This window comes from Siphonobacter sp., from assembly GCF_048595215.1.
GTDB lineage: Bacteria > Bacteroidota > Bacteroidia > Cytophagales > Spirosomataceae > Siphonobacter.
The window spans coordinates 1-44,778 of the sequence record NZ_JBMDWJ010000087.1 but is presented as its reverse complement, the minus strand read 5'-3'; the positions used below and the strand labels follow the sequence as shown (position 1 = coordinate 44,778).

The 44,778-nt window shown below is 49.7% G+C and carries 27 protein-coding genes; 23 read left to right on the top strand and 4 right to left on the bottom strand.

Annotated elements, in window-relative coordinates; all coding sequences use genetic code 11:
- Positions 1-173 precede the first annotated feature (173 nt).
- From rplK to rpoC, 7 genes are all read left to right on the top strand, one after another.
- Positions 174-617, top strand: coding sequence for a 50S ribosomal protein L11 (gene rplK, locus ACOJTG_RS04970; RefSeq protein WP_094815103.1), 444 nt, complete (start codon positions 174-176; stop codon positions 615-617).
- Positions 618-686: 69 nt separating this feature from the next.
- Positions 687-1,385, top strand: coding sequence for a 50S ribosomal protein L1 (rplA, locus tag ACOJTG_RS04965; RefSeq protein ID WP_420152801.1), 699 nt, complete (start codon positions 687-689; stop codon positions 1,383-1,385).
- Between the two features lie 3 nt (positions 1,386-1,388).
- Positions 1,389-1,925, top strand: a complete 537-nt coding sequence (gene rplJ, locus ACOJTG_RS04960; protein WP_094815099.1) for a 50S ribosomal protein L10 — start codon at positions 1,389-1,391, stop codon at positions 1,923-1,925.
- Between the two features lie 121 nt (positions 1,926-2,046).
- Positions 2,047-2,430, top strand: a complete 384-nt coding sequence (gene rplL, locus ACOJTG_RS04955; RefSeq protein WP_094815097.1) for a 50S ribosomal protein L7/L12 — start codon at positions 2,047-2,049, stop codon at positions 2,428-2,430.
- A gap of 400 nt (positions 2,431-2,830) precedes the next feature.
- Entirely contained in the window at positions 2,831-6,694 is a 3,864-nt protein-coding gene (gene rpoB, locus ACOJTG_RS04950) for a DNA-directed RNA polymerase subunit beta (RefSeq protein WP_420152800.1), read from the top strand.
- 71 nt (positions 6,695-6,765) lie between these two features.
- The gene (locus tag ACOJTG_RS04945; RefSeq protein WP_420152799.1) at positions 6,766-7,863 is read left to right on the top strand and encodes an acyltransferase family protein; all 1,098 of its coding nucleotides are present in this window, start codon (positions 6,766-6,768) and stop codon (positions 7,861-7,863) included.
- Between the two features lie 179 nt (positions 7,864-8,042).
- Entirely contained in the window at positions 8,043-12,362 is a 4,320-nt protein-coding gene (gene rpoC, locus ACOJTG_RS04940) for a DNA-directed RNA polymerase subunit beta' (RefSeq protein WP_420152798.1), read from the top strand.
- Between the two features lie 100 nt (positions 12,363-12,462).
- Here the strand turns inward: rpoC and ACOJTG_RS04935 are convergent, their stop codons facing one another.
- The 3 genes from ACOJTG_RS04935 to priA form a co-directional block, all read right to left on the bottom strand.
- Positions 12,463-12,714: a hypothetical protein gene (locus tag ACOJTG_RS04935; RefSeq protein ID WP_094815089.1), complete on the bottom strand. Its 252-nt coding sequence runs from the start codon at positions 12,712-12,714 to the stop codon at positions 12,463-12,465.
- 86 nt (positions 12,715-12,800) lie between these two features.
- Positions 12,801-13,976 (bottom strand): DUF1624 domain-containing protein, encoded by a 1,176-nt coding sequence (locus tag ACOJTG_RS04930; RefSeq protein WP_420152797.1) that lies wholly within the window; start codon positions 13,974-13,976, stop codon positions 12,801-12,803.
- Between the two features lie 55 nt (positions 13,977-14,031).
- The gene (gene priA, locus ACOJTG_RS04925; RefSeq protein ID WP_420152796.1) at positions 14,032-16,527 is read right to left on the bottom strand and encodes a replication restart helicase PriA; all 2,496 of its coding nucleotides are present in this window, start codon (positions 16,525-16,527) and stop codon (positions 14,032-14,034) included.
- Positions 16,528-16,675: 148 nt separating this feature from the next.
- Here priA and ACOJTG_RS04920 point away from each other — a divergent pair, with 148 nt between their 5' ends.
- The 7 genes from ACOJTG_RS04920 (at position 16,676) to ACOJTG_RS04890 (ending at position 26,438) form a co-directional block, all read left to right on the top strand.
- Complete coding sequence (locus ACOJTG_RS04920) at positions 16,676-17,392, top strand: RluA family pseudouridine synthase (RefSeq protein WP_094815083.1); 717 nt, start codon at positions 16,676-16,678, stop codon at positions 17,390-17,392.
- 26 nt (positions 17,393-17,418) lie between these two features.
- Entirely contained in the window at positions 17,419-18,219 is an 801-nt protein-coding gene (gene trpC / locus ACOJTG_RS04915; RefSeq protein ID WP_420152795.1) for an indole-3-glycerol phosphate synthase TrpC, read from the top strand.
- A 49-nt stretch (positions 18,220-18,268) separates the two neighbouring features.
- On the top strand, positions 18,269-18,916 hold the full coding sequence (locus ACOJTG_RS04910; protein WP_420152794.1) for a phosphoribosylanthranilate isomerase: 648 nt from the start codon (positions 18,269-18,271) through the stop codon (positions 18,914-18,916).
- A 167-nt stretch (positions 18,917-19,083) separates the two neighbouring features.
- Entirely contained in the window at positions 19,084-19,698 is a 615-nt protein-coding gene (locus ACOJTG_RS04905) for an RNA polymerase sigma factor (RefSeq protein ID WP_420152793.1), read from the top strand.
- Positions 19,699-19,866: 168 nt separating this feature from the next.
- Entirely contained in the window at positions 19,867-20,937 is a 1,071-nt protein-coding gene (locus tag ACOJTG_RS04900; RefSeq protein WP_420152792.1) for a FecR family protein, read from the top strand.
- Positions 20,938-21,155: 218 nt separating this feature from the next.
- Positions 21,156-24,599: a TonB-dependent receptor gene (locus tag ACOJTG_RS04895; RefSeq protein ID WP_420152791.1), complete on the top strand. Its 3,444-nt coding sequence runs from the start codon at positions 21,156-21,158 to the stop codon at positions 24,597-24,599.
- A gap of 21 nt (positions 24,600-24,620) precedes the next feature.
- Entirely contained in the window at positions 24,621-26,438 is a 1,818-nt protein-coding gene (locus ACOJTG_RS04890) for a RagB/SusD family nutrient uptake outer membrane protein (RefSeq protein WP_420152790.1), read from the top strand.
- 75 nt (positions 26,439-26,513) lie between these two features.
- Here ACOJTG_RS04890 and ACOJTG_RS04885 read toward each other — a convergent pair whose 3' ends face one another.
- Positions 26,514-27,668, bottom strand: a complete 1,155-nt coding sequence (locus ACOJTG_RS04885) for a LacI family DNA-binding transcriptional regulator (protein ID WP_420152789.1) — start codon at positions 27,666-27,668, stop codon at positions 26,514-26,516.
- 297 nt (positions 27,669-27,965) lie between these two features.
- On the opposite strand from ACOJTG_RS04885, the gene ACOJTG_RS04880 reads away from it, so the two are divergent.
- From ACOJTG_RS04880 to trpA, 9 genes are all read left to right on the top strand, one after another.
- Entirely contained in the window at positions 27,966-30,983 is a 3,018-nt protein-coding gene (locus ACOJTG_RS04880; RefSeq protein ID WP_420152788.1) for a SusC/RagA family TonB-linked outer membrane protein, read from the top strand.
- A gap of 13 nt (positions 30,984-30,996) precedes the next feature.
- Positions 30,997-32,469 (top strand): RagB/SusD family nutrient uptake outer membrane protein, encoded by a 1,473-nt coding sequence (locus ACOJTG_RS04875; RefSeq protein WP_420152787.1) that lies wholly within the window; start codon positions 30,997-30,999, stop codon positions 32,467-32,469.
- A gap of 68 nt (positions 32,470-32,537) precedes the next feature.
- Positions 32,538-35,102, top strand: a complete 2,565-nt coding sequence (locus tag ACOJTG_RS04870; protein ID WP_420152786.1) for a glycerophosphoryl diester phosphodiesterase — start codon at positions 32,538-32,540, stop codon at positions 35,100-35,102.
- Complete coding sequence (locus ACOJTG_RS04865) at positions 35,099-35,911, top strand: sialate O-acetylesterase (protein ID WP_420152785.1); 813 nt, start codon at positions 35,099-35,101, stop codon at positions 35,909-35,911. Before ACOJTG_RS04870 ends, ACOJTG_RS04865 begins: the two co-directional genes overlap by 4 nt.
- A 35-nt stretch (positions 35,912-35,946) precedes the next feature.
- Positions 35,947-37,659, top strand: coding sequence for a sodium:solute symporter family protein (locus ACOJTG_RS04860; protein WP_420152784.1), 1,713 nt, complete (start codon positions 35,947-35,949; stop codon positions 37,657-37,659).
- 30 nt (positions 37,660-37,689) lie between these two features.
- Positions 37,690-39,714 carry a glycoside hydrolase family 2 protein gene (locus ACOJTG_RS04855; RefSeq protein ID WP_420152783.1) on the top strand — a complete coding sequence of 675 codons (2,025 nt, stop codon included), beginning with the start codon at positions 37,690-37,692 and terminating at the stop codon, positions 39,712-39,714.
- A gap of 68 nt (positions 39,715-39,782) precedes the next feature.
- Complete coding sequence (locus tag ACOJTG_RS04850) at positions 39,783-42,059, top strand: FAD-dependent oxidoreductase (RefSeq protein WP_420152782.1); 2,277 nt, start codon at positions 39,783-39,785, stop codon at positions 42,057-42,059.
- A gap of 238 nt (positions 42,060-42,297) precedes the next feature.
- Positions 42,298-43,497, top strand: a complete 1,200-nt coding sequence (trpB, locus tag ACOJTG_RS04845) for a tryptophan synthase subunit beta (protein ID WP_420152781.1) — start codon at positions 42,298-42,300, stop codon at positions 43,495-43,497.
- Positions 43,498-43,524: 27 nt separating this feature from the next.
- Positions 43,525-44,313, top strand: a complete 789-nt coding sequence (trpA, locus tag ACOJTG_RS04840; protein WP_420152780.1) for a tryptophan synthase subunit alpha — start codon at positions 43,525-43,527, stop codon at positions 44,311-44,313.
- Positions 44,314-44,778: the final 465 nt, after the last annotated feature.

Here is a 44,778-nt window from a genome sequence, read left to right as displayed (position 1 = left end):
TTACGCTCAAGTAGAAAAAGAAAGCTAAGACGAACACATAGCTTATCCCAGGGTGTTGTGAGCCACCGGGGTAGATGGCAGTTCAAGCTTCCAAAGAGTTGCCCAAGTTTCGTTTCTGCTTCTTTCGATAGATGCAACGTGGGCTGGTTTCAGCCCAAAATTTTATCCAAACAATGGCTAAGCAAATCACCGGATACGTCAAATTGCAAGTGAAAGGTGGACAGGCTAACCCATCGCCCCCAATCGGGCCGGCACTGGGTTCCAAAGGTCTGAACATCATGGAATTCTGCAAGCAGTTTAATGCTCGTACCCAAGATAAAATGGGTCAGGTATTACCTGTACTGATTACCTACTATTCAGATAAGTCGTTTGATTTCGTAATCAAAACGCCTCCTGCTGCTAACCTGCTGCTCGAAGCTTCTAAAGTGAAACTGGGTTCCGCTCAGCCTAACTTGAAGAAAGTAGGATCAGTAAGCTGGGATCAGGTAAAAACGATTGCTGAAACGAAAATGCCCGATTTGAACTGCTTTACGATCGAAGCTGCTATGAAAATGGTTGCTGGAACGGCTCGCAGTATGGGTATCACGGTTTCAGGTACGGCTCCCTGGCAAGAATAATTTTCCCAACGGGGGAGAGCAGACCTATTCGTAGGAAAGCTCGTCATCACCCCAAAATAGTCCATAAACATGGCAAAGTTAACTAAAAAGCAAAAAGAAGCTCGTTCAAAATTCGACCAGGCTCAGGCATATGAACTGGAGAAAGCTGCGGCAATTTTGAAAGAGATTTCTTACACCAAATTCGACGCTTCAATTGACATTGACGTTCGTTTAGGTGTGGATCCCCGTAAAGCGGATCAAATGGTACGTGGCGTAGTTGCCCTTCCTCACGGAACGGGTAAAGACGTTCGGGTACTGGTTCTTTGTACTCCCGACAAAGTGGAAGAAGCGAAGGCTGCCGGTGCTGACTACGTAGGTCTAGACGAGTATATCGAAAAGATCATGGGTGGTTGGACAGACATCGATGTAATCATCACGATGCCTACGGTAATGGCTAAAATCGGTCGTTTAGGTAAAATCCTCGGTCCCCGTGGTTTGATGCCTAACCCTAAATCTGGTACGGTTACACTGGAAGTAGGTAACGCCGTTCGCGAGGTGAAAGCCGGTAAAATCGACTTCAAAGTTGATAAAACGGGTATCATCCATACTTCGATTGGTAAAGTATCTTTTGATGCGGATAAGTTGGCTGAGAATGCCCAGGAAGTAATCAATACCCTGGTTAAACTGAAGCCTTCTTCGGCCAAAGGTACCTATGTGAAGAGCATCTTCCTGTCTAGTACCATGAGCCCGAGTGTAGAAATTGATAAAAACACTGTAAACGGTCTGTAAGTCATGACGAGAGAAGAAAAAGGTGCGATCATTGAGGAGCTGGCTGAAAAGTTCAAGTCTACTCCTTACTTCTATATCACCGACGCGGCTGGCATGTCTGTAGCTCAGACAAACGACCTTCGTCGGAAATGTTTCCAGGCTGGCGTTGAATACCGGGTAGTAAAAAATACGCTGATTGCAAAAGCTCTTGAGCAATTAGATACGGACTATTCGGCCTTTAACGAAGGCGTACTGAAAGGTTTCAGTGGAATCATGTTCCACACGGAATCAGGTAAAGTGCCTGCGAAACTGATCAAGGATTTCATTAAGGAATCTGGTAAAGCTAACAAACTTAAGTTTAAAGGTGCTTCGGTTGATTACAGCGTATTCGCTGGTGAAGACCAACTCGAAACCCTGATTTCTCTGAAATCGAAACAAGAACTCGTTGGCGAAATCATCGGTCTGTTACAATCACCTGCCAAGAACGTTATCAGCGGTCTGCAAAGTGGTGGCAACAAACTAGCTGGTATCCTCAAAACGCTTTCTGAGCGTCCTGAGTAATTCAGTAAGTCAGCTGAAGAACACCTTTCCGAAGCTGGCCCTGAACATTGATTTGGCTTCCAAGCCTGAATATATATCACTCTGTTTTTAATCATTTCGAAAAAATTTAAAGCATAATAAAATGGCAGATTTAAAAGCATTCGCTGAGCAGCTTGTAAACCTGACGGTTAAAGAAGTTAACGAACTGGCACAAATCCTGAAGGATGAGTATGGTATCGAACCTGCTGCTGCTGCTCCCGTAATGGTAGCTGGTGGTGCTGCTGGTGGAGATGCTGCTCCTGCAGCTGAAGAAAAAACTTCTTTCGACGTAATCCTGAAGTCAGCTGGTGCTGGTAAACTTCAAGTGGTGAAAGTGGTGAAAGACCTGACCGGTCTGGGCCTGAAAGAAGCGAAAGAACTCGTTGACGGTGCTCCTAAAGCCGTTAAAGAAGGCGTAAGCAAAGACGAAGCTGAAGCTCTGAAAAAATCTTTGGAAGAAGCTGGTGCTGAAGTAGAAGTGAAGTAATTCACGCTACGATAGAAGATTCATTCTATCACAGGATAGACCCGGTCATTTGGCTGGGTCTTTCCTGCGTTAAAAGGTTAAAGTTTTCAGTACTACTTTATTCTGTAGCTAATTATCTGATAGCCAGAGGTAAGCTCATCAAGACAAAAGCCCTTGGCTGGAAACTAACTGCGTACGTATTGCGTTCTATCCTATACAGGCAATATGCCTGATACGATCTAAGGGTTTATCCCAAGCGTTCTTACCCCCGAGAATTACTGCTGAAACACGATTCCATTCGTAGGGGAATCGCAAAGGGAAGTAATTCTGTCAACTACGAGGTACTTATTTGAGAATAAAGCAGCGATCGCTCTTTATTCAGTAACAAATAGTCAGATTCGGACTTTAAAACCGTAGTGCCTTGGCAACAAACAAAACTTCCAGACACAACTTTGCCCGCATCCAGGCTGTCATCGATTATCCTGACTTTCTGGACCTACAGGTTAAGTCTTTCAAGGAGTTCTTCCAATTGGAAACTCCGGCGGATCGCCGCAAAAATGAAGGACTTTTCAAAGTTTTTGCTGAAAACTTCCCGATTAGTGACTCTCGGGAAAATTACATTCTCGAATTCGTTGACTTTTCGATTGATCCTCCCAAATACTCCGTTGATGAAAGTATCGACCGGGGTTTAACGTATGCCTTGCCTTTGAAGGCGAAGTTGCGTTTACGGAGCGAAGATCCGGACAACGAAGATTTCGAAACGATTGAACAGGAAGTTTTCTTAGGAAATATTCCTTACATGACCGAGCGTGGTTCCTTTGTTATCAATGGAGCTGAGCGGGTTATCGTATCGCAATTACACCGTTCACCAGGTGTGTTCTTCTCCATGAGTAAGCACACGAACGGTTCTAAATTGTATTCAGCCCGGATTATTCCTTTCAAAGGATCTTGGATTGAATTCTCCACCGACATTAACAACGTCATGTATGCGTACATCGACCGGAAGAAGAAATTCCCGGTTACGACGCTGTTACGGGCGATTGGTTTCGGTTCCGATAAAGAAATTCTTGATCTCTTCGGCTTATCCGAAGAACTTCCCGCTACGCCTGCAGCTCTGAAAAGGGCGTTAGGTCGGAAGCTGGCTGCTCGGGTGTTACGTACTTGGCAGGAAGACTTCGTAGATGAAGATACGGGAGAAGTAATGTCAATCGACCGGAACGAAATCCTGATGGAACGGGATTCCGTGGTATCGGCCGAAGACGTAGACATGATTTTGGAAAGCGGCGTAAAGTCGATCATCCTGCACAAGGAAGATATGAACATCGCCGATTACAACATCATTTATAACACGCTGCAGAAAGATTCTGCCAACTCCGAGAAAGAAGCCGTTGAGCAGATTTATCGGCAGTTGCGGAACACGGAAGCTCCGGATGAGCAAACGGCCCGGGATATTATCCAAAGCCTGTTCTTCTCCGATAAACGTTACGATTTAGGTGACGTAGGTCGGTACCGGATCAACAAGAAACTGCAATTGGATATCTCTATGGATACGAAGGTCCTGACGACCGAAGATATCGTATCCATCGTGAAGTATTTGATCGGACTGATCAACTCCAAAGCGGTAGTCGATGATATTGACCACTTGTCAAACCGTCGGGTACGTACCGTAGGAGAGCAGTTATACGCTCAGTTTGGTGTGGGTCTCTCCCGGATGGCTCGTACCATCAAGGAGCGGATGAACGTACGTGATAACGAAGATTTCAAGCCCGTTGATTTGATCAACGCTCGTACTCTGTCTTCGGTGATCAACTCGTTCTTCGGTACCAACCAGCTGTCTCAGTTCATGGACCAGACCAACCCGCTGGCTGAAATCACGCACAAGCGTCGGATGTCAGCTCTGGGGCCTGGTGGTCTGTCTCGCGAGCGTGCCGGTTTCGAGGTTCGTGACGTTCACTATACGCACTACGGTCGTCTGTGTACAATCGAGACCCCGGAAGGTCCGAACATTGGTCTGATTTCTTCGTTGTGCGTGCACGCGAAAATCAACTCGATGGGCTTCATTGAAACGCCGTATCGGGTGATCAAGGACGGAAAAGTAACGGATGAGTTACGTTTTCTGACGGCTGAAGAAGAAGATGGCCAGTACATCGCTCAGGCGAATGCCGCGATTGACGACAAGGGTAACTTCAAAGTTGACAAGATTAAAACGCGTTTCGAAGGTGACTTCCCCATGGCAGCACCCGCCGAAACGCAGTTGATGGATATTGCTTCGAACCAGATTGTATCGGTAGCCGCCTCGTTGATTCCGTTCCTGGAGCACGATGATGCCAACCGGGCCTTGATGGGATCGAACATGCAACGTCAGGCGGTACCGCTGTTGCGTCCGGAAGCTCCTATCGTAGGTACGGGTCTGGAAGCTCGCGTAGCTGAAGATTCACGGGCCATGGTGGCAGCCGAAGGCGACGGGGTAATCGAGTTCGTGGATGCTACGAAAGTAGTGGTTCGCTACGATTTGACGGACGAAGAAAAACTGGTGAGCTTCGACAGCGAAGTACGTACCTATAATCTGGTGAAATTCCGCCGGACCAACCAGGATACCTGTATCAACCTCAAGCCGATTGTATTCAAAGGCGAGCGGGTAGTGAAAGGCCAAATCCTGACGGAAGGTTACGCTACGCAACAAGGTGAGCTGGCTCTGGGTCGTAACCTGTTGGTGGCTTTCATGCCCTGGCAAGGATACAACTTTGAGGATGCTATTGTAATCTCGGAGAAAATCGTTCGTGATGACGTATTTACGTCGATCCACATCGAAGAGTTTGACCTGGAAGTTCGTGATACCAAACGGGGTGAAGAAGAATTGACTTCTGAAATTCCGAACGTATCCGAAGACATGGTGAAAAACCTCGATGAAACGGGTATCATCCGCATCGGTTCTGAAGTAAAAGAAGGTGACATCCTGATCGGTAAGATTACGCCGAAAGGAGAGACCGATCCGACGCCGGAAGAAAAACTGCTCCGGGCCATCTTTGGTGACAAAGCCGGTGACGTGAAGGATGCTTCCAAAAAAGCACCTCCATCACTCAAAGGGGTAGTTATTGATACGAAGCTCTTCAAACGTCCCAGCAAAGAGAAGGAAGTACGCGAGAAAGCGAAAGCGGATCTCAAAGTACTGATGAAGCAATACAGCCGTGACCTGAATAAAATCAAGGACACGATGATTGACAAGCTGGCAACGCTGCTGGAAGGTAAAGCTTCACAAGGGGTGAAACACAAATTCGGTGAGGAAGTAATGCCGAAAACGACTCGTTTCACGCGTGCTAACATCGAAACGTACTTGTTCCCTGAGAAGAACCCGTACCGGGATGAAAGTAACTACGCGGTCCCTGAGGAAGTAAACATGCTGACGGATCTGGATCTGAACGGCTGGACGGATGACGCTCACCTCAACGAATTGCTGGTAACCCTGGTGAAAAACTACATCAAGAATCGTAGTGAAGTAGCGGGTCACTTCAAGCGGGAGCGTTTTGCTCTGGAAGTAGGCGACGAATTACCTGCCGGTATCGTACAGTTAGCGAAAGTGTACATCGCTAAGAAGCGTAAGCTGAAAGTAGGGGATAAAATGGCGGGTCGTCACGGTAACAAAGGGGTAGTAGCCCGGATTGTACGTGAAGAAGATATGCCGTTCCTCGAAGATGGTACACCCGTTAACATCGTCCTGAACCCACTAGGGGTACCTTCACGGATGAACATTGGTCAGATCTACGAAACCGTATTAGCCTGGGCTGGTTTGAAGCTGGGTAAGAAATACGCAACGCCGATCTTCGATGGTGCCACCGAGGAAGAAGTAGTAACGGAATTGAACGCGGCAGGTCTGCCTCCGTTCGGTCGTACGTACCTCTACGATGGTTTATCGGGCGATCGTTTCGATCAACCCGTAACGGTAGGGCTGATGTACATGCTGAAACTGGGTCACTTAGTGGATGACAAGATGCACGCCCGTTCGATTGGACCTTACTCGCTCATTACGCAACAGCCGCTGGGTGGTAAAGCTCAGTTCGGGGGTCAGCGTTTTGGAGAGATGGAGGTATGGGCACTCGAAGCCTTCGGAGCCTCGCACATTCTGCAGGAAATCCTGACGGTGAAGTCGGATGACGTGCAGGGCCGTGCGAAAGCGTACGAAGCTATCGTAAAAGGTGAAAACCTGCCCAAGCCGAACATTCCGGAATCATTCAACGTATTGATTCACGAATTACGTGGTCTGGCTTTAGAGATCACACTCGATTAATAAAATGCGGAGTTAGTCAGGGAGGAAGTGTCTTCCCTGGCTAATTCTTCTCGTGATAATTACCCCAATAAATGGAATTAAAAACCGGGTATTTCAAACAAATAGATTCCCTACGAGCCTACGCAGTATTATCAGTAATTGTTTTTCACTGGTTTTCGAAAGATAGTTGGATTAATGCATTACCGAATGGCACCATTGGAGTTACTCTATTTTTTGTGATTAGCGGTTTTTTGGTTTCTCGTATTTTAATGATGGCGAGAAACCGGATAGAGCGGAATGAACGAAGTTTCAAAACGGAGTACAAGAACTTCTTTGTGCGGAGAGCGTTACGAATTTTTCCCCTGTATTACGGGATCTTATTCGGCGTTTTTGCCTTACGCAAATTTGCTCATGTAACGATTGAAACGGACCTTTTTAAACAGCCGCTGTATTACTTTTTCTATTTATACAATCATTACCTGGACGCCACTGGAAACTGGTCGGACTTACTTTCGCCCTTTTGGAGTTTATCCGTGGAAGAACAGTTTTACATTTTCTGGCCGCTGATGTTGTTGCTATCTCCGGCCAAACGACAGCCCTATTTCATACTGGCAGCCATCGGTATTGGGCTGGGATCAAGAGTGCTGTTGGCTTTATCCGGAAGTGGTCAGGACGGACTGGCAACTGTATACTGCTTAGATGCTTTCGGAATTGGAGCCTTGTTTGCCTACTTGTTCACCAATAGTACCGACACGAGAGAAGCAATTCAAAAAAAGAATAACTGGACGTTAGCCATTGGTCTGGTACTGTTTGCGGCCTGTCTGGCCCTGGATTCAGGTTCCTGGTTCGTGCTGGTATTCAAACGTTTTTCAATTGCGGCTATTTCGATGTATTTGGTTAGCGGGGCTTGTCTGGAATTTAAAGGAATATTCGGCCGGATCTTAAACAGTGAAGTGCTGATTTACATTGGTAAAATAAGTTACGGACTCTACGTGTTTCACATGCTTATTCCCAGTGTATTTGTTCCTAAGTTTTTGACCTACACGCCAACTAGAATCACGCAACTCATTACCAGTAGTCAGAGCGTTTACGTTACGTTTTGCTTTATTTTCTTACTAGTACTAGCCAGTTTATCCTGGTACCTGTTCGAAAAACGATTTACCGATTTAAAGAAGTACTTTAAAATGTAATCGTTTGAAATCTAAAGCAGTCGATTCACGTTACCAGTAAAATAGCATTGGAATAAGGGATCTCCCTGGCGATTTGAAAGTTGGCAAAACTGCCTTTCTGATCCCGATGGTTAAAGGCTGATTGATTCCTTTGAAAAGCCTAATACAGCATCATTTTCATTCCAAAACCATATTTGAAAATGTCATTAAAGAAAAACAAAAAACTAAATAGCGACTTTTCGAAGATCACTATTAGTTTGGCGTCTCCCGAATCGATTCTCGAGAATTCGTTCGGTGAAGTGACCCAGCCCGAAACGATCAACTACCGGACTTACAAACCCGAAATGGGTGGTTTGTTCTGCGAGCGGATCTTCGGTCCCGTAAAAGACTGGGAGTGTCACTGTGGCAAATACAAGCGGATTCGTTACAAAGGCATTATCTGCGACCGTTGTGGAGTGGAAGTGACCGAAAAGAAAGTACGTCGCGAGCGGATGGGTCACATCGAACTGGTGGTTCCTGTCGCTCACATCTGGTACTTCCGCAGCTTGCCTAACAAAATTGGCTACCTGCTCGGTATCTCTTCCAAGAAGCTCGACCAAATTATTTACTACGAACGGTACGTGGTCGTTCAACCGGGTGCTAAAGGTGAAGATGGCGTTCAGACGCTCGATTTCTTAACGGAAGACGAATACCTGGACATCATTGACAAGCTGCCCCGCGAAAACCAGTTGCTGCCCGATACCGACGCGAACAAGTTTATCGCGAAAATGGGTGCTGAAGCACTGGAAATGTTGCTGTCACGTATTCAGTTGGATGAGCTTTCGTACGAACTGCGTCACTCCGCTGCTAACGATACCTCACAACAACGGAAACAGGAAGCTCTGAAACGTCTGAAGGTAGTAGAAGCCCTTCGTGACGCGAAGACCCGTATTGAAAACCGTCCCGAGTGGATGGTGATCCGTATGGTACCGGTGATTCCTCCCGAACTGCGTCCGCTCGTCCCTCTGGACGGAGGTCGTTTTGCTACGTCCGATTTGAACGACTTATACCGTCGGGTAATCATTCGTAACAACCGTCTGAAGCGTCTGATCGAAATCAAGGCTCCCGAAGTAATCCTCCGGAATGAAAAACGGATGTTACAGGAAGCCGTGGATTCGCTCTTCGACAACTCACGGAAAGTAAACGCCGTTCGTTCCGAAGGTAACCGTGCCCTGAAATCACTTTCAGACATGCTGAAAGGTAAGCAGGGTCGTTTCCGTCAGAACTTATTAGGTAAGCGGGTGGATTACTCCGGTCGTTCGGTAATCGTGGTAGGTCCTGAGCTGAAACTGCACGAATGCGGTCTTCCCAAAGATATGGCGGCGGAGTTATTCAAGCCGTTTATCATCCGGAAACTAATCGAGCGTGGTATCGTAAAAACGGTAAAATCAGCGAAGAAAATCGTAGACCGGAAAGATCCCGTCGTTTGGGACATCCTGGAAAACGTACTGAAGGGTCACCCTGTACTATTGAACCGGGCTCCAACGCTGCACCGTTTAGGTATCCAAGCCTTCCAGCCCAAGCTGATCGAAGGTAAAGCGATTCAGCTGCACCCACTGGTTTGTACGGCATTCAACGCTGACTTTGACGGTGACCAGATGGCCGTTCACGTTCCCCTGGGACATGAAGCCGTTCTGGAAGCCTCTCTGTTAATGTTGGCTTCGCACAACATTCTCAACCCAGCCAACGGTGCTCCGATTACGGTACCTTCACAAGACATGGTTCTTGGTCTGTACTACGTAACTAAAGGCCGTACCAACACGCCAGAGTATCCAATCGCTGGTGAAGGCATGACGTTCTACGGTGCGGAAGAAGTAATCATTGCCGTAAACGAAGGCCGGATTTCGAAACACGCCAATATCAAGTGTAAAGTACGGGTTCGTAATGAAGATGGTACGTTCGAAACCAAAATCATTGAAACCGTAGCCGGTCGCGTACTCTTTAACCAGGCGGTTCCTGAAGAAGTAGGTTATCTGAATGAATTGTTGACGAAGAAGAAACTGCAACAAATCATTTCACACGTCTTCAAGATCGCTGGTGTTGCTCGTACGGCTCAGTTCCTGGATGACATTAAGGAATTAGGTTTCCGGATGGCATTCAAAGGTGGTCTGTCGATCGGTCTGAACGATATTAAAATCCCGGAAGTAAAAGACGAATTACTCGTTGGTGCGGAAGGTGAAGTTCAGGGCGTGTGGGATAACTACTACATGGGTCTGATTACGGATAACGAGCGTTACAACCAGATCATTGATATCTGGACGCGGGTGAACTCGAAAATCACCGATACGCTGATGAAACAACTCGAGACCGATCAGGGTGGCTTTAACTCCATCTACATGATGATGCACTCCGGTGCCCGTGGTTCTCGCGAGCAGATTCGTCAGTTGGGTGGTATGCGGGGTCTGATGGCGAAACCTCAGAAGAACTTACAAGGTTCGGTGGGGGAAATCATCGAAAACCCGATCCGTTCAAACTTTAAAGAAGGTCTGGACGTATTGGAGTACTTCATCTCTACGCACGGTGCCCGGAAAGGTCTGGCGGATACGGCTTTGAAAACGGCCGATGCTGGTTACCTGACCCGTCGTCTCCATGACGTAGCTCAGGATGTGGTTATCAACGAAGAGGATTGCCAGACGCTGCGGGGTATCACGATTTCAGCATTGAAAGAAAATGATGACGTCGTTGAACCGCTGTCCGAACGTATTCTCGGTCGGGTAACTACGTATGATGTCGTTGATCCTTTAACGGGTAATACGATTGTTCACGCGGGTGAGATCATCGATGAAGATAAAGCCAAGCATATCGACGAAACGAGCATTGAAAGTGTGGAAATTCGTTCGGTATTGACTTGCGAAACGCGTAACGGTGTTTGTGCCAAATGTTACGGACGCAACCTGGCAACGGGCCGTCTGGTTAATATCGGTGAAGCCGTTGGGGTTATTGCTTCGCAATCCATCGGGGAACCCGGTACGCAGCTGACGCTTCGTACGTTCCACGTAGGGGGTACTGCTCAAAACATTGCTCTGGATGCCAGCATCCGGGCCAAGTTTGACGGTATCGTACGGTTCGAAGAATTACGGACGCTGGAAACGCAACGTCCGACGGGCGAAGATACCTTGGTAGTAATGGGCCGTTCAGGCGAACTTCAGATCGTTGGAGCTCCCGGAACGACGTATGCGGGTCAGGTATTGATCGCCAATAACGTACCTTACGGTGCGTACCTGAGCGTGAAGGATGGTGAAACGGTAACGAAAGGTCAGGAGCTTTGTGCCTGGGATCCCTATAACGCCGTCATCTTAAGCGAAATCAGTGGTAAGGTTGACTACGAAGCCATTGAAGATGGTCTGACGTTCAAAGAAGAATTCGATGAAACGACGGGCTTTAAAGAGAAGGTAATCGTAGAAAGCCGTGACCGTACGAAAAACCCGACGGTTTGGGTGAAAAATGATTCCGAAGATGGCTCACGTGGATATAACATGCCCGTAGGTGCTCGTCTAGCGGCAGAGGTGGGAGCGGAAATCAAACCGGGTCACATCCTGGCTAAGATTCCTCGTTCCGTAGGTAAAACCCGTGACATTACGGGTGGTCTGCCCCGGGTAACGGAATTGTTCGAAGCTCGTAACCCGTCGAATCCGGCGGTTGTTTCTGAAATCGACGGCGTAGTAACGCTGGGAGCCGTGAAACGCGGTAACCGCGAGATCTTCGTTCGTGGTAAGGATGAAACCGAGAAAAAATATCTCGTATCTACCTCGAAGCACATTCTCGTTCAGAACAATGACTTCATCAAGGCGGGTCTGCCGCTTTCCGATGGAGCCATCACTCCGGCCGACATTCTGTCTATCAAAGGACCGACCGCCGTTCAGGAGTATCTGGTCAATGAAATTCAGGAAGTATACCGTCTGCAAGGGGTAAAAATCAACGATAAGCACATCGAATGTATCGTTCGTCAGATGATGCAGAAAGTGGAGATTATCGACTCAGGCGACACGAACTTCCTGGAAAACCAGGGCGTAGATAAGTGGACGTTCCGTAGCGAAAACGATGCGATCCTGGATCGTAAAGTGGTTATCGACGCGGGTGATTCAGCCAACGTAAAAGTAGGTCAGATCATTACCGCTCGTCAGCTACGCGATGAAAACTCCTCACTGAAACGTCAGGATAAAGCGCTGGTACTCGTTCGCGATGCCATGCCAGCCGTATCCCGTCCGACGTTGATGGGTATCACGCAGGCGTCTTTGGGTACCGAATCCTTCATCTCTGCGGCTTCGTTCCAGGAAACGACGAAAGTACTTTCCGAAGCAGCCGTACGGGCGAAGGCCGACCGACTCGAAGGTCTGAAAGAGAACGTGATCGTAGGTCACCTTATTCCGGCCGGTACGGGTGTACGTCGCTACCAGGATCTGTTAGTAACGAATCCCGAAGAAGGAGAAAAATTCACCGAAACCAAGACGTCTTCCCGCAAGCGGAAAGAACTGGCGTAAGCTGAATAATGGATAAAGAAAAACCCCGATTGGTCTGACCAGTCGGGGTTTTTTAGTTTTGATTGGTAGGGGCGAGCTTAAAAATTACTTGCCCCAATACCTATTTTTTCTTGGTATGTTTTTCCCGTTCGCGGGCTTCCTCTTCATCCAAAATCTCATCTACTTTTTGCTTTTCCAGAGTAGATGCTTTGGTCTCGTGGGTGGCATCACCTTCTCCATCGGCAACGGTATCTACAATCGGCATTTCACCCGTACGTTCTACTTCCGTTAATTCGGGTGTTCCTTCGGGCAGTTCAGCCGTTGGAACGGATTCTACATTCGGGTCTTTCGTATTCGCTGAATGACGGCTCATGATTTTTCGTGGTTGGTTGAGCCCTCATCCGTAAAAAGGTCGTTCCAAAGTACGCTTTTCCCCACTAGAGAATAAACGATGGGGGCTTATATATAACTCCAGATCCAGTGGGTTTGCTGCCGTTTAAATGCGGCGTAACGCTTGCAGAGGGGGTAGAAAAAAGCAACTACTCCCAGCCAAACCAGATATACGCCCGTTAGCGAAAGTCCAATGTTTGGTTCAATGCCTGCGGTACCATTCTGAAAATTAATCTTCGTCCAGGATACTCCCTGGTACAAATGCACCAGAATGGACAGGGAGTGAAGAATGTAAAAGTGGATGAGGTAATAGAACAGCGGCACTTTACCGTACATGCTCATCCAGCTCCAGCGTGGGTTTCGCTCCAGAAAAGCCAGTAACAGCAAAGCGGGCCCTGTCGTCATCAGTGCGTACAGCAGCGAAGGCGGGTACTTGGTCGTATTGAGAAACGAAAGCAAGGTGACACCCAGCGAGGTCTGCGGCTGCCAAGGAGCGGGGTCGCCATACGTATTCACCAAACGTAGTAGAATGAAGCTCAAAACCAATCCGGAACCCAAGTATAATAGCTTCTTTTGCCGCTCTGTCGCGGAAACGTCCTTTCGATACCAGCTTCCCAACGCATACCCGCAAAGCATAAGGCCGACCCAGGCCAGAAATGGATACAGATTCAGGAGGAGTCGTTGCGGCGATAGGGGAATGGGACCCGGTTGGTGCAACAGAAAAAGAACGGCTTCCGCCGTAGAACCTTTGGGGAAAGTTAAGCCGTCGAGTAAGTTATGCCCCGCTACAATGCCTATCCCCAAGCCCGCTATTGCCCAAAGCGGCAAGCCCAGAATGGCACTCAGGAAGATAAATCCGACGCCCGTAGCCCAGATCACCTGTAACGTGAGAAATGAAAACTTCACATCAAACCAAAGTCCGAAGGTAATAACGGTCAGTTCCAGAAAAATTAACCAGAGTCCGCGACTCAATAAAAACCAGCGATGCTGAGATCGCGTTTTCTTCAGCCCGGAAAGATAGGCCGATAGTCCAGCCAGTAGCACGAAATTAGGAGCACAGAAATGCGTAACCCAGCGGGTAAAAAAGAGCGGGTAAGACGGTTGATTTAAATCCAGCGGATTAGAAAAAAATGCATTGACGTGCAAATATTCCCGCGTATGATCCAGGGCCATGAGTATCATAATCAGGCCCCGAACCACATCAATACTTTCAATACGAACGCGGGATAAAGGTAAGGATGACATAGGTAGTACGGTCAATGGTATATTCAGTATACTCCTGATTGTCAAGGTACATCCGTTACACGGGGTCTACATCAATGACAATACTAATCCCTTTAAACTCCTTCGTCGTTACTACCTCCTCAATCGTTTCTTTCACAAATTCCTTAATGGCTTTCAAATTCAGATTTCGCTCAAACTTTAGCAATACGTCGAATAGAAACTGATTGCGAATACGCTCAACCAGCGGTGATTCCGGACCTTTCACCCGGTCGGTACCTACTTTTTGCAGTAACAAGGCTGCCAGTTTCTGAGCTGCTGCCTGAGCGGTTTGCTGTTCGAGATGGCGAGTAGTCAGCCGAATAATGCGGGTAAAGGGCGGATAGCCGTACGCCTGCCGTTCGTCAATTTCTTCGGCGTAAAAACCTTCGTAATCGTTGTGTATGATTTTCGCCAGAATGGGATGCTGGGTATTGTTGGTTTGGATCAGTACTCGCCCGGTTCGTTCTTTCCGTCGTCCAGCTCGTCCGGATACCTGAGTAAGTAACTGAAAGGAACGTTCGGTAGATCTGAAATCAGGGAAATTGATCATGCGGTCCGCATCGAAAATGGCGACCAGACTAACCTTATCGAAATCCAGACCCTTGGAAACCATCTGCGTACCTACCAACATATCCGTTTCACCCTGTTCAAAATCGGTGATCATTTGCTGAAAAGCCGTTTTCGAACGCGTCGTATCCAAATCCATGCGTTGAATACGGGCGGCGGGAAAATGCAACTGTAAATCTTCTTCCAGCTTTTCGGTACCAAAGCCCTGCGTACGAATTTTTGTACTGCCGCAAGCCGGACAGGTACGGGGCAAGTGTTCTTTGTGACCGCAGTAGTGGCAGCGAAGCTCGCTGTCGCGTTGGTGGTAGGTCAGGCTTACATCGCAGTTATCGCATTTGGAAATCCAGCTACAATCGTCGCAGGTCAGGTAAGGCGAATAGCCGCGTCGGTTCTGAAACAGAATGGTTTGCTCCTTCTTTTCCAGGTTATGCTCCAGTTGACGTAATAATTCACCCGAAAAATCACCTTTCATTTCCCGGTTTTTGCGGGCCTGTCTGATGTCAATGAGTTCAATGGCGGGTAAAGCCGCATTGCCAAACCGTTCCTTCAATTGCACTAGTCCGTACCGACCCTGCTGAGCGTGGTAAAAGCTTTCGATGGAAGGCGTGGCCGAGCCCAGCAGTACTTTAGCTCCCTGCATCCGGGCAATGACCAGGGCCGAATCGCGGGCGTGGTAGCGGGGAGCGGGATCGTATTGTTTGTAGCTGGCTTCGTGTTCTTCGTCCACAATGATCAGACCCAGGCTGTCGAAGGGAAGGAAAATAGCCGAACGAACCCCAATCACAAACTGAAAACGTCCGGATAGTACGCCTTTCCAGACTTCTACCCGTTCGTTATCCGAAAATTTAGAGTGATAAATGCCCACCCGTTCCCCAAAAATTTTCTTCAGTCGAATGACAATCTGCGTGGTCAATGCAATTTCGGGCAACAGATATAGCACCTGAGAACCACTCTCCAAAGCCTGTTCGATCAGGTGAATGTATACTTCCGTTTTTCCCGCTCCCGTAACGCCGTGCAGCAACACCGTATCTTTTTCCTGAAAAGCCTGCGTTACTTCCTGTACCGCCCGTTGTTGCGACTCGGACAACGTAGGCATGGTAGCGATGGTACCGGTATCCTCCGCAAAGCGACTGACGACCACATCAAAACTTTCAAAAATGCCCTTTTTGAGTAAGGTTTCTAGGGAAGAATCCGAAAGTTCATCGTTCCGGGAAAAGGTGGATTTGGGCGTGCCTTCCGTATTCTTTTCCGGCTCGCGTAAGGCCGGTACGTAGCGGAGGTATTCCAGTAAAATATCTAGTTGTTTGGGTGACTTTTCGAGCTGCCCAATGAGTGCTTTCAGGTTGCCCGGATCGGCATAGAACGACGTCAGTCGGATTTTGCGAACGACCTTGGGTGTATATTTTTCGCGTACTTCTTCAAAGACAATGATGGCCCGTTTGCCAATCAGTGACTTGATGAGGTGATACACGTTTTTAACATCGGCAAAGCGAGCGAGTTCGTCGTAGGTCAGCGATTGCTTGGCCTTGATTTCCTCCACAATTTCCTTTTCCCGGGGCGTCAGCAAATCCGGGTGTTCGAAATCCGGGTTGTACTGTACTTTCGACTGACTGGAAATTTTCAGTCCGGAAGGTAACGCTACATTCATCACTTCGCCAATGTGGCACATGTAGTACTCTGAAATCCAGCTGAATAATTCCAGCTGCCAGCGGGTGACCAGCGGCGTTTCGTCGAGTACTTCCAGAATATATTTAGCCTGATACTGTTTGGGCGGCTGCGTATGCACCCGGGCGACCAGGGCGGTAACAATTTTCGTTTTACCAAACTGAACAATGACGCGGGCACCAATCTGAATTTGTCCGGCAAATTCGCGGGGAACGCGGTACGTAAATAAGCGGGGGACGGGAATCGGCAGAATGACGTCGGCGAACTGGGTGACTTCTTCCTGAAAATCGAGTTGATTCATACTACCAAGTTAAGACGAATGCCGGTGGAGGCATGCGGATTACTGAATTTTAATTCCCACTCCGGGAAAACCGCTTCGGCCATTCGTCGCATATCGTATCATTTCTACCTGAGAATGTGTAACTTTGTTCTTTTCCCAAGTACACTCCATGGCAAAACCATTCAATGTCGTCTACGAAGACAACCACCTGATTATCGTCAACAAAGCCGCCGGCGTGTTGGTGCAGGGGGATCAAACGGGTGACAAGACTCTTTCCGATTACGTTAAAGACTACATCAGCGTAAAATACAATAAACCCGGAGCCGTATTTCTGGGTACGGTACACCGTCTGGACCGCCCCGTGAGTGGTCTGGTCGTGTTTGCCCGTACCTCGAAAGGGCTCGAGCGGATGAACGAACTCTTCCGTCGTCGGGACATTCAAAAAACCTACTGGGCGGTAGTGGGCAAACGCCCTGAACAGAAAAGCGGTAAACTGACGCACTGGCTCGTGAAAGACGAAGCCCGAAACGTAGTAACGGCGTACGATTACGAACGACCCGGCTCGCAGAAAGCCGAGTTGACCTACAAGCTGATTGGCGAGATGAACCACCACTTTTTATTGGAAGTGAATCCGGTAACGGGTCGTCCGCATCAGATTCGCGTGCAGTTGGCTTCCATGGGTTGCCCCATTCGCGGGGACCTGAAATACGGATACCCCCGGCCGAACCCCGATGCCAGTATTAACCTGCACGCTCGCCGCCTGTACTTCATTCATCCCATCAAGAATGAACCGATTATTTGCAAAGCGGCCGTACCCCAAAATTCATTCTGGGAAGAATTCCTGGAATTTGATGAAGAAGTCAACGAAGCTATTTTTCACGGATAACCAGTCAGTACCGAATCTACCCCATTATGAATATTCTTGAAAAGATCGTTCTGCACAAACGAAAAGAGATTTCCCAGGCTAAAGCAAATATTGCAGCCCGCGAACTGGAGTTGTTTCCCGCTTTTAGTCGTACTGGGAATTCGCTGAGCGGTCAGTTACGGAAAGAAAACTCCACGGGAATCATCGCCGAGTTTAAACGGAAATCACCTTCGAAAGGTACGATCAACGATCGGGTGCAGGTAGAGGAAGTAACCCTGGCCTACGCTCAGGCCGGAGCCGCGGGATTATCGGTACTAACGGACGAAGAGTTTTTCGGCGGAGATGCCGACGATTTAAAGCTGGCCCGGAAATCGAACCCGAAAACGCCGATCTTACGCAAGGATTTCATCGTGGATGAGTACCAGATTCTGGAAGCCAAAGCCTGGGGTGCCGACGTCATTTTATTGATTGCCGCTTGCCTTAGTCCCGAAGAAATCAAACACTTAGGACAGTTTGCTCAATCCCTGAATCTGGAAGTACTGCTGGAAGTACACGATCAGGAAGAACTCGAACGCAGCCTGAACCCGTATCTGAACCTAGTAGGCGTTAATAACCGGGATTTGAAAACGTTTCAGGTTTCGATTGACACCTCCCTGCAACTGGTTGAACAAATCCCGAACGAGTTTGTTAAAGTGTCAGAAAGTGGCCTGAGCAGTGTGGAGACGATTCATCAGTTATACGCAGCCGGATACCGGGGCTTTTTGATTGGAGAAAACTTCATGAGAACACCCGTTCCCGGAAATGCTCTCGCCGACTTGGTGGGAGGCTTGCAATACGTAACGTTATAGCGTACTTATCGTTTTTCCCCTTTGTTGAACCTATAAATCCGAGACACCTATGCGAATTAAAGTATGTGGAATGAAAGAGGAGGAAAACCTTCGGGACGTACTCGAGTTACAACCGGATTACGTAGGGTTCATTTTTTACGAAAAGTCGCCCCGGTTTATGGGGGAGACGCTTGACGCCGAGGTGATCAAGGATTTGCCGAAGTCCAGTCGAAAAGTGGGCGTATTTGTCAACGCCAGTATCGATCAGATTCTGCGTACGGTGAAGAGATACGGACTGGATTTTGTGCAGTTACACGGAGAGGAAACCCCGGATTTTTGCCGGAGCCTTCAATTTAAAGGGATTAACATTATTAAAGCTTTTCGGGTAGATGAGACATTCAATTTTACACAACTGAACAATTATAAACCCGTTTGTGATTACTTTTTATTCGATACCAAAGCGGCCGAGTATGGAGGCACGGGTCTTTCCTTCGACTGGCGTTTGCTGGAGCGATACGACAACGAAAAGCCTTTTTTCCTGTCGGGCGGTATTGGGCTGGAAGATGCCGAAACGATTCTGGAGCTGAAAGAACGCAGTAACCTCCGGATTCACGCCGTTGATGTCAATAGCAAATTCGAGACGCAGCCCGGTATTAAAAATATCCCAACCCTTCGGGCATTCATCGAACGACTGAAAGTGGAAGCGATTGAAGCCTAAGCGTAACGGAGTAACTACTAAAAAAACCGCCTTTTCGTACATTCGGGAAGGCGGTTTTTTGTGAAAAGTCAAAATGTTCCGTACAATTCGTAGGTGAAATAGGTATATTTAATGTCTTTTTAGCAGCTGCACAGCTATCCATCGGCTATTATTACCCGGCTCTACCCATGAAAAAGAAAGTGGAATTATCTGAACAGGAGCAGAACGAGCTTTGGCTACGCTTTAAAACCGGGGATGCCGAGGCATTGGGCTTGCTGGCTCGTTCGCACTTCAGGCTACTTTTTAACTATGGTCTTCAGTTTACAAAAGACCGGGAATTCATTAAAGATGGGATTCAGGATTTATTCTTAGAATTATGGAGCCGACGAGAAGGCCTCCGCGAATCACCTTTCGTAACGATTTATCTACTAAAAGCCCTTCGTAATAATTTACTGCGAAAACTTCGGCAGGATAAGTGGCTCCTGGAGGCTGAATCCGTGGAAAGCCAGGACGTACCCGACTGGCTGACGCCCGAAAGTCAGACGATTCAGTGGGAGGTTTCCCAGGAAAATCAGGATCGACTTAAAGCGGCATTGGCCCAATTGTCCCCGCGTCAGCAGGAAATTATTTTCCTACGCTTTTACGAAGGCTTAAGTGCGGAGGAAATTACGGAGGTCATGAAAATCAATCCCCAGTCGGTTTATAATCTGCTGCATTCGGCTCTCAAACAATTAAAGACTTCCTGGATACCCGAGTCTAATCTTTTCTTTCTGGCCCTGTACCAGCTTTTGTCAGCGAATTGACCGCTGCCAACCATGAGCTCTTCTTAGCAATAAACCGGGTTTGTACCGAAGTCGGATGGTGCGTCAGTGAAGACTTTGCGGGCATTTCACTATTTTTTATAAAATTTTTACAAAAACATCAGTAGAACTAGGGGAGAAGGTACTGTTTCATACAGTAACGCCTCAACTATGGATTATTCTTCATACGGAGCAAACGCGTTTGCCCAGGATTATTCCTTTCAGCAGTGGATACTGAAGAAGGCCCAGCCGGAAGAGCAGGTTTTCTGGGAGACGTATTATGCCACGCACCCCCAGCAACAAGCGGCCATGACGCAAGCTCGTACCTGGGTTCTTTCGTTGCACGAAGCGTATGAAGACGTGGCGGAAGAAGAGGTGGACGAAGAAATGAACCGATTAGTGGAAACCGCTCGACAGCGTACGCCGCGTCGCTTGATCAACTGGCCGCGTATAGTCGCCAGGGTAGCCGCGGTACTGGTGTTGGGTGTAGGGGTGGCCGGATGGCTGTTTTATCAATCAAGGCGAGAAGAAACGGCATCGCTGGTCAGTCAACGGTTCGAGGAGGTTCCCTTCTGGGAAAAGGAGAATACCGGATCACGGCCCATCCTGCTTTCGCTCGAGGATGGAAGTACGGTACTCTTACAATCCCAGAGTCGGATTCGGGTACCTAAATCGTTTGATCCGGCCCGGCGAGAAGTCATACTGGAAGGTGAGGCCTTCTTTGAAGTCGCTAAAAATTCGAAACAGCCTTTTTTCGTGTATGCTCAGGGGTTGGTAGCCAAGGTACTCGGGACGAGTTTCAACATCATTGCCCGAAACCGGAATGTGACGGTGATTGTGAAAACAGGCCGCGTAGCGGTGTTTCCGGATGAGGACCAGGAAGCCGCCCAGGCAAGTACGGAGCTAACCGGCCTGGTACTGACACCCAATCAGCAATTGACGTATCAAGCCGATCAGTTGAAGTTTACGAATGTTCAAACGCCCGAATATTTACCCTTGCCCATTCAGAAACTAAACTTTGATTTCAAGCGAACGCCCTTATCGGAGGTGTTTGCCACCTTGGAAAAGGCTTACGGCGTCACCATTCGCTACGATAAAGAAACCATGGGTAACTGCCAGTTGACGGCTTTGCTCGGGGATGAGCCGCTTTCAGAAAAAATGAATTTAATCTGCCGTACGGTTGAAGCTAGTTATACGCTAACCGATAGTCTGATTACCGTGAAAGGCCAGGGCTGTCGTTGAAGAAACCTTTCTGCTTAATCTCTAAACCTATATACGCTAAACCTCTTGCTTGATCTATGAAGTAGTGCTGCTTGCCTGACCAAAAAATCGGCGAATGCTGGAACATTCGCCGATGGTCTTTTCCCCTTCATTTTTTCGATCGACCGGAACATCCGCTGGAACGGATGGAAGGGATTGTATTTGCTAATTCTGGAGAACCAACAAACCCGTTCAAATTTATGGTAAAACGTAGACATTCCTGTCGGATTCTGCTGAAAATCATGCGAATCGCTCTACCACAATTCATTCTGGCCACCGTCTTTGCTACGCTTTCGCTGGCGAAAGACGGCCGTGCTCAGGAAGTACTTAATCAGAAGATTACCGTGCACGTTTCCAATCTCAATATGGAAAAAGCACTCGAAAAGATTGAACAGACGGCCGGTATACGGTTCATGTACAGTCCCCAGCTCATTCAGGCCAATCGACTTATTTCTCTGAATGCCAACGAAGAAGTGCTGCTAACGGTACTCGAACGATTGCTGCGTCCGAATAATCTTACCTACGAACTGATCGATCATCAGGTGATTCTCCGGCGGGTCAACACCACGGAAGAGCTGGTTGACGTAGCCCCGAAAGATCGGATCATCAGCGGTACCGTCGTTGATGAGAAAGGGCAGGCCATTCCTGGCGTAAACGTTCAGATCAAAGATCGGAACCGCGGTACGACGACCGATAGCAAAGGGCAATACAAGCTTTCCGTACCCGAATCGGGTGCTATTCTAGTGTTTTCATCCATTGGGTACCAGGGAGGAGAAGTGGAAGTCGGTAGCCGATCCGTCGTCGATTTTACGATCAAGGAAACGACGCAGGCCCTTACGGAAGTCGTCGTAATCGGCTACGGAACCCAGCAAAAGCGGGATCTAACCGGGGCCGTATCCCAAATCAAGGCAGCCCAGATTGAAAACGAAAATCCGAATACGGTACAGGACATGCTCCGGGGCAATGCCGCCGGTCTGAACGTAGGGTACGATGCTTCAGCGAAGGGCGGCGGTGATTTACAAGTACGCGGCCGGACTTCGCTCAATGCCAGTTCTTCGCCCTTGTTAGTCGTCGATGGGGTCATTTACTATGGAGCTCTGTCGGACATCAACCCGAATGATATTGAAACGCTTGATGTCCTGAAAGATGCCAGTTCTGCCGCCGTATTCGGAGCAAAAGCCGCTAGTGGGGTCATCCTGATTACGACCAAACGAGGCAAAAGTGAAAAGCCGACCATCAGTGTGGACGGAAATGTGGGCATCAGTACCGTTGCCCGTAACCAACCCGTGTACGGGCCGGAAGGCTACGTACGCTGGCGGGAGGATGTGCTGAAAAGTCAAAACCTGAATGCTAAACCTTACCAGTTTTCCAATCCGGATAACCTGCCTTCGGACGTGCCTTTACAGCAATGGCTGGGTTACGACGGATCAACGGGTAACCCAACGGACGTCTGGCTGAACCGTCTGAAATTCCAACCCGTTGAAATTGAAAACTATAAGGCCGGACGGTCGGTCAACTGGTACGATAAAGTGTTCCAGGCGGCCCGTCGGCAGGATTACAACGTCAGTATTTCCGGAAAGAAAAACGACATTTCCTACTACTATTCGCTGGGGTATTTGAATAATGAAGGCATCATCACCGGCGACAAGTTTTCAACCATCCGTTCCCGGTTCAATCTGGAAGGAAAAATTGCTTCCTTCCTTTCGGCCGGGATTAACGCCCAGTTCTCCGACCGCGATGAAAGTCAGGTAGCCGCCGACTGGACGCAGATTACCAAGGCCTCGCCCTACGGTTCCGAATACGATGCTCAGGGCAATTACCGCTGGAGTCCGCAGGACGATCCCGGCGGCGGCAGTCGGCACCCCTTTCTAGCCATGAAATACACTGATCGGCTTCGCAAATACAATACGCTGATCTCTACGCTGTTTGCCAAGGTTACCTTACCCCTGGGAATTACGTATCAGGTCAATTTCACGCCCCGGTTTGAGTGGTACCGCAACTTCAACCACGAATCGTCCAAACACCCCGAATGGGCCAACGTGGGCGGACGGGCTTCGCGGGAGCAAAACATGGTCTACAACTGGCAGGTCGATAACTTATTCAAGTGGAACAAGACGGTTGCCGACATCCACAATTTCGATGTGACGATGCTCATCAACGCGGAGAAATTTCAGAGCTGGAACAACAGCATCCGCAATAATGGCTTCGAACCCAGCGATAACCTGGGCTATCACCGCGTGGAGGCGGGTATCAACCCCATCGTGAGCAGTAATGATGAGTACAGCACCGCCGACGCCCTCATGGGACGACTGTTCTATTCGCTCAAGCAAAAATACCTGCTGACCTTATCCGTACGCCGGGATGGTTACTCGGCGTTCGGACAGGCCAATCCACGGGCCTGGTTCCCTTCGATTGCGGGCGGCTGGGTATTCAGCGATGAAAATTTTGCCAAAAGCTCCTGGCTTAATTACGGGAAACTTCGCTTGTCCTGGGGGATCAACGGTAACCGGGATATTGGTCGGTACGTTGCCCTTTCCGATCTAACGACGGGGAAATACCTCATGGTTCGCAACGACGGAACGGTGTATCAGGTATCCCAGCTGTACGTGAACCGGATGAACAACAAAAACCTGAAGTGGGAGAAAACGACGGCCTACAACTTCGGTCTGGACTTCTCGCTCTTCAACGGAAAGCTGGATGGTTCGCTGGAAATGTACCGCATGTCTACCCAGGATTTGCTGGTACAACGGACGCTACCCGATATTCTGGGCTTTAGTTACGTCTGGGATAACCTGGGCGAAGTACAGAACAAAGGAATGGAAGTCAACCTGAACGGTCGTATTCTCCAGCAACAGAATTTCTCCTGGCGGGCGAGTGTCAACTTCTCCCTCAACCGTAACAAGGTAGTACATCTCTACGGCGATAAAATCAACGTAACCGATGCGAACGGCAACGTAACGGGCCAGCGGGAAGCCGATGATATTTCGAACCGCTGGTTCATCGGTCAGGCTCTGGACCGCGTCTGGGATCAGAAAGTGGTTGGCGTCTGGCAAACCTCCGAATCCGAAGAAGCGGCGAAATACGGCGTACGACCCGGCGATTTCAAAGTGCAGGATGTCAACGGCGATTACAAGTACACCGATGCCGACCGTCAGTTTCTGGGGTACACGGCACCCCGCTTCCGCTGGACCTTACGTAACGAATTTACGCTGTTTAAAAACTTCGACCTCTCCTTTATGATGTACTCGTACTGGGGACACGTGAGTTCGTACAATCTGGCGAAAAACCAGGGCTTAGCGGATCGTACGTCTTCGTACGTGTTTCCGTACTGGACCGCGGAGAACCCTACCAACGACTACGCCCGACTGGCTTCCAGTAACGGAAGTGCCAACTTCAGCGTCTACCGCAAGAAGTCATTCGTTCGACTGGATAACATTTCTATGTCCTATAACCTGCCCAGAGCACTGATTCAGAAAGTGAATATGCAACGGGTACGGGCTTACTTCTCGGTTCGGAACGTAGGCTTCTACGCTCCCGAGTGGAATTACTGGGATCCGGAAAATGGCTTACGGGATTCGGATAACAACGCCATCACCGGACCTACCCCACGCACCTATACGCTGGGATTAAATCTGACTTTGTAAAAGCCTCTAGACGAAACACGAATGAAAAAATATACCAATGGCGTACTGCTGGCGGCGTTGCTGGCCTTGGGCAGTGGGTGTGCCAAAGACTGGCTGACGCCCCAACCGCTTTCTTTTTACGCTCCCGAAAACACGTTCATCGATGCCAATGGCATGGAAGGAGCCCTGGTGGCTTGCCTTCGGAACATGCGGTATGAATGGTACGGCGACGGAGCACCGATTATTACAGAAACCATATTTTCGGAAGTAGCCATCGAAGGAACGACCGATAAATCAGGCCCGGCTCAGGACCTCAACCTGATGATTACACCCGATGCGAACCTGAATTCGACGGATTACAATAAGATTGGCTGGTACTGGTACGAAGGATTCAAGGGTATCAAGTACGCTAACGTAGTCATTTCCCGGATTGACGATGCCAAGTATGCCTCGGAAGCGGAACGCAACGCCGTACTCGGGAAGGCCTACTTCCACCGGGCGTATCGGTACTACAAACTGACCCAGCAATTCGGGGACGTTCCGTTAATTCTAAAAGAAATCACTGAACCCAAGCTGGATTTTTATTCCACCAAACGCGAGGTCATCTTACAGCAAATGAAAGAAGACCTGGAGTTTGCCGAGCAGTGGGTACCCGATAATGTGGACAAGGGCGAAGTAACCAAAGGGGCCGTTAGTCACTTGCTGACGAAAGTAAATCTGGCTCTTGGTAAATTCGACGATGCTATCAAGTCGGCCAGTAACGTGATCGACGGGGGCGTGTACACGTTAATGAAAAACCGTTTTGGCGTGGATCGCAATAACGCGTCGCGTAATGTAATCTGGGATTTGCACCGTCCGGAAAACAAATCATTGGCCGAAAACCGCGAAGCCCTGATGCTGGTCATCGACCGGATCAATATGGATGGAAACTTTGATGGCGGTATGCAGATTATGCGGCAAACCGTACCGCAGTGGTACAACACGATCAATACGCCCAGTGGTCGCAAAGGCACCAGCGACGCCGCCGACATTGAACTCGATCAATCTACGATCTACGGTCGCGGCCTGGGCCGTTGCCGGGGTACTCGCTATAGTACCCAAAGTATCTGGACGGACCCGAAGGACTTACGCCACGTAAAGGGTAACTGGATGACGATGGAAGATCTGGTGTACAACCATCCGGACCTGAAAAAGAACAACGATCCCTATTACGGTAAACCCCTGCAGCTCTATAATGCCACCGGCGTACGCCTGAGTACAGATACCATCCGGAGCTGGTTTGGCTGGCCGCATTACAAAGTCTACGTACCCGATCCGCAGAATAAACCCGCTCGCGGCGGCAACTCGGATTGGTACGTATTCCGCCTGGCCGAAACGTATCTGCTGCGAGCCGAAGCCTATTACTGGAAAGGAAATCTGGCCAGTGCCGCAATGGATCTGAATGCCGTACGGACGCGGGCGGGAGCGAAGGAAATGGCTCTGGCAGACGTTAACATCGGTACTATTCTCGACGAGCGGGCTCGGGAGCTGTACTACGAAGAAGGTCGTAAAACGGAGCTGACTCGTATGGCCTACCTGTTTGCCCTGACCGGGAAGGCGGCCTACAACGGGAAAACGTATAATCTGGAGAACTTTTCGGAAAACAATTTCTTCTACGACCGGATCATGGAAAAGAATGAGTTTTACAACAAAGGCGTCGTCACCAACCACGGCGATCGCTACACCATGAGCCCGTATCACGTGCTCTGGCCCATTCCTCGCAACGCCATTCGTTCGAATACGCAGGGCCGAATTAATCAGAACAAAGGATATTCGGGCTACGAAGAAAACGTTCCGGCGTTAACCACAACGGGCGAGTAACCAACCAACCGTTTAGCAGTACTCAAAAGGCCGAGCCTATGATTTTCTCTGAACAGGGACGAATCGTAGGCTCGGCTATTTAATTGGCCTTACTACGGACGAGCCCCGAATACTCAATTCAGTTTTCAAGGTTTCCGTACGGGGACTGGTCTGTTCTCCCAGGTGAATGGTTTCCAGAAATAAGCGGGCCGCTGTTCGCCCAATCTCGCTGACGGGCTGGCCGACGGTCGTCAGGCCCGGATCAATAATGGCCGAAATCGGATCGTTACTAAAACCCACCACGGCCAGCTGCTCGGGAATTCGAACGCCTTTGGCTTTGGCAACCAGCATCACCTGAATGGCAGTCGGGTCATTGACCGCAAAAATGGCATCGGGTGGGGTAGGCAAGTCCAGCAAATACGTGGCGTAGATCCGAGCTTTTTCATCGGTCAGATCATACGTAATAATCAACTCGGGATCAAGCTCAATGCCGTACGACGCCAAGGCATCCGTGTAGCCTTTCTGCCGGAGCCGACTAATCAGCAAACTACCCGGTCCTGCGATGTGAGCAATGCGTCGGTAGCCTTGTTCCAGTAAATGGGTGACGGCCCGGTATGCCCCTTCGTAATCATCTACCACCACCCGGTGCGTTTCCAGTTCTGGACAAATGCGATTAAAGAAAATCAGGGGCGTGCCTTTATTTTCCAGGGCTTTGAAATGGTCAATGTTGTTGGTTTCGCTCGTCATGGAGACAATCAGCCCATCAACCCGACTGGCCATGAGTGCTTTCACATTGGCTACTTCCGTCTGATACGATTCATTCGACTGGCAGATCATCAAATTATAGCCCGCCGCCTGTAATACTTCCTGAGCTCCGATAATGACTTCCGGAAAGAAGTAATGATGGAATTCCGGTACGATCATGCCAACGGTATTCGTGCGACTTTTCACTAGCCCATACGCCAACAGATTAGGCTGATAATCCAGTTGCTGGGCAAGCTCGACCACGGCCTTCCGGGTACTGGGATGAATATCGCTCTGGTCTCGGAGTGCCCTGGATACCGTCGATTTAGAAATACCCAATTCATGAGCAATATCCACAATGGTTACTTGGTGCTTTGAACGCGGCTTGGGCGTATCGGCAAAGGAAAAATGACGCTGGCAGGATTTGCAATAGTACCGCTGTTTACCCCGAACCATACCGGCTTTGTTAATCGAATCGACTTGATGGCATTTCGGACAATGAATCATAATAATGGATGAAATTGTACTTTACTAATAAAGCTGTCTGCTGGAACTTCTCTTTGCCAAGCGTCTAGAATAATTCACTAAACCGTCTTCAAGATACTGAATTTTCTTAAACCTACCTATCGGGAACATTTTCGGGAACATTCCCGGTAGTTTTTAAGGCTTTTATTTAACTATTTATATTGTTTTTGGTATAAAACACAGTAGGTTCCGGAAATCAAGCTCTAGTACAGCTCAGAGCTATTTAAAGACTTTCTCTTTGTTAAATTGTATTATTATAAGATATTAACCTCTAGATCTATGCAATTATTCTTACGTACCTGTTTCGTAATGCTGGGCTTGGCCTGGATGGCTCATGGAGTCGCCCAGGCCCAACAGCTCAGCCTTCGGGGTAAGGTTACCGCCGGCAATGAAGGCGGCATTCCCGGTGTCAGTGTAGCCATTAAAGGCACCACGCGGGGGACCAACACCAACGCAGAAGGAATGTATACCCTAAGTAATGTACCCGCAGAAGCAACACTGGTTTTTTCGTCGGTGGGTTACATCAGCCAGGAAATCGCCGTCGGTGGAAAAACGGTCATTGACGTCGTCCTGCAAGCCGATGAAAAAGGCCTGGATGAAGTCGTGGTCGTTGGGTACGGTACTCAACGGAAAGTCGAAACCACGGGCTCCATTGTTTCCGTTAAGGCCGCTGACATTCTACAAACGCCCGTGGCAAACGTCGCTCAGGGCTTACAGGCTCGGGTAGCCGGGATGCAGGTAACGCAAAACTCGGCGGCACCGGGTGGGAACATCAGCGTTCGGATTCGCGGTACCAATTCAATTAATGGCTCTTCCGAGCCCCTGTACGTCATTGACGGTATTCAGTTTTCCAACGGTGGCGATGCCAACAGTCTGAGTCCGCTTTCGCAAATCAATCCCAACGACATTGAGTCAGTAGAAGTACTGAAAGATGCCTCAGCCACGGCCATTTACGGGGCCCGGGCTGCCAACGGCGTCGTACTCATCACCACCAAACGCGGGAAAGCGGGTGTCTCGACGGTTACCTACGAAGGATATTACGGCGTGCAGGAAACTACCAAAAAGCTAGCGGCCTTGAATGCCCGTCAGTTTGCCCAACTAGAAAATGAAGTATTTAAAACGAACGTATACGCCGATCCGGCGTCCCTCGGTGAAGGTACGAACTGGCAGAATCTGATTTTCCGTCAGGCTCCCATGCAGAATCACCAGATCTCGATTATGGGCGGTTCGGAAAAAACGCAGTTATCGCTTTCCGGTAACTACTTCAAGCAGGATGGTATTTTGATTAATTCGGATTTCACCCGCTACTCTTTCCGGTTGAACCTGGATCACCGGGTCAACAAAGTGCTCAAAGTAGGTACGAGTATCCTCGGGGTGTATTCGGTCAATAACCGGGTGCCGTCCGTAGGGGGCGGGCTAGATGGAGCCTCGAGTTCTAACCTGCTGGCTGCGGCCATTGGGGCTCCGCCAACCCTGGTGCCGTACCGGGAGGATGGAACCGTATATCCTTTCGGCGATCAGTTCAACCAGCGATACCGTGAAGTAGCTAATCCGCTAGGACTGGCTTCCATCCTCAACCGCAACACGGAACGCCGGACCATTGCCAATATCTACGCGGATTTCAGTATTGCGAAAGGACTAAGTTACCGGGCTTCCTTGAATGTAAATTTAATGAGTAGTCTGGGAGATGTGTACCGCCCCCGTTTCATCCAGAGTCAGGTTGAATTGGTATCCGGTGGCGGAAGTGCCAGCAAAAATAATTCGAACTTTACGGGCTTGTTACACGAAAGTGTGTTGACGTACGTGACGAAGATTGGAGAAAATCACTCCCTGAAGTTTACGGGTTTATTTGCTACGCAAAAGGATGACAACAATTACAATAACATCTCCGCTTCCAAGTTTCCCAACGATGCCACGCTTAATGAAGCGGTGCAACTGGCCACGGACCGAACCGTAACCAGTGGTCGTAGCAAAAGTCGACTGGACTCTTACATGGGTCGGATCAATTATGGGTATAAAGACAAATATTTCTTGGATTTAACGGCCCGGGCGGATGGAGCCAGTAAGTTTGGTAATAACAACAAATACGGATTCTTTCCCGCGGTATCGGCCGGATGGCGAATCATCGAAGAACCTTTCCTGAAAAGAGTACCCTGGCTTTCTGACTTAAAATTACGAGGAAGTTACGGTATGACCGGAAACGCCGGGGCCATTGACCCGTACCAGTCGCTTGCTCTGGTTAGCTCGGGCAGTAACTACATTTTTGATCACGTGCTGGCTACCGGTATCAATCCCACGGGCATTCCAAACCCCGATTTGAAGTGGGAAAAATCCACGCAGCTCAACCTGGGTTTTGATTTGAGCGTATTGAACAACCGCTTGAGCTTTATTCTGGATGTATACCACAAGCGTACCAATGATCTGCTGTTCGTCCAACAGTTGCCGCTTTCTTCGGGCTACACCACCATCACCGGAAATTTCGCTTCCCTGGAAAATAAAGGCATCGAACTGGCCGTCAATGGACGCATTCTGGATGGGCCCGTCAAGTGGAATGTTTCCGCCAATGCGACGGTCAACCGAAATAAATTACTTTCCCTGGGCGGCGGTATCCAGGAATACGTCGTCTCTAACTATACGGTCCTGCAAGTGGGTCGTTCGTTAGGCTTGTTTAAAACCTTCATTTTCGACGGCATTTACCAAAACGGAGAATCACTGCCCAAGGGTAACGATATTCGTGTGGGGGGAACGAAGGTCAAGGATCTCAATGGCGATGGAGCGATTACGGATGAGGATCGTACCATTACCGGGGAAGCGAATCCAAAGTTTATTTACGGCTTTTCGACGGACGTGCACTACAAGAATTTTGATCTGAGTGCCCTTTTCTCGGGGGTACAAGGAAATAAGGTGTATAACCTCATTCGCTACACGTTTGAAAATCCGCTGGGCGGACGAAATCTGTTCGCCGAAACGGCCAACCATTGGACGCCTACCAATCCAAATAATGAATATCCCGGCGTATTGCAGGGGGGACGTCTGCCCATCAGCGACCGATTCATGGAAGATGGTTCCTTTCTGCGTTGCAAGAACATTACGCTCGGGTATAACCTGCCCAAAATCAAAGGCGTCGGCAATGCCCGCGTTTACGTGAGCGGAAACAATCTCTTCACCTTTACCAACTACAGTGGCTACGATCCCGAGGTGAACAGCTTCGGCAATTCAAACACGCAGATTGGTATTGATAACATGGTCTATCCAACGGCCAAGTCCTTTTTGGGTGGTATTCAGGTAACCTTTTGATCGCTAGACCTCTATGAGAAAAATATTTATTCCACTGATCGCCCTGCTAATGGCCGGATGTCAGCTAGAGGAAACCCCTTATTCCTCCATTTTTACGGATAACTTCTATAAAACGGCCGAAGATGCCGAAGCCGCCATTACCTCGGTATACGGAACGCTGGGAAGTTTATATGGTGGACCCGCTCCCCTGATTGCCAGCGATTTTAGTGCGGATCAGGTATACGCCCGTCCCGTGGTAGGGCGTGATACCTATACGCTGTTCTCGTATGACAAACAGTACTCAGCGGCTAAAAGCTTTGACCGTACGAATGAATCGCCGCTACAAATCTGGCGGGCCTACAGTGGGATCGAAAAAGCCAACTGGGTACTCGAACGCGTACCCGCTATTACGATGAACACGCAACGCCGGGAGGAAATTCTGGGAGAAGCCTATTACCTGCGAGCCTTTTATCATTGGATGCTGACCAAAAACTTTGGTGATATCATTGTGAAAACGAAGGCCAGTAAGAATTTGACCGAAGCCTATCAGGCAAAAAGCACCCGAGCCGAAGTATACCAGCAAATCTATAAAGATCTGGACGAGGCGGTCAAACGGCTACCTTCTTATTCTGCTTCGCTCGTAAAGGGGCGAGCCTCTAAAGAAACGGCTCTGGCTCTGTACGCAAAAGCGGCATTGTACAACGAAGATTGGGCTACGTCTTTAGCCAAAGCCCAGGAAGTAATCAATGGGGGCAAACACGTACTGTTAACGAATGTACTGGACGTGTATGATGTAACGAAAGAGGATCAGGCTCGCGTAGAAAATATGTGGGCCTTTGAAAGCGAGAGTTTTCAGCCCGGTCAGACCTCCCAAGTGGGATCGCTGTATGGTCCGGCCAACAGTAATGGGAAAGAATACGGACGCGTCTCGTACGGCTCCGCCTTCGCCTATCAGTCCTTCTTTAACTCGTTTAACCCCAAAGACAAGCGTCGCCAGTTGCTGGATACTACCTACATTGCCAATAATGGAAACGTCGTGCCGCAACGCAGCATTACGCCCGTGACGACGCAGGGTGTACTGGTGAAAAAATACCGTGACCCCAATTCCAACGGAAATGTGTACGCGGTAAATATTCCCATTTTTCGCTACGCCGACGTCATTCTGATTGCGGCGGAAGCGGAAGCCCGGCAGAATGGAGCCACCGCCGTCGCGTACGGGTACCTCAATCAAATTCGGAAACGGGCCGGACTCGAGGATGTACCAGCAGGTCTGAGTAAGGACGCTTTTATAGAAGCCATCCTGCAGGAACGGGCCTGGGAATTCTTTGCCGAGGGCGATCGCTGGTACGACCTGACCCGCACCAATACCTTTATGTCGGTGGTTGCTAAAGCCGTCAATAACGTCTATCCTACCCGAAACCCTCAGGCTCGGAATCGGTATTTCCCCATTCCGCAGGACGAAATCAACGCGAATCCGCAATTGGTGCAGAATCCGGATTGGCAATAGAGAACGATAGGTTGAACAGGTGAGCTTCCATACTCACCCGTTCAATTAAAATCAGGAACAACGAACGCATGAAATACCTAATGGCTTTGGTTTGCTGGGGGATGACGAGTTGGCTAAGCAGTCAGGCTCAGCAAACGCTTTCCTTGAAAAATGAGCAGCTGGAATTAGTTTGGCAACGGAAAGATGGGGGTTGGCAGTTAACGCGTCTCGCCGTCAAAAAAGGGAAAAACTGGGAAAGTTTGCCGAATCCTTCGGGAGAAGGTACCGTACTCTTTTCCAGCGAAAAACCGAATCCCGAGCTTACCCGAAGCTTTCAGTTGAGTACCGGCGGTACGTTTCCGGAGTCGAGTTATCATTATCAAAAGGAACAGTGGAAGGAAAGTACCAATGCTGTTTCCCTGAATACGGCTGGGCAGGCTGAACATTTCCGCTTTAGCAAAGGACAACAAGTCAGTCCCCGGCAACTACGCTTTGAAGCGGAAACCCCGCAGGCCACCATCATTACGGATTGGCAACTGGATGATCGTTTCCCAACGGATGTGCAGGTGCATCAAACCCTGAAAGCGAAACAAAAAGGGTATTATTCACTGGCCAGTCCTACGCTGGCTACCGTAAGTGAATCGCAACTAGCCTGGGCGACAGTGCCGGGGTACTTTCAGGGAAAAGGGATTCAGAAGGATTTTGTCAAAGCGTACGCCTACGGAATGGGCGTACCCGAGCTGCCCGTGGTGTACCGCGAGCGTTGTGCGAGTACCTTGTGTCCGCTGGTATCAACGAAAAACGACGTAACGCTTTCCATCATTCCCGACCCCGGTCTGGGTCGCGATCCCTGGGCGAAGGATCACAGTACGCAAACGAATTGGCTACTCGGGCTTTCGCACAAAAACCGCAAGTCGGAATTAAGCCCTACGCTGTATTATCCCGTGTTAGGGGAAACAAACTCAGGCTTAGCTTCGGGTGAAACGATTCAGTACGGCTTTCGCTACAGTCTGATTTCGGGCGATTGGTTCAAGGCCATTAATCATGCCGTCTACGATATTTACCAGTTCAGGGAAAGTCTGGCCTTACGGCAGAGTACCCAGGCCCTGAGTAATCGGGTGGAGAACATGCACCACTACCTGACCGATCCGGTGACGTCCCTGTGGAGGGTTGAATCCTATAAAGGATTACAAATCGGGGCTCAGTCGTACCTGGGAGGTGTGGTTGGTTCGAATAAGGACGCCATGAAAAACGCCGATTACGGAGCGATGTGGTACCTCTCTACGGCCACGGCTGATCCGAAACTGATCCAGAATGTATTGCCGTACGCCCTGAATTTCAAACTGGCCCAGCAAACGGATACGGGTTTTTTCAAGGGAGCCGTCGAAGGGCAGTACTACCTGGCTCAATCAAAGAAATTCGTGGAAGAATGGGGGGAAGTCGTCGAGCCCATTGCCGTCACGTATTATACGATGCTGGACATTGGCAATCTGTTACTCTTCGAACCTACGAATACCGAGCTGAAGGAAAAACTAAAAGCCGGAGCCGAGTTTCTGCTGCGTACCCAAAAACCAAACGGCAGTTGGGCCGTCGCCTACGATCATCATACGGATCAGGAATTGTTTAAAGACATTCCCGACGTTCGGCCTACGTTTTACGGCTTACTGGTCGCGTACCGAATCCTGCGGGAGCCGAGGTATCTGGCGGCGGCTCAGAAAGGAGCCGACTGGTTGATCAAAGAATCGATTGAAACGGGTTCGTTTCTCGGCGTTTGCGGCGATGCCCGGTACGCCCCGGACTTCGCTACGGGTCAATCCGCTCAGGCACTGCTGGATTTGTACGAGCTAACCAAAGCAGAAAAATACAAAAAGGCCGCGTTAACGGCCGCGAAAATCTACACCAGTTCCATTTATACGCATCCCATTCCAAACCGTACGGTGAAGGAAGTGAATGGCGTGAAACGGGAAGATTGGGAGATTGCCCAGTCCGGACTTAGCTTCGAGCACGGTGGTATTTTTGGTTCGGCCGTACGGCACGGTCCCATCCAGTTATGCAGTCACGCGGGGATGTTCATTCGCCTGTACCAGTTAACCAACGAACCTTTGTTTGCCGATATGGCCCGAGCCGGAGCCCTGGGTCGCGATGCGTTTGTGGATGCGAAAACCAGCGTTGCTTCGTATTACTGGAACGGGATGAACAAAGGAGCCGGACCTTATCCGCACCACGCCTGGTGGCAAGTAGGCTGGATCACGGATTACCTGATGGCCGAGGCCGAATTACGTACGCAGGGCAAGGTTCACTTTCCCCGTGGTTTCGTCACGCCGAAAGTAGGACCGCACCAGACCTACGGGTTCGAACCGGGTACGATTTACGGTGATAAAGCCCGGTTGCTCATTCGCGAAGGCGTGGTAAAACCAAGTAGTCCAGTGATTGATTACATTTTGGCCAAATCCGAATCGGCGAATCGACTCTACGTCATCCTGCTCAATAACCGTCAACAAGCTACCGCCTTCAACCTCAACCTAGCTACTGAATCCATGCCGGCGGGTACCCGGGCAAAAACCTTGCGGAGTTTAACTACGGGTAAAGCGGCGGGTACGGCTTACGAATTACCGGGTTTTGGCGTGGAGGTACTAGCCATTGATCTGCCATGAAAACAATCCTACTGCTGCTAACGATGAGCCTGGGATACGTATGCCCGACCCTTGCCCAGAACAAAGCCCTTTTTGTCGTAGCGGGACAAAGCAACGCCGTGGGCCAAGGTAATGCTGAGCAATCCATCCGGGTAACGGGAGCCTTGGAGTATCGCTATCAAAGCGACTCCTTGGTACCCCTTCAGGATCCCGTGGGCGAAAATGCTCTGGAATTTCAGGCGGCGAATACAGGTAGTGCCTGGCCCGCTTTCGCTCAGCGGTACCAGGCATTAACGGGTCAGCAAGTCATCCTCGTAGCCGCCGCACGCGGGGGCAGTTCGGCCCATCAGAAAGCCGAGTTGAATGAACTGGGTACCTGGGCTGCCGAGGGTCATAAGCCTTTACTGGCTAAAGCTCTGGAGAAGATCCATCGGGCGGAAGCAAAAGTGGGGGTACCCATCCAGGGCATCATCTGGATCCAAGGCGAACGCGACGCGAATGCGATTTTTGATCAGCAGTTAACGGTGGAAGCCTACGAGGCGGCTCTGGAAGGATTGATCGAACGGTTTCGAAACGGCCTAGGAACTGTCGTTCCTTTTTACCTCGTCTTAACGGGCAATCAGCAGGGCCGTGAACCGATCGGAAACACCGCCGTTCGGCAGGCCCAGCGAAACGTGGCCCGGCGATTGACTCAGGTATTCGTCGTCTACGAACAGGCGGAACACTTTGCGGAAAAACACTGGATGAAGGACTTTGTGCATTACAACCAGCAAGCCCTGAATGATATTGGGAAAACCGTTGCCGAACGCATCGTAACCCTGAACAACTGAACCCCTGGTCTTGTACCTGGCAATCTTGAGAACCAATGAACTCAGTCATTGATACCACCGTCATTTTTGTTTTTTCTGCCTTTGTACTGGCCATCGGTCTGCTTTTTGCCCGGACGGGTCGCAACCTGAAATCGTTCTTTGCCGGTGGCGAAGCCGTACCCTGGTTCATTGGGGGACTGTCACTGTTTATGTCTTTTTTCTCGGCGGGTACGTTCGTAGCCTGGGGTTCGATTGCCTACAAACACGGTTGGGTAGCCATTACGATTCAGTGGACGATGTGCATCGGAGCCCTGGTGACGGGTTTATTTCTGGCTCCCCGCTGGAAAGCTACGGGTAATCTGACGGCTGCGGAATTCATCCGGGAACGACTCGGCGAGCGGGTACAGAAAACCTACATCGGCATTTTTACGCTCGTATCGCTTTTTATTAAAGGCTCCGTACTCTATCCCGTAGCCAAGTTAGTAAGCGTATCCCTGGGATTCCCCCTGGTGGAATGCACCATTGTACTGGGTATTTTCATGATTGCCTATACGGCGGTGGGGGGACTCTGGGCGGTGATGGTTACCGATATTCTTCAGTTTGTCATTCTGACGGCGGCCGTATTTATTCTCTTGCCCTTGTCGCTGGAGAAAGCGGGTGGCTTTGACGCCTTCACTCAGAAGGTACCCGACGATTTTTTCAATTTCCTGCACGGCGAGTACACCTTTGGTTTTGTGATGGCCTTCGTGTTTTATCACATTGCCTACATCGGGGGAAACTGGACGTTCGTGCAGCGGTACACCAGTGTCGATTCGCCTAAATCGGCCCGCAAAGTTGCCTTTCTATTTGCGGCTCTGTATCTGGTCAGTCCCATGATCTGGATGTTGCCGCCCATGATCTACCAGTCGATTAACCCTACACTTTCGGGCCTGGATACGGAGAATGCCTATCTGATGATTTGCAAACTCGTATTGCCACCGGGACTGCTGGGGTTGATGCTGACGGGTATGTACTTCTCCACGTCCGCCAGTGCCAATACGACGCTTAATGTCGTCTCCGCCGTATTCACAAACGACATCTACAAGGGATTTATCAATCCGCAGGCTTCCGACGAGAAGCTTATTCGCGTGGCCCGGCTTTCGTCCTGGGGTTTCGGCATCGGAATGATCATCATTGCCTTGCTGGTACCCGCGGCGGGCGGAATCGTCGAAGTAGTATTGAGTATATCCGCCATTTCGGGCGGACCCTTACTGGCTCCGCCGCTTTGGGCCCTGTTCTCCAAACGCATCAATGGGAAGACGACGTTCTGGATCACGATCATCGGATTACTCGTCAATCTGTATTTCAAAGTGTTGTCGCCGACGCTCTTTTCCTACAAACTTTCCCGTGGGGCCGAAACCATCATCGGCATCGGTCTGCCGCTATTGCTATTACTGACGTACGAGCTCTACGCCCGTTCGAAAGGATGGATTGCGGAGGAATACGAGGGGTATCTACGTACCCGATCCGCCAAAAAAGCCGAAGCTCAGGCCGAAGAAGAATCCTACGAAATCAAAAAACAAAATCAGTTTGGTCTTCAGGTCATTGCCGGATCACTCGTTTTTGTGGCCCTGATGCTAGGCATACTCAGCTTCCTGACAACTTCCGGGGCAAACATTACGGCGGGAATCGCGGCGGTGGTGTTACTCGGTGCCCTCATTCCCTGGCAAGCTTCGCGGAAAATTACTTTCTCAGCTACGGAAGTTGAACTGCCTGCCAAAGTCCACTAACCGCCTCTTGACCTCTTACCTTCTTTTTGCATGAAATCATTCCTTTTCTTTCTTTTCGTATCCTTCTCGGTATCCGCCCAGTATACCATCCGAGAGCCTAATGCGATTCCCTTGCACGGCAAATGGCTGTTTGCCATGGACCCCCGCCAGGTAGGCGAGCAGAAGGGCTGGTATACCCTGGCTTCCAACGCACAAGGACGCAACTGGGATCAGGTTACGGTACCGCACTGCTTTTCGGCCGACCCCCGTTATCAGTTCTTCACGGGTCTGGTCTGGTACAAAAAGAGTTTTCCCTGGCAGGTACAGACGGGCAAGCGGGTGATTCTGCATTTTGATGCGGCTTACTACGCAACAACGCTCTGGCTGAATGACCAGAAAGTCGGTACGCACGAGGGAGGGTATACGCCCTTTTCCTTCGACATTACGGATTTTCTAAAAACCGGTGAAAACCTGCTGGCCCTATCTATTACTAACGATACCTGGCAGGAAAGGTCCATTCCCGGCTCGAAAGATGGCGATTCGCCCAACGATCCCTTTATGGGTTGGATGAACTACGGCGGCCTGATTCGCCCGGTGTACCTGACCATTGAACCCGAAGTGTACCTGCAAAACCTCAAGGTAGAGGCCACGCCCGATCTGGTTAAGGGTACGGCTACATTGAAAGTAAAAGCCTTTATTCGGAATGCTTCGCAGCAGGCTAATGCTCCCAAACTTTCCTTCACGCTTCAACAGAAGAACCGTACCATCCCCGTATCCTGGAAAATGTCAAGTAGCTCCATTGCCGGGAGTCAAAGCGGTGTACTGGAGGCAGAAACCAGTCTCAAAGCGGCGGATGTCAAACGCTGGGATCTGGATGATCCGAATCTGTATCAGTTGCGAGTGGCTATTGCGGGCGATACGCTGAAAACAAGCTTTGGGATACGGAAAGTGGAAGTGAAAGGAACGCAACTGCTACTCAATGGTCAATCGCTGAAGTTAGCCGGAGCCAACCGCGTTGTGGACTACCCGGGCTTAGGCTCGCTCGAACCAGACTGGCTCATTGAAAAAGACTTTCGCCTGATGAAAGAGGCCGGTATGGAATTCCAGCGGCTGACGCACTATACGCCCAGCGAACGATTCTACGAACTGGCCGATCAATACGGTATGCTCATCATCGCCGAAGCGGGCAATTGGCAATTGACGCCCAAGCAAATGGATAGTGATACCATTCGGAACAAATTCAAACAGCAGTTTACCGAAATGATGCAACGGGATTGGAATCACCCCAGCATCATCGCCTACAGTGTCGGCAATGAATATTTGTCAGAGCAGCCCGCCGGTCAACGCTGGACGAAAGATTTGATTGCCTGGAGTCGTGAACTGGATCCCACGCGGTTATACACCTTCGCCAGTATGCGACTCAATATCCTACCGAAAAGAGCCGAAGACGAAGCTTCCCAGTACTGTGATTTTGTTTCGACCAATACCTACGGCAACCACGCCCGAGCCCTGGATCACATTCATTCGCTGTATCCCGACAAACCGGTATTGATCAGTGAGTGGGGCGTTCGGGCCGATGCTAATGGTGGCGAAGCGGGACAGGCCAAACATATTTCAGAGGTAGCCGAGCTGATCCGTAAACGGCCGTACGTAATCGGAGCGTCGTGGTGGACGTATAACGATTACCAGAGTCGTTACGTGGGTACGGCTCCGAACGGGTACCGCCCTTGGGGACTGGTAGGCCCCGACCGTACGCCCCGACCCGCGTATGCCGTGTACCGCCGCGAAATGGCACCCCTTACCCTCGAAAGAGTACGCTGGCAACCGGGCGGGCAGGGGGTACATGAGCTAGTCGTTAAAGTAACGGCTCGGGGCGATTTCCCAGCCTATACGCTTCGCAACTACCAGATCAAAACATCCGATCAAACCATACCGATTCCCGAATTGAAGCCCGGAGCCTCTGTCGAGGTTCGCGTTCCCGTGGCCGGGTTTAATCAAACGCTGACGCTGGACGTATGGAAACCGACGGGCGTCCCCATTCTGACCGAAACCATCCACTTAACCGAAACGAAGTAGGAACCGTCAGCTCTGGCAAGGAGTCAGCGAACTACGGCGTACTGTCAACCCTAACTAGAAAAGAGTATATGATCCGATCTGACGTAAGTGAGAAAAGAAATCCCGCCACGGTTTCACTAAACGCCGATTTAGTAGTAGTCGGAGGTGGATTATCCGGAACCTGTTGTGCAATTACGGCGGCTCGGGCGGGTATTCGCGTCATCCTGGTGACCGACCGCCCGGTGCTGGGTGGAAATGCGTCCAGCGAAGTACGACTTTGGGTATTGGGAGCTACTTCCCACATGGGCAACAACAACCGCTGGGCCCGGGAAGGGGGTGTACTGGATGAATTGCTGGTGGAAAATATGTACCGCAATCCGGAGGGAAATCCACTGATTTTTGATACCGTTATTCTGGAGAAAGTCGTACAGGAGCCTAACATTACCCTCTTGCTCAACACGGCTGTACATGATCTGGAGAAGTCTGACCCGGATACTATTTCGAAAGTATTTGCTTTTTGTAGTCAAAACTCCACCAGTTACGAATTGTCCGCACCGCTATTCTGCGATGCTTCGGGCGATGGAATCGTAGGCTTTCTGGCGGGGGCGGCGTTTCGAATGGGAGCTGAGTCCAGCGAAGAGTTTGGCGAGAAGTTCGCCCCGAGTCAGGAATACGGTGAGTTGCTGGGCCATTCCATGTACTTCTATTCCAAGGATACGGGGAAACCGGTTCGGTTTGTTCCGCCGAATTATGCGATTGACGTCACGAAAGAAGTGCCCCGATTCCGCCGCTTCACGGCCAAGGAACAAGGTTGTCAGCTCTGGTGGCTGGAGTACGGTGGTCGGCTGGATACCGTTCACGATACGGAAAAAATCAAGTGGGAATTGTGGAAAGTCGTGTACGGCGTCTGGGATTACATCAAAAACTCCGGTGAGTTTCCCGAAGCGGAAACGATGACGCTGGAATGGGTCGGTACCATTCCCGGTAAACGCGAAAGCCGCCGCTTTGAGGGGGATTATATGCTTATTCAGCAGGATATTGTCGAGCAGCGAAGTCATTACGACGACGTCGCTTATGGCGGCTGGAGCATCGATTTACATCCCGCGGACGGGGTTTTCAGTGAAAAACCCGGTTGTAATCAATGGCATAGTAAAGGACTGTACGGCATTCCTTACCGCAGTTATTATTCCCGAAATATCAAGAATCTTTTCCTGGCCGGACGAATCATTTCCGCCAGTCACGTCGCCTTTGGTTCGGCTCGGGTCATGGCCACGAGTGCGTACGGCGGACAGGCCGTTGGGATGGCGGCCGTGTTGTGTACGCAGCAGGGCCTGCTTCCCCGGGATTTTTCTTCGCCCGAAAAAATTACCCAACTCCAGCAGGAGTTACAAAAACGGGGGCAGCATATTCCCGGCTTACAACTCCACGATCCCTTGGATTTAGTACAGGAAGCCCAGCTTACGGCTAGCTCGGAACTGGTACTTACGGAGCTGACCGAAGATACCGAGCCCCGACCCATGGTGTATTCCGTCGCCCAGCTATTGCCGGTAGCGGCGGGTCGTTTCCCTGCCCTGATTGTGCATCCCTACGCGGCGGAAGCAACTACGTTAGAGGTGGAATTACGCCTGAGCAGTCGTCCGGAGAATCATACGCCCGATGTAGTAATAGCTACCCAGACCTTGGCTCTGCAACCGGGACGAAACTGCATGAAGCTGGAATTTGATGTAACGATTGCCGAACCGACCTACGCTTTTCTGGTTTTCCGTAAAAACGAACAGGTAGCGTTTCGGTATTCAAATACCCGGATTACGGGTGTACTTTCCGTCTTCAATCTGGTTAATGCGGCAGTATCGAATTATGGAAAACAGGAACCTACGGAAGATATTGGTGTTGATGCCTTTGAGTTTTGGTGCCCCCAGCGGCGTCCGGAAGGTTTGAATCTGGCCTTGAAGATAGCGGAAGGACTCACCGCTTTTGGGGTGGAAAATCTGCGAAATGGCTTACAACGTCCCACGAATCATCCCAATGCTTACGTAGCTGATCTTACCGACCCAAAGCCGGAAGTGACGCTACGCTGGAATGAAAAACAACTTATCCGTAGGATAGAATTGGCGTTCGATGCGGATTTTGATCACCCGATGGAAAACGTACTCATGACGCATCCCGAAAGCATTATGCCTTTTTGCGTACAGCGATTCCAGATTCTGGATGAAAACGGGAACGTCCTAGCCAAGGAACAGGCCAATCACCAGACCTTACGCACACTTGTCTTGGAGGAGCCTATCGCCACGCGTCAGCTTACGATTCAGTTAGAACATCCATCGGCTACGGTACCCGCCGCGTTACTGGAGGTTCGGGTCTATTAGGAAGAAGGCGTTTAAAATTATAGGGCAAGTAATAGGGTAGAAAACAAAAAACTTCTAAGTTTGCCTTATCAACGTATTTCAAACGAAACATGAACAATTCATTCGCAAAAGCATGGTGGTGGCAGCTGAGAAATCTCGGTTGAGCAGCCCTCTTTTGCGTACATGGACCAGTCCTTATATACACGCCCGCTGTTCAGCCGAACAGCGGGTTTTTTATTAGCCAATGCATTCGAATCGTATGAAAATTGCAGACCAGGTTACCAGTGCTTTTCAGGTGAACGAGCGGGGGTATTACGGACCTTACGGTGGAGCCTTCATTCCTGAAATGTTGTACCCGAACGTAGAAGAGTTACGGGAGAACTATTTAACGATCATGGCCGATCCTTCGTTTCAGGCCGAATTCGAATACCTGTTACGGGATTACGTCGGTCGCCCAACGCCCTTGTACCTGGCCGAACGTCTTTCGGAAGTGTACAACACGAAAATCTATCTCAAGCGGGAAGACCTCTGTCATACCGGTGCTCACAAAGTCAACAATACCATTGGGCAGATCCTGCTGGCGAAACGTTTGGGTAAAAACAAAATCGTAGCCGAAACCGGAGCCGGTCAACACGGCGTAGCAACGGCGACGGTATGTGCCTTGATGGGCATCGAGTGTATCGTATACATGGGCGAAATCGACATCGAACGGCAGGCTCCCAACGTGGCCCGGATGAAAATGCTGGGTGCGGAAGTACGACCCGCCACAAGCGGTTCGCGTACCCTGAAAGATGCGACCAACGAAGCCATGCGTCACTGGATTAATAACCCCGTCGATACGCATTATATAATAGGTAGTGTGGTAGGTCCGCACCCGTACCCGGATATGGTAGCCCGCTTTCAGTCGGTCATCTCGGAAGAGATTCGCAATCAGCTTGTGGAGAAAACGGGTTCTGAGTTGCCTGATTACGTGATTGCCTGCGTCGGCGGCGGTTCCAATGCGGCAGGTGCTTTCTATCACTTTCTAAACGATGCATCGGTGAAACTGGTAGTAGCAGAGGCAGCGGGTATGGGTGTGGAATCAGGGCATTCGGCAGCGACTACTTTCCTGGGAAAACCCGGCGTGTTACACGGAAGTCGCAGTATCCTCATGCAAACGGAAGATGGCCAGGTCGTAGAACCTTTCTCGATTTCAGCGGGTCTGGATTATCCGGGAATCGGTCCCATGCACGCCAACCTAGCGACAAGCGGTCGCGGCATCTTTAAGGCCATTACGGATGAAGAAGCCCTGGCTTCCGGCTTTCAGCTGGCTAAACTGGAAGGAATCATTCCGGCGTTGGAATCAGCCCACGCTCTGGCTTGTTTAAAAACCCTGAATGCTTCGCCCAATGAAGTAGTCGTAGTGAATCTGTCCGGTCGCGGTGACAAGGATTTAGCTACCTATATGAAATACCTGTAAGCCCCACCCATCAAACCGAAGCAATCGATGAATCGCATTACTCAGCTTTTTCAGCAGCAATCGCAAAAGTTGCTCAATGTCTATTTTACGGCGGGTTACCCCCAGCTCAACGATACGCGTACCATTTTAAAGAATCTGCAGGAAGCGGGGGCCGATCTAGTAGAAATTGGAATGCCGTACTCGGACCCGGTAGCGGATGGCGAAACTATTCAAGTCTCCAATCAACGGGCGCTGGAAAATGGCATGTCGTTGAAAGTCTTGTTTAGCCAACTCGAAGGCATGCGGGACGAAATCCACGTACCCGTATTATTGATGGGCTATATCAATCCCGTACTTCAGTTTGGGGTGGAGGCCTTTTGCCAGAAGTGTCAGGAGGTAGGCGTAGATGGATTAATCCTGCCCGATATTCCGGTGGATGTTTATGAGGAGGAGTTCAAGCCTACGTTTGAGAAATACGGTCTGCTCAACATCTTCCTGATCACGCCGCAAACCACCGAAAAACGAATTCAGTATATAGATGAGGTATCGCAGGGCTTTATTTATATGGTATCGTCGGCCAGTATTACCGGAGCTAAGACGGGCATCAGTGCGGAGCAGGAAGCCTACTTCGACCGAATCGCCAGCCTAAACCTGAAGAATCCGCGTCTGATCGGATTTGGTATCTCCGATAATCAGTCTTTCGAGCAGGCCAGCAAAAAGGCTAATGGGGCTATTATTGGAAGTGCCTTTATCAAAGCCATTAGTCAAGGCAGCGATTTGCCCAGTACCATTCAAACATTCGTACAGGGAATCAAAGGTCCTGTTACTATTATATAGATAGAGGATACTATATCTATATAGAAGAGAGAAGGGCTATAATAAACGAACTCAAGGTACCGAAACGATTTTTAGGACCTTAGTAATTTGATTCGGAACCCGGATTACCATTATAGAACTTAAAAGGAGCGACTGTTCATCGAATCGTCGCTCCTTTCGTAAGGCCCAAACCGTAGAAACTAGCTATCCGCAACGAATGTTTTGACGAAGATTCCGAGGTAAAAGGGGCCGTGGAAGTGGATTTTTTGAATCGCATCGCAACTTTTTTTGGACTTAAAATTCTGATAATCAGTAATGGCTTAGCGGATTTCAAAAAAACTTTGATTCCTTACTTGACAAGGGGTGATTTTGGGTTATATCTTTGCACTCCCAAACGACGGGAAAGGCATTCTAAGGTGAGTGTAAACACTTGAGGCAAAGGCAGTTAAGCGAGGATGGAGGGGGAGGAAAGTTAAAGAGGGAGCT

What these genes read in the sequence shown, in the direction of transcription:
- rplA (WP_420152801.1), top strand. Translation starts at nt 687, where the DNA reads ATGGCAAAGTTAACTAAAAAGCAAAAAGAAGCTCGTTCAAAATTCGAC.
- ACOJTG_RS04865 (WP_420152785.1), top strand. Translation starts at nt 35,099, where the DNA reads ATGAAAACAATCCTACTGCTGCTAACGATGAGCCTGGGATACGTATGC.
- ACOJTG_RS04945 (WP_420152799.1), top strand. Translation starts at nt 6,766, where the DNA reads ATGGAATTAAAAACCGGGTATTTCAAACAAATAGATTCCCTACGAGCC.
- ACOJTG_RS04885 (WP_420152789.1), bottom strand. Translation starts at nt 27,668, where the DNA reads ATGATTCATTGTCCGAAATGCCATCAAGTCGATTCGATTAACAAAGCC.
- rplJ (WP_094815099.1), top strand. Translation starts at nt 1,389, where the DNA reads ATGACGAGAGAAGAAAAAGGTGCGATCATTGAGGAGCTGGCTGAAAAG.
- trpC (WP_420152795.1), top strand. Translation starts at nt 17,419, where the DNA reads ATGAATATTCTTGAAAAGATCGTTCTGCACAAACGAAAAGAGATTTCC.
- rplK (WP_094815103.1), top strand. Translation starts at nt 174, where the DNA reads ATGGCTAAGCAAATCACCGGATACGTCAAATTGCAAGTGAAAGGTGGA.
- ACOJTG_RS04910 (WP_420152794.1), top strand. Translation starts at nt 18,269, where the DNA reads ATGCGAATTAAAGTATGTGGAATGAAAGAGGAGGAAAACCTTCGGGAC.
- trpA (WP_420152780.1), top strand. Translation starts at nt 43,525, where the DNA reads ATGAATCGCATTACTCAGCTTTTTCAGCAGCAATCGCAAAAGTTGCTC.
- ACOJTG_RS04905 (WP_420152793.1), top strand. Translation starts at nt 19,084, where the DNA reads ATGAAAAAGAAAGTGGAATTATCTGAACAGGAGCAGAACGAGCTTTGG.
- ACOJTG_RS04855 (WP_420152783.1), top strand. Translation starts at nt 37,690, where the DNA reads ATGAAATCATTCCTTTTCTTTCTTTTCGTATCCTTCTCGGTATCCGCC.
- ACOJTG_RS04895 (WP_420152791.1), top strand. Translation starts at nt 21,156, where the DNA reads ATGGTAAAACGTAGACATTCCTGTCGGATTCTGCTGAAAATCATGCGA.
- ACOJTG_RS04900 (WP_420152792.1), top strand. Translation starts at nt 19,867, where the DNA reads ATGGATTATTCTTCATACGGAGCAAACGCGTTTGCCCAGGATTATTCC.
- ACOJTG_RS04890 (WP_420152790.1), top strand. Translation starts at nt 24,621, where the DNA reads ATGAAAAAATATACCAATGGCGTACTGCTGGCGGCGTTGCTGGCCTTG.
- rpoC (WP_420152798.1), top strand. Translation starts at nt 8,043, where the DNA reads ATGTCATTAAAGAAAAACAAAAAACTAAATAGCGACTTTTCGAAGATC.
- ACOJTG_RS04930 (WP_420152797.1), bottom strand. Translation starts at nt 13,976, where the DNA reads ATGTCATCCTTACCTTTATCCCGCGTTCGTATTGAAAGTATTGATGTG.
- rplL (WP_094815097.1), top strand. Translation starts at nt 2,047, where the DNA reads ATGGCAGATTTAAAAGCATTCGCTGAGCAGCTTGTAAACCTGACGGTT.
- ACOJTG_RS04850 (WP_420152782.1), top strand. Translation starts at nt 39,783, where the DNA reads ATGATCCGATCTGACGTAAGTGAGAAAAGAAATCCCGCCACGGTTTCA.
- ACOJTG_RS04860 (WP_420152784.1), top strand. Translation starts at nt 35,947, where the DNA reads ATGAACTCAGTCATTGATACCACCGTCATTTTTGTTTTTTCTGCCTTT.
- trpB (WP_420152781.1), top strand. Translation starts at nt 42,298, where the DNA reads ATGAAAATTGCAGACCAGGTTACCAGTGCTTTTCAGGTGAACGAGCGG.
- ACOJTG_RS04870 (WP_420152786.1), top strand. Translation starts at nt 32,538, where the DNA reads ATGAAATACCTAATGGCTTTGGTTTGCTGGGGGATGACGAGTTGGCTA.
- priA (WP_420152796.1), bottom strand. Translation starts at nt 16,527, where the DNA reads ATGAATCAACTCGATTTTCAGGAAGAAGTCACCCAGTTCGCCGACGTC.
- ACOJTG_RS04875 (WP_420152787.1), top strand. Translation starts at nt 30,997, where the DNA reads ATGAGAAAAATATTTATTCCACTGATCGCCCTGCTAATGGCCGGATGT.
- ACOJTG_RS04880 (WP_420152788.1), top strand. Translation starts at nt 27,966, where the DNA reads ATGCAATTATTCTTACGTACCTGTTTCGTAATGCTGGGCTTGGCCTGG.
- ACOJTG_RS04920 (WP_094815083.1), top strand. Translation starts at nt 16,676, where the DNA reads ATGGCAAAACCATTCAATGTCGTCTACGAAGACAACCACCTGATTATC.
- ACOJTG_RS04935 (WP_094815089.1), bottom strand. Translation starts at nt 12,714, where the DNA reads ATGAGCCGTCATTCAGCGAATACGAAAGACCCGAATGTAGAATCCGTT.